General features: G+C 67.2%; 59 protein-coding genes (1 of these 59 only partly in view). 30 read left to right on the top strand and 29 right to left on the bottom strand.

Annotated elements, in window-relative coordinates:
- Positions 1 to 483: the 3' portion of an NAD(P)H-binding protein gene (locus ACWEWT_RS25225; RefSeq protein WP_452562504.1), read on the top strand. Its footprint begins 345 nt before the window's first position; 483 of the gene's 828 nt are visible here — the last part of the coding sequence; the start codon falls outside the window, past its left edge; its stop codon occupies positions 481 to 483.
- 115 nt (positions 484 to 598) lie between these two features.
- On the opposite strand, the gene ACWEWT_RS25220 is transcribed toward ACWEWT_RS25225, so the two are convergent.
- On the bottom strand, positions 599 to 988 hold the full coding sequence (locus ACWEWT_RS25220) for a hypothetical protein (RefSeq protein ID WP_452562503.1): 390 nt from the start codon (positions 986 to 988) through the stop codon (positions 599 to 601).
- Positions 989 to 1409: 421 nt separating this feature from the next.
- On the opposite strand from ACWEWT_RS25220, the gene ACWEWT_RS25215 reads away from it, so the two are divergent.
- Complete coding sequence (locus ACWEWT_RS25215) at positions 1410 to 1706, top strand: hypothetical protein (RefSeq protein ID WP_452562502.1); 297 nt, start codon at positions 1410 to 1412, stop codon at positions 1704 to 1706.
- A gap of 113 nt (positions 1707 to 1819) precedes the next feature.
- Here ACWEWT_RS25215 and ACWEWT_RS25210 read toward each other — a convergent pair whose 3' ends face one another.
- From ACWEWT_RS25210 to panB, 4 genes are all read right to left on the bottom strand, one after another.
- The gene (locus ACWEWT_RS25210) at positions 1820 to 2701 is read right to left on the bottom strand and encodes a CHAD domain-containing protein (protein ID WP_452562501.1); all 882 of its coding nucleotides are present in this window, start codon (positions 2699 to 2701) and stop codon (positions 1820 to 1822) included.
- The gene (gene pip, locus ACWEWT_RS25205; protein WP_452562500.1) at positions 2694 to 3665 is read right to left on the bottom strand and encodes a prolyl aminopeptidase; all 972 of its coding nucleotides are present in this window, start codon (positions 3663 to 3665) and stop codon (positions 2694 to 2696) included. The genes ACWEWT_RS25210 and pip overlap by 8 nt, the downstream gene beginning before the upstream one ends.
- Positions 3665 to 4108 (bottom strand): hypothetical protein, encoded by a 444-nt coding sequence (locus ACWEWT_RS25200; RefSeq protein ID WP_452562499.1) that lies wholly within the window; start codon positions 4106 to 4108, stop codon positions 3665 to 3667. The genes pip and ACWEWT_RS25200 overlap by 1 nt, the downstream gene beginning before the upstream one ends.
- 88 nt (positions 4109 to 4196) lie before the next feature.
- Positions 4197 to 5069, bottom strand: coding sequence for a 3-methyl-2-oxobutanoate hydroxymethyltransferase (gene panB / locus ACWEWT_RS25195; RefSeq protein ID WP_452562497.1), 873 nt, complete (start codon positions 5067 to 5069; stop codon positions 4197 to 4199).
- A 175-nt stretch (positions 5070 to 5244) separates the two neighbouring features.
- Between panB and ACWEWT_RS25190 the strand changes: the two genes are divergently transcribed.
- From ACWEWT_RS25190 to ACWEWT_RS25180, 3 genes are all read left to right on the top strand, one after another.
- The gene (locus tag ACWEWT_RS25190) at positions 5245 to 6777 is read left to right on the top strand and encodes an alpha/beta hydrolase (protein WP_452562495.1); all 1533 of its coding nucleotides are present in this window, start codon (positions 5245 to 5247) and stop codon (positions 6775 to 6777) included.
- A 64-nt stretch (positions 6778 to 6841) separates the two neighbouring features.
- A complete protein-coding gene (gene glnA / locus ACWEWT_RS25185; RefSeq protein ID WP_452562493.1) occupies positions 6842 to 8179 on the top strand; it encodes a type I glutamate--ammonia ligase in 1338 nt (445 codons plus the stop codon).
- 311 nt (positions 8180 to 8490) lie between these two features.
- A complete protein-coding gene (locus ACWEWT_RS25180) occupies positions 8491 to 11502 on the top strand; it encodes a bifunctional [glutamine synthetase] adenylyltransferase/[glutamine synthetase]-adenylyl-L-tyrosine phosphorylase (RefSeq protein ID WP_452562492.1) in 3012 nt (1003 codons plus the stop codon).
- A 43-nt stretch (positions 11503 to 11545) separates the two neighbouring features.
- Here ACWEWT_RS25180 and ACWEWT_RS25175 read toward each other — a convergent pair whose 3' ends face one another.
- The gene (locus ACWEWT_RS25175; protein WP_452562490.1) at positions 11546 to 11824 is read right to left on the bottom strand and encodes an HPr family phosphocarrier protein; all 279 of its coding nucleotides are present in this window, start codon (positions 11822 to 11824) and stop codon (positions 11546 to 11548) included.
- Positions 11825 to 12043: 219 nt separating this feature from the next.
- Here ACWEWT_RS25175 and ACWEWT_RS25170 point away from each other — a divergent pair, with 219 nt between their 5' ends.
- Positions 12044 to 13489 (top strand): metallopeptidase, encoded by a 1446-nt coding sequence (locus ACWEWT_RS25170; RefSeq protein WP_452562489.1) that lies wholly within the window; start codon positions 12044 to 12046, stop codon positions 13487 to 13489.
- Positions 13490 to 13535: 46 nt separating this feature from the next.
- On the opposite strand, the gene ACWEWT_RS25165 is transcribed toward ACWEWT_RS25170, so the two are convergent.
- Together ACWEWT_RS25165 and ACWEWT_RS25160 are read right to left on the bottom strand one after the other, a co-directional pair.
- Positions 13536 to 14396 (bottom strand): alpha/beta hydrolase, encoded by an 861-nt coding sequence (locus tag ACWEWT_RS25165; protein WP_452562488.1) that lies wholly within the window; start codon positions 14394 to 14396, stop codon positions 13536 to 13538.
- Positions 14397 to 14444: 48 nt separating this feature from the next.
- Positions 14445 to 15842, bottom strand: coding sequence for a M20/M25/M40 family metallo-hydrolase (locus ACWEWT_RS25160; RefSeq protein WP_452562487.1), 1398 nt, complete (start codon positions 15840 to 15842; stop codon positions 14445 to 14447).
- A gap of 137 nt (positions 15843 to 15979) precedes the next feature.
- On the opposite strand from ACWEWT_RS25160, the gene ACWEWT_RS25155 reads away from it, so the two are divergent.
- Positions 15980 to 16714 carry a DUF4191 domain-containing protein gene (locus tag ACWEWT_RS25155; RefSeq protein ID WP_452562485.1) on the top strand — a complete coding sequence of 245 codons (735 nt, stop codon included), beginning with the start codon at positions 15980 to 15982 and terminating at the stop codon, positions 16712 to 16714.
- Between the two features lie 19 nt (positions 16715 to 16733).
- On the opposite strand, the gene ACWEWT_RS25150 is transcribed toward ACWEWT_RS25155, so the two are convergent.
- Entirely contained in the window at positions 16734 to 17102 is a 369-nt protein-coding gene (locus ACWEWT_RS25150) for a YrdB family protein (RefSeq protein WP_452562484.1), read from the bottom strand.
- Between the two features lie 36 nt (positions 17103 to 17138).
- Positions 17139 to 17594: an RDD family protein gene (locus ACWEWT_RS25145; RefSeq protein WP_452562482.1), complete on the bottom strand. Its 456-nt coding sequence runs from the start codon at positions 17592 to 17594 to the stop codon at positions 17139 to 17141.
- A 250-nt stretch (positions 17595 to 17844) separates the two neighbouring features.
- On the opposite strand from ACWEWT_RS25145, the gene glnA (ACWEWT_RS25140) reads away from it, so the two are divergent.
- Positions 17845 to 19281 (top strand): type I glutamate--ammonia ligase, encoded by a 1437-nt coding sequence (gene glnA / locus ACWEWT_RS25140; RefSeq protein WP_452562481.1) that lies wholly within the window; start codon positions 17845 to 17847, stop codon positions 19279 to 19281.
- Positions 19282 to 19624: 343 nt separating this feature from the next.
- Here the strand turns inward: glnA (ACWEWT_RS25140) and ACWEWT_RS25135 are convergent, their stop codons facing one another.
- Positions 19625 to 20191, bottom strand: coding sequence for a hypothetical protein (locus tag ACWEWT_RS25135; protein ID WP_452562479.1), 567 nt, complete (start codon positions 20189 to 20191; stop codon positions 19625 to 19627).
- A gap of 134 nt (positions 20192 to 20325) precedes the next feature.
- A complete protein-coding gene (locus ACWEWT_RS25130; protein ID WP_452562477.1) occupies positions 20326 to 21015 on the bottom strand; it encodes a DUF981 family protein in 690 nt (229 codons plus the stop codon).
- A gap of 533 nt (positions 21016 to 21548) precedes the next feature.
- On the opposite strand from ACWEWT_RS25130, the gene ACWEWT_RS25125 reads away from it, so the two are divergent.
- A complete protein-coding gene (locus tag ACWEWT_RS25125; protein ID WP_452562476.1) occupies positions 21549 to 21950 on the top strand; it encodes a hypothetical protein in 402 nt (133 codons plus the stop codon).
- A 15-nt stretch (positions 21951 to 21965) separates the two neighbouring features.
- Here the strand turns inward: ACWEWT_RS25125 and ACWEWT_RS25120 are convergent, their stop codons facing one another.
- Together ACWEWT_RS25120 and ACWEWT_RS25115 are read right to left on the bottom strand one after the other, a co-directional pair.
- Positions 21966 to 22289: a TerD family protein gene (locus ACWEWT_RS25120; RefSeq protein WP_452562475.1), complete on the bottom strand. Its 324-nt coding sequence runs from the start codon at positions 22287 to 22289 to the stop codon at positions 21966 to 21968.
- A 108-nt stretch (positions 22290 to 22397) separates the two neighbouring features.
- Positions 22398 to 22787 carry a hypothetical protein gene (locus tag ACWEWT_RS25115; protein WP_452562473.1) on the bottom strand — a complete coding sequence of 130 codons (390 nt, stop codon included), beginning with the start codon at positions 22785 to 22787 and terminating at the stop codon, positions 22398 to 22400.
- Positions 22788 to 23079: 292 nt separating this feature from the next.
- On the opposite strand from ACWEWT_RS25115, the gene ACWEWT_RS25110 reads away from it, so the two are divergent.
- Positions 23080 to 23298, top strand: a complete 219-nt coding sequence (locus ACWEWT_RS25110) for a DUF4287 domain-containing protein (RefSeq protein ID WP_452562472.1) — start codon at positions 23080 to 23082, stop codon at positions 23296 to 23298.
- 120 nt (positions 23299 to 23418) lie between these two features.
- Here the strand turns inward: ACWEWT_RS25110 and ACWEWT_RS25105 are convergent, their stop codons facing one another.
- On the bottom strand, positions 23419 to 23709 hold the full coding sequence (locus ACWEWT_RS25105) for a hypothetical protein (protein WP_452562470.1): 291 nt from the start codon (positions 23707 to 23709) through the stop codon (positions 23419 to 23421).
- A 186-nt stretch (positions 23710 to 23895) separates the two neighbouring features.
- On the opposite strand from ACWEWT_RS25105, the gene ACWEWT_RS25100 reads away from it, so the two are divergent.
- Complete coding sequence (locus tag ACWEWT_RS25100) at positions 23896 to 25665, top strand: oleate hydratase (protein ID WP_452562469.1); 1770 nt, start codon at positions 23896 to 23898, stop codon at positions 25663 to 25665.
- 18 nt (positions 25666 to 25683) lie between these two features.
- On the opposite strand, the gene ACWEWT_RS25095 is transcribed toward ACWEWT_RS25100, so the two are convergent.
- Complete coding sequence (locus tag ACWEWT_RS25095; protein WP_452562467.1) at positions 25684 to 26808, bottom strand: CHAP domain-containing protein; 1125 nt, start codon at positions 26806 to 26808, stop codon at positions 25684 to 25686.
- A gap of 268 nt (positions 26809 to 27076) precedes the next feature.
- Between ACWEWT_RS25095 and ACWEWT_RS25090 the strand changes: the two genes are divergently transcribed.
- Together ACWEWT_RS25090 and ACWEWT_RS25085 are read left to right on the top strand one after the other, a co-directional pair.
- A complete protein-coding gene (locus ACWEWT_RS25090; protein WP_452562465.1) occupies positions 27077 to 27508 on the top strand; it encodes a VOC family protein in 432 nt (143 codons plus the stop codon).
- 143 nt (positions 27509 to 27651) lie between these two features.
- Positions 27652 to 27960: a hypothetical protein gene (locus tag ACWEWT_RS25085; RefSeq protein ID WP_452562463.1), complete on the top strand. Its 309-nt coding sequence runs from the start codon at positions 27652 to 27654 to the stop codon at positions 27958 to 27960.
- A gap of 87 nt (positions 27961 to 28047) precedes the next feature.
- Here the strand turns inward: ACWEWT_RS25085 and ACWEWT_RS25080 are convergent, their stop codons facing one another.
- Positions 28048 to 28239, bottom strand: coding sequence for a helix-hairpin-helix domain-containing protein (locus ACWEWT_RS25080; protein WP_452562462.1), 192 nt, complete (start codon positions 28237 to 28239; stop codon positions 28048 to 28050).
- A 71-nt stretch (positions 28240 to 28310) separates the two neighbouring features.
- Here ACWEWT_RS25080 and ACWEWT_RS25075 point away from each other — a divergent pair, with 71 nt between their 5' ends.
- Positions 28311 to 29135 carry a cyclase family protein gene (locus ACWEWT_RS25075; RefSeq protein WP_452562461.1) on the top strand — a complete coding sequence of 275 codons (825 nt, stop codon included), beginning with the start codon at positions 28311 to 28313 and terminating at the stop codon, positions 29133 to 29135.
- Positions 29136 to 29141: 6 nt separating this feature from the next.
- Here the strand turns inward: ACWEWT_RS25075 and ACWEWT_RS25070 are convergent, their stop codons facing one another.
- Positions 29142 to 30692 carry an FAD-binding oxidoreductase gene (locus ACWEWT_RS25070; protein WP_452562460.1) on the bottom strand — a complete coding sequence of 517 codons (1551 nt, stop codon included), beginning with the start codon at positions 30690 to 30692 and terminating at the stop codon, positions 29142 to 29144.
- Positions 30693 to 30943: 251 nt separating this feature from the next.
- Here ACWEWT_RS25070 and ACWEWT_RS25065 point away from each other — a divergent pair, with 251 nt between their 5' ends.
- The 3 genes from ACWEWT_RS25065 to ACWEWT_RS25055 all read left to right on the top strand — a co-directional run bounded on the left by ACWEWT_RS25065 (position 30944) and on the right by ACWEWT_RS25055 (position 32867).
- On the top strand, positions 30944 to 31264 hold the full coding sequence (locus ACWEWT_RS25065) for a GntR family transcriptional regulator (RefSeq protein ID WP_452562571.1): 321 nt from the start codon (positions 30944 to 30946) through the stop codon (positions 31262 to 31264).
- A gap of 62 nt (positions 31265 to 31326) precedes the next feature.
- The gene (locus ACWEWT_RS25060) at positions 31327 to 32178 is read left to right on the top strand and encodes an ABC transporter ATP-binding protein (RefSeq protein ID WP_452562569.1); all 852 of its coding nucleotides are present in this window, start codon (positions 31327 to 31329) and stop codon (positions 32176 to 32178) included.
- Positions 32175 to 32867, top strand: coding sequence for an ABC transporter permease (locus ACWEWT_RS25055; RefSeq protein ID WP_452562459.1), 693 nt, complete (start codon positions 32175 to 32177; stop codon positions 32865 to 32867). Before ACWEWT_RS25060 ends, ACWEWT_RS25055 begins: the two co-directional genes overlap by 4 nt.
- Positions 32868 to 32979: 112 nt before the next feature.
- Here the strand turns inward: ACWEWT_RS25055 and ACWEWT_RS25050 are convergent, their stop codons facing one another.
- A complete protein-coding gene (locus tag ACWEWT_RS25050; protein ID WP_452562457.1) occupies positions 32980 to 33519 on the bottom strand; it encodes a TetR/AcrR family transcriptional regulator in 540 nt (179 codons plus the stop codon).
- A 114-nt stretch (positions 33520 to 33633) separates the two neighbouring features.
- Between ACWEWT_RS25050 and ACWEWT_RS25045 the strand changes: the two genes are divergently transcribed.
- The 9 genes from ACWEWT_RS25045 (at position 33634) to ACWEWT_RS25005 (ending at position 41441) form a co-directional block, all read left to right on the top strand.
- Positions 33634 to 34305 (top strand): class I SAM-dependent methyltransferase, encoded by a 672-nt coding sequence (locus ACWEWT_RS25045; RefSeq protein ID WP_452562456.1) that lies wholly within the window; start codon positions 33634 to 33636, stop codon positions 34303 to 34305.
- Positions 34306 to 34638: 333 nt separating this feature from the next.
- Positions 34639 to 34974 carry a hypothetical protein gene (locus ACWEWT_RS25040; protein ID WP_452562454.1) on the top strand — a complete coding sequence of 112 codons (336 nt, stop codon included), beginning with the start codon at positions 34639 to 34641 and terminating at the stop codon, positions 34972 to 34974.
- Positions 34975 to 35026: 52 nt separating this feature from the next.
- On the top strand, positions 35027 to 35353 hold the full coding sequence (locus tag ACWEWT_RS25035) for a hypothetical protein (protein WP_452562452.1): 327 nt from the start codon (positions 35027 to 35029) through the stop codon (positions 35351 to 35353).
- A 127-nt stretch (positions 35354 to 35480) separates the two neighbouring features.
- A complete protein-coding gene (locus ACWEWT_RS25030) occupies positions 35481 to 35798 on the top strand; it encodes a hypothetical protein (protein ID WP_452562450.1) in 318 nt (105 codons plus the stop codon).
- Positions 35799 to 35905: 107 nt separating this feature from the next.
- Entirely contained in the window at positions 35906 to 38188 is a 2283-nt protein-coding gene (locus tag ACWEWT_RS25025) for a hypothetical protein (RefSeq protein ID WP_452562448.1), read from the top strand.
- 107 nt (positions 38189 to 38295) lie between these two features.
- Positions 38296 to 38889, top strand: coding sequence for a DUF4178 domain-containing protein (locus ACWEWT_RS25020; RefSeq protein ID WP_452562447.1), 594 nt, complete (start codon positions 38296 to 38298; stop codon positions 38887 to 38889).
- A gap of 51 nt (positions 38890 to 38940) precedes the next feature.
- Complete coding sequence (locus ACWEWT_RS25015) at positions 38941 to 39363, top strand: DUF4247 domain-containing protein (RefSeq protein WP_452562446.1); 423 nt, start codon at positions 38941 to 38943, stop codon at positions 39361 to 39363.
- A 44-nt stretch (positions 39364 to 39407) separates the two neighbouring features.
- On the top strand, positions 39408 to 39833 hold the full coding sequence (locus tag ACWEWT_RS25010; RefSeq protein WP_452562444.1) for a DUF350 domain-containing protein: 426 nt from the start codon (positions 39408 to 39410) through the stop codon (positions 39831 to 39833).
- Positions 39834 to 39893: 60 nt separating this feature from the next.
- A complete protein-coding gene (locus ACWEWT_RS25005; RefSeq protein WP_452562568.1) occupies positions 39894 to 41441 on the top strand; it encodes a polyamine aminopropyltransferase in 1548 nt (515 codons plus the stop codon).
- A 4-nt stretch (positions 41442 to 41445) separates the two neighbouring features.
- Here the strand turns inward: ACWEWT_RS25005 and ACWEWT_RS25000 are convergent, their stop codons facing one another.
- From ACWEWT_RS25000 to ACWEWT_RS24980, 5 genes are all read right to left on the bottom strand, one after another.
- Entirely contained in the window at positions 41446 to 42603 is a 1158-nt protein-coding gene (locus ACWEWT_RS25000) for an FAD-dependent monooxygenase (protein WP_452562442.1), read from the bottom strand.
- 186 nt (positions 42604 to 42789) lie between these two features.
- Positions 42790 to 44745, bottom strand: a complete 1956-nt coding sequence (locus ACWEWT_RS24995) for a protein kinase domain-containing protein (RefSeq protein WP_452562441.1) — start codon at positions 44743 to 44745, stop codon at positions 42790 to 42792.
- 97 nt (positions 44746 to 44842) lie between these two features.
- Positions 44843 to 45100, bottom strand: coding sequence for a hypothetical protein (locus ACWEWT_RS24990; protein WP_452562439.1), 258 nt, complete (start codon positions 45098 to 45100; stop codon positions 44843 to 44845).
- A 9-nt stretch (positions 45101 to 45109) separates the two neighbouring features.
- Positions 45110 to 46417: a S8 family peptidase gene (locus tag ACWEWT_RS24985; RefSeq protein ID WP_452562438.1), complete on the bottom strand. Its 1308-nt coding sequence runs from the start codon at positions 46415 to 46417 to the stop codon at positions 45110 to 45112.
- A 108-nt stretch (positions 46418 to 46525) separates the two neighbouring features.
- Complete coding sequence (locus tag ACWEWT_RS24980; RefSeq protein WP_452562437.1) at positions 46526 to 46966, bottom strand: YbaB/EbfC family nucleoid-associated protein; 441 nt, start codon at positions 46964 to 46966, stop codon at positions 46526 to 46528.
- A 72-nt stretch (positions 46967 to 47038) separates the two neighbouring features.
- On the opposite strand from ACWEWT_RS24980, the gene ACWEWT_RS24975 reads away from it, so the two are divergent.
- The 3 genes from ACWEWT_RS24975 to ACWEWT_RS24965 all read left to right on the top strand — a co-directional run bounded on the left by ACWEWT_RS24975 (position 47039) and on the right by ACWEWT_RS24965 (position 49067).
- Complete coding sequence (locus tag ACWEWT_RS24975) at positions 47039 to 47344, top strand: hypothetical protein (protein WP_452562435.1); 306 nt, start codon at positions 47039 to 47041, stop codon at positions 47342 to 47344.
- Positions 47341 to 48522, top strand: a complete 1182-nt coding sequence (locus ACWEWT_RS24970) for a WXG100 family type VII secretion target (RefSeq protein ID WP_452562433.1) — start codon at positions 47341 to 47343, stop codon at positions 48520 to 48522. Before ACWEWT_RS24975 ends, ACWEWT_RS24970 begins: the two co-directional genes overlap by 4 nt.
- Before the next feature lie 116 nt (positions 48523 to 48638).
- Positions 48639 to 49067, top strand: coding sequence for a hypothetical protein (locus tag ACWEWT_RS24965; protein WP_452562431.1), 429 nt, complete (start codon positions 48639 to 48641; stop codon positions 49065 to 49067).
- Positions 49068 to 49100: 33 nt separating this feature from the next.
- Here the strand turns inward: ACWEWT_RS24965 and ACWEWT_RS24960 are convergent, their stop codons facing one another.
- Genes ACWEWT_RS24960 through ACWEWT_RS24945 form a run of 4 tightly spaced genes read right to left on the bottom strand, consistent with a single transcriptional unit; the run spans position 49101 to position 53764 of the window.
- A complete protein-coding gene (locus tag ACWEWT_RS24960; RefSeq protein WP_452562430.1) occupies positions 49101 to 50411 on the bottom strand; it encodes an AAA domain-containing protein in 1311 nt (436 codons plus the stop codon).
- Positions 50408 to 51886, bottom strand: coding sequence for a hypothetical protein (locus tag ACWEWT_RS24955; RefSeq protein WP_452562428.1), 1479 nt, complete (start codon positions 51884 to 51886; stop codon positions 50408 to 50410). Before ACWEWT_RS24955 ends, ACWEWT_RS24960 begins: the two co-directional genes overlap by 4 nt.
- On the bottom strand, positions 51883 to 52980 hold the full coding sequence (locus tag ACWEWT_RS24950) for a hypothetical protein (protein WP_452562426.1): 1098 nt from the start codon (positions 52978 to 52980) through the stop codon (positions 51883 to 51885). The genes ACWEWT_RS24955 and ACWEWT_RS24950 overlap by 4 nt, the downstream gene beginning before the upstream one ends.
- Before the next feature lies 1 nt (position 52981).
- Positions 52982 to 53764, bottom strand: coding sequence for a hypothetical protein (locus ACWEWT_RS24945; protein ID WP_452562424.1), 783 nt, complete (start codon positions 53762 to 53764; stop codon positions 52982 to 52984).
- Positions 53765 to 53892: 128 nt separating this feature from the next.
- Between ACWEWT_RS24945 and ACWEWT_RS24940 the strand changes: the two genes are divergently transcribed.
- A complete protein-coding gene (locus ACWEWT_RS24940) occupies positions 53893 to 55062 on the top strand; it encodes an acyl-CoA dehydrogenase (RefSeq protein WP_452562422.1) in 1170 nt (389 codons plus the stop codon).
- 26 nt (positions 55063 to 55088) lie between these two features.
- Here ACWEWT_RS24940 and ACWEWT_RS24935 read toward each other — a convergent pair whose 3' ends face one another.
- Positions 55089 to 55472, bottom strand: coding sequence for a VOC family protein (locus ACWEWT_RS24935; protein WP_452562421.1), 384 nt, complete (start codon positions 55470 to 55472; stop codon positions 55089 to 55091).
- Between the last annotated feature and the right edge of the window lie 316 nt (positions 55473 to 55788).

Below are 55788 nucleotides of genomic sequence, written 5' to 3'. Positions count from 1 at the left end.
TGGACACATTTGTGGCCCGGGGATTTCATGGAGAACACGGGGATGTGGGCGCAGCAGATCCGGGCGACCGGTGCGGTGCGCGAGCCCGATCCCCATGCCGGCAGTACGCCGATCGCGATGGACGATATCGCGGCGGTGGCGGCAGTGGCACTGACGCAGGAGGGCCATCTGGGCCGCGCGTACGCGCTGACGGGTCCGGAGAAGCTGAGCCGGGCGGATCTGGTGCGCGAGATCGCGGGTGCGCTGGGGCGTGAGATCGGATTCGTCCGGGCCACTCGGGCGGAGACCGTGCGAGCGTTGACCCCGGCGATGGGCGACAACGCGCAATGGTATGTCGACAATGTGCTCATCGGGCTCGATGCGCACACTCTGGCGCCCAATCGGGTCGCCGAAGAAATTCTCGGCCGTCCGGCGACCACCTTCGCGCAATGGGCCGCGCGGTATGCCGTCGAATTATTCGGCGCGGTCCGGCGCGACGGCTGATCGGAAAGTCCAGCGTTTCGAACGGATCCGCGATTCGAGCCGATGATCATTTACCGGTGAATTCCACGGCGGTTGCCGAGCTGTGGAATTCACCGGCCCGCCGATAACCGCGCGACTACTGGTCGCGGCACATGACCGCGACCATCTGATAGACCGCCTGAGCCTCCGGTTCGGTCGCTTCGGTCCCCCCGGTGGCGAGGCGGCCGGTCAGCTCGGTGAGCACCTCGTCCTCCGGATCGCCGGCCCGGACCGCGGCGCAGGTCTCGGTGAAGGTCGCGGTGAGTGCGGCATCGTCACGACCCGCGGCCAGATCGGGGAACGCCGAGCGGAATCCGATCACGAAGGAACCGGCCTTCACCTGGTCGATCTGTGCGGTATCGGGGTTCGTCGAGGTCGTTGTGGCGGGCGCCGGACTCGACGATTCGGCGCTGTCGCTCCGGCAGGCGGCCACGCCCGGTAGGACCGCCACGAGGACGGCGGTGAGTAAGGACAGAGGTCTGTTCACGGCCGGATGGTAACTCCGCGAGATGGACACCGTCCCCCGCCGGGCGGGGGACGACGTTCATCCAGCGGCTACTCAGGCCGAGGGACCGATCACGAGCATCTGCGCAAAGGCCGTGGCCTGCTGCGGGCCGACGAGGGGAAGCAGATAGTCATAGATGAGAGTGGACATACGTGATGAAACTCCAGCTCGGGATGTAGTCGGACGCTTACGGTTCGCCACAGTATCAGTTGCCGGGTGGACGCGACCTTTTCCGGCGGGATTCGTGTAGAAGTGGCATAAATGGTGATCGCCGTCATAAAGTGGGCGGGGTCGGCAGGCTCGTCCGGTGCCCTGGAGTTCACGGGCGAGCCGATTCATACCTATCGGAAGACAGGTCACAACACATATGCGGGTAGCACGTTCCTTGGCAACCGGAGCTTTGATGGCCGGGGCCGCATCTGTTCTCGCTACCGTGGGCGCCGGCTCGGCCGGTGCCGTCGCGGTGACACCGCTGCCCGGTGGAGTGCGGGTGGACCTCAGCCCGGCGGATACCCGCTGGGTGGATCAGAACAATATCGGGCAGGCGGTTGCGGGTATTCCGCATCCGTCGGCTCCGTCGTTCGGTCAGGCGCTGGACGCGGCCGCGGCCGTATCCGCGGCCCAGCCGAACGGCCGGGTCGTTTTCACGGTGTTCGGTCCGCTGCACGAACTGAGCGGCTCGATGCTGGCATTGCAGTAGATCGCACGGATTTTCCGTACCGTCGGGCCGGTACCGGGGCAACCCGGTACCGGCCCGCACTGTCTGCGCCCGGATCGGAAAGTGTTGTGCCGCTGCGGATACGGGGTGCGCGATCAGGCCGTATCGAGGGCGGCAGCCGCCGCGGGATACTGTGCCAGACAGCGGCCGGCCGCGGTGTCCTCGGCATCGGCGAGCCGCTCGAACAGTGAGGTGTCCGCACCGGCGGTACGCGCTTCGGCGGCCCGGGCGCGCAGCGCGTCATGGGATTCGACCGCGTCACGATGATCGCCCAGCACAGTCTGCAGATGTTTGGCCCGTTTACCCAGATCCGCGGCGGGATCGCCGAGGACAGCCGTGGCGGCCTCGCAGGAATACCGTAAACGTTTGGCGCTCTTACGGATATCGTGCAGCAGCTCGACCCGCTCGGCGGGGGCCACGGTCGGTTCGGCCCGCACCAGCCGCCGCACTCTCTTACGATCCCTGCGCAGCACCGAGTCGAATATCTCACCGGCCGGCGCCCCGATCACCGCGGCGCGCAGCGGTGGCTTCTTACGCCACTTCCTCAACTCTCGTCGCATCGCGCGATAGCGGTCGCTGTCCAGTGCCGTGAGTATCTCGCCGTGCGCGGCGGCGTACCGGTCGCGTTCGGCGCGGACCAGTCGGTCCCGGGTGGATTCCAAGGCGGCCGAACCCGGGTCGGCGAAGCGGTCCAGCAGCGCGGCGAAACGTTCGGCGCGCACCTCCGCATCGCGTGCGACGCCCAGTATCCCGGCCAGCCAGGCGAGTTCGGTGCGGATCCGGTTGTCCGCGTCCGGGTCGACCAGGGTCTTGTAGGAGCGCAGCACACTGCGCAGGCGCCGGGTCGCGACCCGCATCTGGTGTACCGAATCCTCGGCGTCGGCGCGCACCTCCGGTTCGGCGGTGAGCAGCCGCTCGATATCGGCCTTCAGGGCTTCGGTGAGTGCGGTGCCCGCCTCGATCGGCTTGTCACCCATGATGTTCCACCGCCGCGAAGGTATCGGTCGCCTCGACCAGATGATGGGTGATCCCCGGCTCGGCGGCGGAATGCGCGGCATCGTCGACGATCCGCAGCCGCGATCCCGGCCAGGCGCGATGCAGATCCCACGCGCTGATCGCGGGGCAGACGATATCGTGGCGGCCCTGCACTATGACGGCGGGAATATGGGTGATCGCGCCGATATCGCGCAGCAGCTGGGCTTCGTCGAGGAAGCCGCCGTGCCGGAAATAGTGGTTCTCGATGCGGGCGAAGGCCAGCGCGAACCGGGGATCGGAGGTTTCGGCCACCCGCTCCGGATCGGGGAGCAGCGAACTGGTCGCGCTCTCCCAGGTGGTCCAGGCGAGCGCGGCCGCGGTGGCGGTCTCGGGGTCGCCGGAACTCAGCAGCCGGTGGTAGGCCTCCACCAGATCGCCGCCGCGTTCGGCCTCCGGGACCGGGGCCAGGAACTTCTCCCATTCGTCCGGGTAGACGTAACCGGCGCTGCCGTTGTAGTACCAGTCGATCTCCTTGCGGCGCAGCAGGAAGATACCCCGCAGTACCAGCTCGGTGACCCGCTCGGGGTACCGCTGCGCGTAGGCCAGCGACAGTGTCGAACCCCAGGAGCCGCCGAAGACCAACCAGCGCTCGATACCGAGTTTCTCGCGCAGCGTTTCGATATCGGAGATCAGATGCGCGGTGGTGTTCACCGACAGATCGGCACCGTCGGCGATATGCGGGGTCGAACGGCCGCAGCCGCGCTGATCCAGCAGCACGATCCGGTAGCGGGCGGGGTCGAAGTACCGGCGGTTCAGTGGTGCGGTGCTACCGCCCGGTCCGCCGTGCAGGAACACCGCGGGTTTGCCGTCCGGGTTTCCGCTGGTCTCCCAGTACACCGCCTGGCCGTCGCCGACCTGGAGCATGCCGTGATCGTAGGGCTCGATCGGCGGGTACAGCGGGCGCATCAGAACGCCAGGCCGGAGGCCAGGTCGGGGAGCTCCAGCGCGCGGATCGCTTCACTGTGCACATCGGAACAGGTCTCGGTGAGCACCCGGTCGACCACGGCCTTGTCGGCCAGGACCTGGGCGTTGATACCGCCGTTGGTGAGCGCCCATTCGTGGACCATGGCGTTGAGCCCGATCCGTCCCAGGGTCGGCCCCTGGACCCGCCAGTTCGACAGCTCCGGCCGCATCATGTCGCACAGGTTCTGGGCGGCCTTGTCCGGGACCTCGAGCGGAGTGGCCGGAGCGGCGCTGCTCGTACTCGCCGAGGTGGTGGAGGCGGCGGAAGCGGCCGGGGAGGTATCCGGCGAACCGGTCTGCACACCACCGCAACCGGTGAGCAGCACCGCCCCGCACACTCCCGCCACCGTGAGGGCACCCCGTGTTGTCCAAGCGCGTCGCCGCATCAGTACCTCTGACCTCGAGTCGAAACCGTCGATACCGAGTTTGCCATCCCGCGCCGGGGTGGGGGCCCGCTCCGAGTTCCGGTGCGGATCAGAAACTGTGTTCCGGGCCCGGGAACGTCCCGTCGCGTACCTCGTCGGCATAGGCGGCGGCCGCCGCGCGTAGTTCGTCACCTATCGCCGCGAAACGCTTCACGAACTTGGCGGTCTTCCCGCTGGTGAACCCGGCCATGTCCTGCCAGACGAGCACCTGGGCGTCACAGTCCACGCCGGCGCCGATACCGACGGTGGGGATACCGAGTTTGCTGGTGACCTGCGCCGCGACCGCGGCCGGGACCATCTCCATCACCACCGAGAACGCGCCCGCGGCCTGTACCGCGATCGCATCGGCGAGCAGTCCTTCCGCGCCCGCGCCGCGGCCCTGGACACGGTAGCCGCCGAGGGTGTTGACGCTCTGCGGAGTGAAACCGATATGGGCCATCACCGGGATACCGGCGGAGGTGAGCAACCTGATCTGGTCGGCTACCCGTTCACCGCCCTCGAGTTTCACCGCGTGCGCACCCCCCTCCTTCATGAACCGGGTCGCCGTGGCGAGCGCCTGTTCGGGGGAGCTCTCGTAACTGCCGAACGGCAGATCCGCCACCACCAGCGCGTGCGGCGCGCCGCGCACCACCCCGCGGACCAGCGGGATCAGCTCGTCGGTGGTGACGGGCACGGTGGTCTCGTACCCGTACACCACGTTGGCGGCCGAATCGCCGATCAGTAGGACGGGGATACCGGCCTCGTCGAAGAGGCGGGCACTGGAGTAGTCGTAGGCGGTGAGCATGGCCCAGCGCTCGCCCGTCGCCTTCATCTGCTGTAGATGCTGGACGCGGGTGGGTCGCCGGGCCGGTGCCGCCGCAGCGGCCGGGCCGCTGTCCGGTGCGGCACCGTACGCGGGCGTTTCCGATGTGGAATCGGGCATGCCGGATGATACGGACATCATCGTCCCTTTCGTCTCCTCGAGGCCCTGACCGGGTCCCCGGGTCTGGTTGACGTCTTCCAGTGTGCACCCGCGCCCGAGCCCGGATTAAGCCCGCGACCAGGTGCGGTTCGTCACATCCCCGGGACCGGGGCCCGCCCCCGCTAGCATTGCGGCGGTGCGGAGCGGGTGTGGAGTGCTGGCGGGTGTGCTGGCGGCGGCGACGGTGCTCGTCGCGGGATGTGCGGACGAGGCCCGGGAGCAACCGGCCCCGCCCGCGCCCGTCCCGGCCGAACTGAGCCGTTTCTATACCCAGGCCCTGACCTGGGAGCCCTGTGCCGCCATCACCGATCCCGGCGTCACCCTGCCGCCGGCCGCGCAGTGCGCCCGGATCGAGGTACCGGTCGACTACGCCGATCCCGACGGCCCGACCGCGCGACTGGCGGTGTCGAGGATGCGGGCCACCGGCGCGAAGATCGGATCGCTGTTGATCAATCCCGGGGGTCCGGGGATATCCGGGCTGTCCACCGTGACGCTGGGCGGTGGGACCGAGGTGGCCGAACGGTTCGACCGGGTGGGGTTCGATCCGCGCGGGGTCGGCGCCTCCACTCCGGCGGTCGACTGCCTGACCCCGCAGGAAGCCGATGCCGATCGAGCCGAACTCCCGGTGCCCAATACGCCGGAGGGCATCAGCGAGGCCGAGACCGAGAACCGTGAATTCGCCGACCGCTGTGTGGCGCGTACCGGTACGGACTTCCTCGCCCATCTCGGCACTCGCGAGGTGGTCCAGGATATGGACATCATCCGGTCGGTACTGGGTGATCAGAAGCTGAACTATCTCGGTTACTCCTACGGCACCCGGCTCGGTTCGGCCTACGCGGAGAAGTTTCCGGGCAATATCCGCGCCATGGTGCTGGACGGCGCGATAGACCCCACACAGGACCCGGTCGCCGAATCCTTGCGCCAGGCGGCGGGGTTCCAGAAGGCGTTCGACGCCTACGCGGCCGATTGCGCGCAGGCCCCGGAATGCCCGCTGGGCACCGATCCGGCACAGGCGGTACCGCGTTTCCGCGCCCTGGTGGACCCGCTGTGGGATGCGCCCGCCGCCACTGCCGATCCGCGCGGGCTCAGCTACGACGATGCGATCACCGGCGTACAGCAGACTCTGTACGGCACCGATTTCTGGCCGGTGCTCACCGTCGGGCTCACCGAACTGGCCCAGGGCCGTGGGGATACGCTGCTGCAGTACGCCGATATGTACAACGGCCGCCGCGACGACGGCACCTACGACAACGTCACCGACGCCTTCGAAGCGATCCGCTGTGTGGACGATGCCCGGATCGACGATCGCGCGGTCGCGGGCCGGCAGGACACCGAGTACCGCCGGGCCGCGCCGTTCCTGGACGACGGCCGCGGTACCGGGGCGGCGCCGCTGGAACTGTGCGCGGCGTGGCCGGTACCCAACACCAGCCGGCCGCACGAGATCACCGTGCAGGGGTTGCCCGAACTCGTGGTGGTGTCCACCACCGGTGATCCGGCCACCCCGTACCAGGCGGGCGTCGACCTCGCCGACCAGCTCGGTGCGGCGCTCGTCACCCATGAGGGCGACAGCCATACGGTGGTCTTCACCGGGGGCGCGACCTGCGTCGACGACGCGGTCGTGAGCTACCTGGTGGACTTGTCGGCCCCGGCCGAGGGACTACGGTGTTGACCCGACACACAGCGCAGCGCGTCATGTAACACGGATTTAACGCCAGGTGCCTACTCTCGCGGTCATGGATCGCCAGAAGGAATTCGTGCTGCGGACGCTCGAAGAGCGGGATATCCGCTTCGTACGTCTCTGGTTCACCGACGTACTCGGCTATCTGAAGTCCGTCGCCATCGCGCCCGCCGAACTCGAGGGAGCCTTCGAAGAGGGCATCGGGTTCGACGGATCCGCCATCGAAGGGTTCGCCCGGATCTCCGAGGCCGATATGGTGGCCCGGCCCGATCCGTCGACTTTCCAGGTGCTGCCCTGGGCCTCCAGCAAGGGCCACCAGCATTCCGCCCGGATGTTCTGCGATATCACCATGCCCGACGGTTCACCGTCCTGGGCCGACCCGCGCCACGTGCTGCGGCGTCAGCTCAACAAGGCCGGGGATGTCGGTTTCAGCTGCTACGTACATCCGGAGATCGAGTTCTTCCTGCTGAAGAACCAGCCGGACGGCGTGGACCCGGTACCGGCGGATACCGGCGGCTTCTTCGACCAGGCGGTGCACGATTCCGCGCCGAACTTCCGGCGGCACGCCATCGACGCCCTCGAATCCATGGGTATCTCGGTGGAGTTCAGCCATCACGAGGGCGCACCCGGTCAGCAGGAGATCGACCTGCGCTATGCCGACGCGCTGTCGATGGCCGACAACGTGATGACCTTCCGCTACCTGATCAAGGAAGTCGCGATCGACGAGGGCGTGCGCGCCACGTTCATGCCGAAACCGTTCGCCCAGTACCCGGGCTCGGCCATGCATACGCATATGAGCCTGTTCGAAGGCGAGGCGAACGCGTTCTCCGACCCCGACGATCCGGACAACCTCTCCACGACGGCCCGGGCCTTCATCGCCGGGATCCTCGAACACGCGCACGAGATCAGTGCCATCACCAACCAGTGGGTGAACTCCTACAAGCGGCTCATCCACGGCGGTGAGGCGCCGACCGCGGCGTCGTGGGGCCGGTCCAACCGGTCGGCGCTGGTCCGGGTGCCCATGTACACGCCGAACAAATCGTCGTCGCGGCGCGTCGAGATCCGCAGCCCCGATTCCGCCTGCAACCCCTACCTGAGCTTCGCGGTCCTGCTGGCCGCCGGTCTGCGCGGTGTCGAGAAGGGTTACACGCTGCCGCCGGAGGCCGAGGACGACGTCTGGTCGCTCACCGCCGCGGAACGGCGGGCCATGGGGTTCAAGGAACTGCCCGGCACCCTGGACGAGGCACTGCACGCCATGGAGCGGTCCGAACTGGTCGCCGAAACACTCGGTGAGCACGTATTCGACTTCTTCCTGCGCAACAAGCGCCGGGAGTGGGCGGATTACCGGGCCCAGGTCACCCCGTTCGAACTGCGCGAATACCTGGGTCTCTGACCTTCGTACCCGCCGGGGCGTGGCCATCCGCTCACGGTCCGCAACGCCCCGGCGGACGCGTCCGCCCGAACCGTCTGCCCCACCCGGGCACTCGCGTCGCCGAGTGGCTCGGGCTGTTCGGGGTTCCGTGCCGACGACGTTCGTTGCTCGCGGCGCCGTGAGGTCGGTGCGAGCGTCGGTGTGCCCATTGTCGGCGGGCCCGCTGCCCGCGTCGTCCTCGGTCTGTGCCCGCGCTCGGGATCATCGCACCGGACCTCGCGCGGCCGAGGGGTCCGGCACACACGCGGCCGTGTGATGGGTACCTTGAGCTCATGGTCCGCCCACCGTCCGCCCGGTCCGCCGTCCCCGGTGTCGGCCGCCTCGGATTGCTCGAGCCGACGGCCGCCGCCTCGCTGAAAACCCTCGGCTGGGACAATGTAGAGAGTATTCCGGTGCTGTGGTCGCTGTCGCGGTCGCCGGATGCCGATCTCGCGCTGAACACTCTGATCAGATTGTCCGAGGCGCTCGGAAACGACTGGGCCGAGCTGGATTCGGCGATCCGCGCCGAAACGATGCTGCGCGGTCGGCTGTTCGCGCTGCTGGGTTCCTCGACCGCGCTCGGTGATCATCTGGTGGCCGATCCCGGGGCCTGGACACTGCTGCGCCGCGCGGAGCTGCCCGATCGCGAGGAACTTATCGCCGATCTGCTCGCGGTGGTGTCCGCCGAACCGGAATCCGGGCCGAATGCCGCGCCGATGTTGTTCCGGGCGGGTGAATCCGGGCCCGAGGTGGTCGCGCTGCTGCGCAAACGGTATCGCGATCAGTTGATGCTGCTGGCCGCCGTGGATCTCGCCGCGACCGTCGAGGACGAGCCGGTGATCCCGTACGAGCAGATCGGGCGCCAGCTCACCGCACTGGCCGATGCCGCGCTCACCACCGCGCTGGCGGTGGCGGTGGCGCGGGTGTGCCGCGACGAGCCGTGCCCGGTGCGGCTGGCGGTGATCGCCATGGGCAAGAGCGGGGCGTGTGAGCTCAACTATGTCAGCGATGTCGATATCGTGTTCGTCGCCGAACCCGCCGACGCGATCGCCACCCGGTTGGCCGCCGAACTGATGACGGTCGGTTCCTCGGCCTTCTTCGATGTGGACGCGGCCCTGCGACCGGAGGGTAAGGCCGGCGCGCTGGTCCGCACGCTCGATTCCCATCTGGCCTACTACCAGCGCTGGGCCCGGACCTGGGAGTTCCAGGCCCTGCTCAAGGCCCGGCCGATGACCGGTGATCTGGTCTTGGGCGAGCAGTACCGGTCGGCGACCGACGAGCTGGTGTGGACCGCTTCCGAACGCCCGGATTTCGTACCCGATGTGCAGGCGATGCGCCGCCGGGTGGAGGATCTGGTGCCCGCCGAACTGCGCGATCGCGAACTCAAACTCGGTAGCGGCAGTCTGCGCGATGTGGAGTTCGCGGTTCAGCTGCTGCAGCTCGTGCACGGCCGGGTCGATCCGAAGCTGCACGTCCAGGGCACCGTGGAAGCGCTCGCGGCACTCACCGCGCGCGGATACGTGGGCCGCGAGGACGCCGCCAATCTCACAGCCTCCTACGAGTTCCTGCGGCTGCTCGAGCATCGGCTGCAGTTGCAGCGGCTCAAGCGGACCCATACGTTGCCCGCCCCCGACGACGAAGAGGGGATGCGCTGGCTGGCCCGGGCCGCGCATATCCGCCCGGACGGTAAGCGGGACGCCGCGGGCGTACTCCAGGTCGAGCTGCGCCGCCAGACCGGCCGTATCCGCCGGTTGCACACCAAACTCTTCTACCGTCCACTGCTGGAATCGGTGGCCCGGCTGGACTCCGATGCGCTTCGGCTGAGTCCCGATGCCGCCGTCCGCCAGCTCGCCGCCCTCGGTTACGCCTCGCCCGAACACGCGCTGGGACATCTGCGCGCGCTCACCAGTGGTGTCTCGCGTAAGGGCCGGATCCAGGCAGTACTGCTGCCGACCCTGCTGGAATGGCTGGGCGAGACCCCCGACCCCGACGCGGGTCTGCTGGCCTACCGCCGGGTCTCGGAAGGGCTGGTGGACCAGGACTGGTATCTGCGGGTGCTGCGCGACGAAGGCGCGGTGGGGCAGCGGCTCATGATGGTGCTGGGTTCCTCGGCGTATCTGCCGGACCTGCTGATCAACGCTCCCGAGACCATCCGCATGTACGCCGACGGTCCGCACGGCCCGCTGCTGCTGCGCACTCAGCCGGTCGAGGTGGCGGGCGGAATTCTCACCGCCGCCGACCGATACACCGATCCCAGGCGTGCGGTGGCGACCGCCCGGTCGCTGCGCCGGCACGAACTCGCCCGGGTGGCGTCGGCCGATCTGCTGGGCCTGCTCGATGTACCGCAGGTCTGCGCGGCTCTCTCCGCGGTATGGGTCGCGGTACTCGAGGCCTCGCTGCGCGCGGTCATCCGGGCCAGTGTGGCCGAACGCGGCGCACCCGCCCCCGCGGATTTCGCGGTGATCGGGATGGGCCGGCTGGGCGGTATGGAACTCGGATACGGGTCCGACGCCGATGTGCTGTTCGTCTGCGATCCGCGGCCCGGCGAAGAAGAACACGTCGCCGTGAAATGGGCCAACAGTATCGCCGAGCAGGTGCAGAAACTGCTCGGTGCGCCCAGCACCGATCCGCCGCTGCAGGTGGACGCGGGCCTGCGGCCGGAGGGCCGCAGCGGTCCGCTGGTGCGCACGCTGACCGCGTACGACGCCTACTACCGGCAGTGGGCGCAGCCGTGGGAGGTGCAGGCACTGCTGCGCGCCCATCAGGTGGCCGGTGACCAGAACCTGGGTCTGCGCTTCCTGCACACGATCGACAGCGTGCGCTACCCGTCCGGCGGGGTCTCCGCCGAAGCGGTCCGCGAGATCCGCCGGATCAAGGCCCGCGTCGATTCCGAACGCCTGCCCCGGGGTGCCGATCCCGCGACCCACACCAAACTCGGTCGCGGCGGCCTGGCGGATATCGAATGGACCGTACAGCTCCTGCAGTTGCGGCACGCGCACGAGATTCCCGCCCTGCACAACACGTCGACTCTGGAATCGCTCGACGTCATCGAACAGTCGGAACTATTGGATCCGGTGGATACCGATCTGCTGCGCCGGTCCTGGATCACCGCGACCGCGGCCCGCAACGCGCTGGTACTGGTGCGCGGTAAACCCTCGGACCAATTGCCCGGACCGGGCACGACATTGTCGGCGGTGGCCCGGGTGGCGGGCTGGCCGAACGACGACGGTGGTGAATTCCTGGACAACTATCTGCGGATCACCCGGCGGGCCCGGGCAGTGGTCGAGCGGGTTTTCGGCGGCTGACGGGTGCGATCGTGTGGTGGCGATCGTCATCCGCTGCGGAGAGTCATCCTGACGTCGATGCCCGGAACCGGGTGACCAACTCCTCCAGCGCCCGCCGGTCCTCCAGATCGGCCGGGCGGTAGCCGTCCCGCGCGGTGACCGTCACCCGGGTGCCCCGCTCGATACCCAGTTCGGCCCAGCACCAGGGGAGTACCGGCAGGTTCACCGAGCGGTCGTTGGCGGCGACGGTGATCCGTGAAGTGCAGCCGGGCAGGCAGCCCGCCAGCTCCTCGGCGGCTTCGGCCGTCAGCATGCCGGGGGAGCGGAATTCCTCGATGTACACGGGCCTCCTCTCGGGCTGAGCTGAGGTCAGTGTAGGTCGCGCCGGGATGTTCACGCCGGTGTCGCCGTTTCCTATATCGCAGAGTGAACGGACCGTCCGTACTTCTTCGCTGTACGCCGTTGCCCGCCTTGTGATTCGATTGTTCTCGGTCCGGTGCGGCGGTGGTACGACCCGGGCGGTGCCGGACCCGCGGGTCCGGTTCGGAACGGGGAGGCGGAAATGGCCAGGACACAGTGGTCACGGCTGGTCGTCGCGGCGGCCGCGGCGTTGATGACGGTATCGGCGCTCGCGGCGTGCTCGGCGGCGAATTCGACCCAGCGGGTGCCGGATTCGGAGAACCCGTGGCAGATCACCGGAGCCACGACCAGTACCGGGCCCAATGGGCCCCGGGCGGGCGTGCCCGACAGCGACCGGCAGGCCGAGAACGGTGACGGTGGCGATATGGACCGTCTCGCGCTCAACGCGGTCGCCGATATCGAGGAATTCTGGACGGAGAACTATCCGGCGAGCTTCTCCGGGAAGTTCCGGCCGGTCACCGGACTCGTATCCTGGGACGGCGACGCCGCCGAACGCGATTCGGTCGAGTTCTGCGGAATGAGCACGCACGAACTGGTGAACGCCGCCTACTGCGGCACCGACGAGACCATCGGCTGGGATCGCGGAGTGCTGCTGCCCGAACTGGTCGAGCAGTTCGGCGAGATGGCCGTGGTGATGGTGCTGGCTCACGAGTACGGGCACGCCCTGCAGATACCGGCCGGTATGGCCACCGAGGATTCGCCCGGACTCGTCACCGAACAGCAGGCCGATTGTCTGGCCGGGGTTTTCCTCCGGCATGTGGCCGAGGGCGATTCCCCGCATTTCACCCTCAATACCACCGAGGGCCTCAACGGTGTGCTGGGTGCCACGGTCGCGGTGCGCGATCGCGATCCCGACGATCCGGACAATATGCACGGAAGTGCCTTCGAACGGGTCACCGCGGTACAGATGGGGTACACGAATGGCGCCGGGGCCTGTGCCGAGATCGACGAACAGGAGATCGAGGAGCGCCGGGCCGGCCTCCCGGTGACCTTCGAGGAGCCCGGCGAGGAGTATCTGCAGCTGGAGATCACCGAGGATTCCCTGCGGGATATGGCCGCCGCGCTGGCCGATATCCTGCCGATCGCCGGTTCGCCCGACTACGACTACGACGGGGTGCCCGCACGCTGCTCGGATACCACCCCCACCGCTCCCGTCGCGTACTGCCCGGTCACCGATGTGATCGGCACCGACGTCGACGCCCTGGCCGAGCGGGCGGGCGAGACCGGCTCCGTGGACGAACCCCTGTCGGCGATCGTGACCGGCGATTACAACGCGTTCGTGGTGTTCGTCTCCCGCTACACCCTCGCGTACCAGAACCACAAACAGCTGTCCCTGACCGGTGCCGGCACCGCGGGGCTGCGCACCGCCTGCCTCTCCGGAGCGGTGACCACCGCGCTCAGCCGGGAGAACAGCAATCCGCGCCTGTCGGCGGGCGATCTGGACGAGGCGGTATCGGGTCTGCTGGCCGACGGGCTGGCCGCCGGTGATGTCAACGGCGAGGTGGTCCCCGAGGGTTATCTGCGGCTGGACGCCTTCCGGCTGGGCGTGCTCGACGGGGAGAGCGCTTGCCTGGCCGAGTACGAGTAGACCCGGCGCCCGGATCCGGTAGTGTGCCGTTTCCGGGCGATACCGCTCAGTTCGCGGGGGCCCGGGCGTCCAGCCACGCCACCACGTCGGCCAGCACCTCGTCGCGCTCGGGTTCGTTGAATATCTCGTGATAGAGCCCGTCATAGCGGCGGACCGTGAGATCGGTGGTGCCCGCGTGCTGTTCGATCCGGTCGGTACTCTCCGGGGCGGCGATCGCGTCATCGGTGCCGTGCAGCGCGAGCGTCGGCACCCGCAGGTTCGGCAGCCGGTCCAGCACGGTCCCGGCCGCCGTCAGGATCTCGGTCGCGGTGCGGGCGGGCAGCTTTCCGCGGAACACCAGCGTGTCGTTGTCGTAGGCCGCGACCACTGCCGGGTCCCGGCTGATATGCGACGAATCGAGTTTCAGCACACCGAGGTTCGGTGCCAGCCGAGTGAGTACCGGCGCGAGCAGCCGCTGCGCCGGATTGCCCGCGTCGATGATCAGCGGGGGCGCCGATACCACCACTCCGGCCACGTCCAGCGGTGCGCGGGTGGCCAGGTACAGGGTGATGAGCGCCCCCATGGAATGCCCGATCACGAACGCCGGTATCCCCGGATGTTCGGCGCGCGCCAGGGCGAGCAGCGCCGCGATATTGTCCGCGGCGTTATCGATCGATCCGATATTGGCCCGCGCTCCCGCGGCGGCCGATTCCCCGTGCCCCACATGGTCGAACGCGTACACCGCGAATCCGGCGCCGGCCAGCGCCCGGGCGACGTACTCGTAACGTCCCGAATGCTCGGCCACCCCGTGCACGAGTACGACGAGCCCCCGCGCCGGTGTCGCGGGCACCCACGACCGCCGGCTCAGCCGGTTCCCGGCATGCTCGAACTCCCCGCGCTCCACGCGCACACCCTCGCCACCGTTCACTGATCCTCCCTCGAACTCGATACATACATCCCGCGGAGGCCGTATTGATCAACGGTCCTGTTCCGGCTCGGCGAGCGCGGCGAGCAGGCGCCGGTTGAAGTCGATCAGCCGAGCGTAGTTCACCCGCGACAGGCGCTCGTCGTTTCCGTGTATCCGCTCCAGATCCGCGGCCGTGAGCCGGATGGGGGCGAAATTGCAGCGGGTCGCGGCCAGATCGTCGTAGTGGCGGGCGTCGGTGGCGCCCGGGACGAGGCCGGTGGTCACCGCCGCCCCGGGTACCACCTGCCGGGTGAGGCGCGCGATCAGCTCGAACTGTGGCCCGGGGCCGGTCACCGGCGAGGGTTCCGAGGACATCCCCACCAGTTCGACCCCGACCTGTTCGTCGCGCACGATCCGGCGGCAGTGCGCCAGGACCGAATCGACCGTATCCCCGGGCAGGATCCGGAAGTTGATCAACGCCTCGGCCTGTTGCGGCAGCACATTCGCCTTCACCCCACCACGGATCACCGTCGGCGCCGTGGTGGTGCGCACCAGCGCCTCGGTCTGCGGTGCCGCGGCCATGATCCGGGTGATCACCGGACCGGCCGCCCCCGCGAACCCGAGCAGCAGACGTCTGGTCGCGGGCAGATGCGGACGGAGGCGGGCGAGCATATCGGTCACCACGGGGGTCACCCGTAACGGCATCGGATGGTCCTGGATCCGGCCCACGGCGCGGGCGAGCCGCCCGACCGCGGTCTGCCGTCCCGGCATCGACGAATGCCCACCCGTATCGGTGACCGATAAGCGGACCGTCGCGTACCCCTTCTCGCCGAGCATGATCGTCGCGACCGGGACGGTCACTTCGTCCACGATGCCCTCGGTGACGACCCCGCCCTCGTCCAGCAGCAGATCGGCGTGCACATCCAGCTCCCGTAACCGGGCCGCCATCCTCACAGCGCCGTCGTTGCCGAACACCTCTTCGTCGTGGCCGAACGCCAGATGGATCGTGTGCCGGGGCCGGAGCCCGGCCGCGAGCGCGGATTCGACGGCTTCCAGGACGGCCAGGACCCGGCTCTTGTCGTCGATCGCGCCGCGACCCCAGATGAAATCCTCGTCCACCACACCCGCGAACGGGGGATGGGTCCACGGCGCCGGATCATCGGCGGGCACGACATCCTGATGGGCGAGCAGGATCGCGGCCGTACGCGACGGATCCGCACCCCGCCAGGTGTAGAGCCGGCTGTGGCCGAACAGTTCGAGTTCGAGTTCGGCGTGCACCCGGGGGAAGGAGCGTTCGAGGTGCGCGGCGAGCCGCGTGAACTCGGTATCGGCCGCGGGGTCGCCGGGGCGCGCCTGCGGATCCTCGCGGGATACGGTCGCGCAGCGCAGGGCCGCGGCCAAGCGTTCCGCCGTGGCGTCGTCGACCGGACCGCCGGTCGCCGGGTGGGCCTCGAGGTGGGTGGACATGCCTGCATTCTCCTCGGTCCGGCAACCCCGGGCCCGCACCTCGGGCGGACGCCCGGACCGGGACCGGGTCGCCGGTCGCCGGGGCGGAGTCCGTCCCGTGGCCGGAGCGACACAGGCCGGGCATTATTCTGGGAGTCATGGCAGCAGGCAAGCCCGACAAAGAGGCGAAGGCCGCGGCGAAAGCGGCGCGCAAGGCACAGTCGAAGGAACGTCGTCAGCAGATCTGGCAGGCGTTCCAGATGCAGCGCAAAGAGGACAAACTGCTGCTGCCGCTGATGATCGGCGCGGTGCTGGTCACCACGCTGGTGCTGTTCGGGATCGGCTTCCTCTTCGGTGTGCAGTGGTTCCTGCTGCCCCTGGGCCTGCTGCTCGGTCTGCTGTTCGCCTTCATCATCTTCGGCCGCCGGGTACAGAAGTCCGTCTACGGAAAAGCGGAGGGACAGGCCGGCGCGGCCGCGTGGGTGCTGGACAACCTGCAGGGCAAATGGCGGGTCAGCAACGGGATCGCCGCCACCACCCAGCTCGACGCGGTCCACCGCGTCATCGGGCTGCCCGGGGTGATCTTCGTGGGTGAAGGGTCGCCGCAGCGGCTGCGTTCGCTGCTCGCCCAGGAGAAGAAGCGCACCGCTCGTATCGTCGGCGACACCCCGATCTACGACGTGGTGATCGGCAACGACGAGGGTCAGGTCCCGCTGAAGGAACTCCAGCGTTACCTCACCAAACTCCCGCGCAATATCGATACCAAGCGGATCGATCTGATCGAGGGCCGGCTCAGTGCCCTGAGTTCGCGCGGCGGCCCGGCCATGCCCAAGGGCCCGATGCCGGGCAATGCCAAGATGCGCGGTATGCAACGCACCATCCGCCGCCGCTGACCTGCGCCCGCCGGGTCGCTCAGTGGCGTAGCAGCCAGCGCACCCGGTCGTAGGCGAGTAGGTGGTAGGCCACCAGGACTGCCGCGGACAGCAACGCGAGCCGCGGCAGCCCGGCCCACCAGAGCGCTGCCGCGCCGCCGAACAGGACGGCGAACTCGATCAGCAGTCGTATCACCCCGGGGACCGCGACCGGCGCTTCTCCCGAGCGGCTCGGATCGTCCGGTACCGCGAATACGCCCCACAGTGTCGCGGCGATCACCGGGAGCAGCACCACCAGCAGCCACCGGCCCGGCCCGTCCGTCATTCGCCAGCCCAGCGTCCCCGCCGATGCGAGTGCGACGAGTTCGAGCAGAAAGCGGAGACCGAGCAGAACCGGGTTGAGTGACACCGCGCGAGCGTAACGGGCGGCATTGCGCGCCGGAGGTCAGCGCGAGCGCACCACCGCGGTTCCGGTGGCACGGTCGTGCATTCCGCGCCCGTCCCCGTCGGTGAACAGCGCGGGGATCACGAACACCAGCAGCACCTGGCGTCCGAGTGCCCGCAGGAATCCGACGGGCGCCTCGGCGTCGACCCGGATCACCCGGATGCGCAGGAAATACTGCCCGGGGGTGAACCCGAACAGCGTCACCGCCACCAGCCCGATCCCGAACCAGAGGAGCAGATTCACCGACGACGACGGCAGGCCCTGGGCGATCAGCGCCGAGATCCCGACCGCGATGAACCAGTCGACCAGCATCGCGACCACCCGCCGGGACATGCCCGGCAGTGATCCGGCGCCGTCGCGTGGCAACCCCAGCTCGGCTCCGGCGTAGTCGTCGGCAGCACCCTTACCGGGGGCGACGGGAGGTCCGGAGAGCCAGGAGCCGGTGATACGTGCCATGCTCCCAGGATAAGGCGTACCCCCGAGGTGGGATTTCCGGACATACCCGGCGCAACCGCTGGTCGGCGGCCCGGACGCGGGCCCGGCGCCGAACCCGCTGTTCGTGGCGTGGCCCAAGACACTGCGCCGACACGACGTGTAACACTGGCGAAACACACTCTTGACTGGCGGGAAACACCCTGTCCATAGCGTCGGGTCGCGACGCCCTGCACTCGATACTGGCTGGGAATCTATCCGTAAGGAGAACTAAGTGACGTTCAGCACGGCCGACGAGGTCATCAAGTACATCGCGGACTCGGAAGTCGAATATGTCGACATCCGCTTCAGCGATCTGCCCGGTGTGCAGCAGCACTTCTCCATCCCGGCGAAGGCCTTCACCGCCGACCTCGCCGAGGAAGGCCTCGCCTTCGACGGTTCCTCGGTGCGGGGTTTCCAGTCCATCGACGAGTCGGACATGCTGCTGCTGCCCGACTACAGCACCGCGCAGCTGGACCCGTTCCGTGCGGCGAAGACGCTCAACATGAACTTCTTCGTGCACGACCCGTTCACCCGTGAGTCCTACTCGCGTGACCCGCGCAATATCGCCCGCAAGGCGGAGGAATACCTGCGCTCCACCGGTATCGCCGATACCGCGTACTTCGGTGCCGAGGCCGAGTTCTACATCTTCGACTCGGTCCGCTACGACTCCGGTATGAACGGCGCCTTCTACGAGGTCGAGTCGATCTCCGGTTCCTGGAACACCGGCGCGAAGACCAACCCCGACGGCACCCCGAACCGCGGCTACAAGGTCCGTAACAAGGGCGGCTACTTCCCCGTCGCGCCCTACGACCACTACGTCGACCTGCGCGACAAGATCTCCACCAACCTGCAGAACGCCGGGTTCGAACTCGAGCGCGGCCACCACGAGGTCGGCACCGCCGGTCAGGCCGAGATCAACTACAAGTTCAACACCCTGCTGGCCGCGGCCGACGATCTGCAGCTGTTCAAGTACATCGTCAAGAACACCGCCTGGGCCGAGGGCAAGACCGTCACCTTCATGCCGAAGCCGCTGTTCGGCGACAACGGCTCGGGTATGCACGCGCACCAGTCGCTGTGGAAGGACGGCAAGCCGCTGTTCCACGACGAGGCCGGCTACGGCGGCCTGTCGGACCTGGCCCGGCACTACATCGGCGGCATCCTGCACCACGCGCCGTCGCTGCTGGCGTTCACCAACCCGACGGTGAACTCCTACCACCGCCTGGTCCCGGGCTACGAGGCCCCGATCAACCTGGTGTACTCGCAGCGCAACCGCTCCGCCGCGGTCCGCATCCCGGTCACCGGCAACAACCCGAAGGCCAAGCGCATCGAATTCCGCGCGCCGGACTCCTCGGGTAACCCGTACCTGGCCTTCGCCGCCATGCTGATGGCCGGCCTGGACGGCATCAAGAAGAAGATCGAGCCGCTGGCCCCGGTCGACAAGGACCTCTACGAGCTCCCGCCGGAGGAGGCCAAGAACATCCCGCAGGCCCCCACCAGCCTCGCCTCGGTCATCGACCGTCTCGAGGCCGATCACGAGTACCTCACCGAAGGCAATGTCTTCACCGAGGACCTGATCGAGACCTGGATCGGCATCAAGCGTGACCAGGAGATCGCCCCGGTGAACCTGCGCCCGCACCCGTACGAGTTCGAGCTCTACTTCGACGTGTAAGCCTGACCTGCACGAACAGGGCTGAATAGCCCTTTCGGTACGCAGTGGGTACGCAGTGCTCGGCATCGAGTCCACCCGTTCGGTGATCACAGACGCGATCACTCGGCGGGTGGACTCGTCTGTGTCGGGCCACAGATACCCGTAGGTATCGAGGGTGGTTATCGCGGTCGCGTGATACATGCGCGACTGGGCGACCTCGATGCTCGGGTATATAGTCGGCGACCTACCCACCGGTGTCGTCGCGGACGGTGTCGAGCACTTCCAGTAGATAGTCGGCGATCGGCGAGTGCACGGTGTCCACCTTTCCGGGAAGTGCTGGTCACGGCGCTTCGGAGTCGGGAGATCAGCCGGCGAAAGCGACCACGATGGCCGCGATCCCGAGAGGGATATCCAGCACCATGCAGAATTCCGTGAACGATCTGGGGACCACGTCCCTGCGGCGCCGATGGCGGTAGTCCCACAGCGCGTGGGTCGTCAGCGCGATACCGGCAAGGGCGGAGCCCAAGCGTGGTGACACCAGAACGGCAACCACCGCTATCCCGCCGTATCCGGCCATGGCGAGACTCTGGGCGGCGAGCACCGGCGCCGGAACTCGACGGAGTAGACCGATGACGAGCAGGAGAGCCGCGAAGCCGGTAAGTCCTGTCCACCATCGGATTCCGGCCGCCTCGCTCAGTACGACCACCACCGAGCCGATCAGCACTGCCGCCCACGCTGTCCATGGTCGGCCGAATGCCGCGCCGACCAGGTAACAGCAGGCCGCGGCGGCGACCGTGATGGCTACGGCCTCGGCGGCGATCCCGGTCATGATCTGGAATGTGGCGACAGAGAGCCCCAGCACGATGGGCCAGTACCGCAGTACCGAACGGTGGACGGGAGCAGGTTCTGTCCGGATGCGTGTGTCACTCACGGCACTCGCCTTCTCGGGATGGCCATGAGAATATCCTGTGGACGACAGGAGCAGGGAGCATTCGAGTAGGCGTTCGCACCGCTTCCGGCCCGGCCGACCGGGAGTGCCATCGATCGCAAAGCCCGGTCGGGATACTAGGAGCGGAAATTGAAATCCATTCCGATATGGGTGTAGTAGACAAGGACCGCTGTGGCGAGCCAGCCTGCGCCGGAGACGAACAAGGTGATCCCACTGACCGCCATAACCGGCCGATTCCGGGTGTAGAAGACCAGGGGGACCAGCAGGCAGGCCACCGCCGGTACTGCGTACAACAGGCAGAGAGCCACGCTGAGAAAATCTTTCATCGGGCCCGTGCCGAAAAACGGTTCCTGCTGCGGAGCTGTCGCGAAAACATCGTATCGGAAAGCGGCAATCGTACAGGCCGAGAGCACCAGGCCCATGGCGAACACGATCCACACGACCGGCCGCAGAAGGCCGAGCAGGTAGGAGCCGAATTCATTGTCGCCGTGCTTCTTTCGGCGCAGTTCCAGAAGGGCCTTCCCGTTACGCCCAAGGAAGACCGCGGCGGCTGTCAACAGCACCCCGAACAGCAGGAGCGGCTCTCCGAACATGAAGTTCTTGAAGCGCTCCGGCGACTGCAGCGGCCAGGTGAGGGTCATATGACCGCCGAGTACTGTCAGGATTCCGCCGAGGGCGGCGAACGAAAACGCCCAACCATCCAAGGTCGGTAGATCCTCTTGCCGGTACAGGTGATATCCCAACGTGGAGAGCAGAATCATGCCGAGACCGGCCGCAACACCCATGAGGGTTGTATATGTGATCATCACCGCTCCTGAACCCGATCAGCGCTCGAACAGCTGCTCGGAGTCGGCCAATCGTAGGATCAGCCTTCTGCACTGTCAATTGCTTCGCGGTAGCTCGTCGGTTCATGCGATAGCGGTATCGAGTAGGTGGCGTAATCGGCGATGTCGGTAAGTGGCCGTACCGATCGTATGAACGGGGTTGCACGTGACTTACCGGCACCTGATGGGTTCGGCGTCGGCGCCCGGGGCCGATAGAGGCGCGCCCGGCGCGGAGGACTCAGAGTACCGCCGGACGCCGATCCTGTGAAACGCCTGGGCCGAGACGGATTACCACGCGTTGTTCGACGACGACTGAGCACACGCTGTGCCATCTATCGTGAGGGCGGGGCGTCGGCCACCCGCGTTCACTCCGCGGCGCGGGCCCGAATACTGCACCGACCGCCCACCGCTCGAAGTAACATTCCCACGCGGTTGCGCGCCACCCGGAACCGGTTGCCGACGATCGTTTCGAACCACAGCAGGCGCGGACCGAACAGGACGGACTGGGACCAGACATGTTCAACCACATTCCGATGGCCGGGAGCCTTACCGGCCTGGCGCTTCTATTCGCACTCGGGTTTCCGGCCGGACCAGCACACGCCGACCCCTTCCCGCCGGGAGTCAGCTGCTCCGGCACAACCTGCAGAAACGAGACCGATCAGCATTACCTCGTCGAATCGTGGCAGGAATGCAAGGTCGTCGGTGGGTACTTCAGGTCGACGATCCCCTTCAACGTGATGCTGAAACCGCATGAGACCGTGCGGGTCACGGGCGTGGATTGCACTCCTTTGATCTATGAGGACCCCCATTTTCCCGATCGTTATCACCAGCTTCCCCGGGAACCGGTCGGCATCACCTACGACAAGGCTGTGACCTACGACCCGAATGCCAAACCCCGCACCGGATCGGCCTTCTGACCCGGTCAGCCCTCATCAGCCGTTATCCCCTTGTGAGTCAGGTGTTCGGAGTCGTTGGCACGCCCCGGCGGCGGGACCGGCGCAGCGAGGTTCGACGAGACATTCGGTCTCGACAATGCCTTCGGACAGCGCGGCGCACGCAGCAGAGATGCCTTCGTCAACGGTCATATCCGTGCGGGCCGCCGAAGCTTCGGTGAGCGACACCGCTCCAGAGGGATGGCGGGGTGCGTTATAGAACACGAAGTCATCGTCGACGCGGATTTTGCCCGCCTGGGTGATGACCAGGAGGGCCTGCGGATCCACAGTCCGTTCCGCGGACCAGGTGAGCGTTACAGCCATCGCCGATGTGAGAATGGGGGTGTGGGGTCACAGCTACCTGTATCCGTCGAGAACGGCAGCGGCCGTGACACTCCTCGGCGAGTCTCGGGAGTGGACGGAAGTGTCGGCCTATTCCACGGATCCGGTGCGCTTGCGGATGCGTTCGATACGAAGCCGGGTGCTCTCCGGATCCGCCGAGCCCCTTTCGACCCGGCGTTCCAGCTTGCGGGCGACGACCTGGCCCAGCGGGGCGTCCCGCCATTTGCGCCATCGCTTCGTCATCCACATCGATTTCTTCACCCGGAGGCCGACTTCGGCGTCTTCGGCGGCTTCCGGTGATACCGGTCCGGTGGCCGAGGCCAGGGTCCGACGTTCGCGGTGGCGGTCCGCGCGGTTCGGTAGTTGCTTGTTGCGTCGAATGTTCTTCCGGGAGCTCTTATCGTTCTCGCCGTAGTCGTTCCGGCGATCCCGGACATAACTGATGGCCTTCTTCTCCTGCGGACTCCGTCGTGTCCCCATCGGCAGGTGCCTCCCCGATCGTTCGACGGACGCAACGTAAGTGCCGAGCCGCCTCGGCGCAACTGATTTCATCGTCCACTGCTCGCGCATCGGGTCTATCGGAGTTTCTTCCGTACTCGCGACCGCGAGGGGCCGATGACCGACGTTGTCGTGGCCGCGTTGTTTCCGGTCGAATCGGGTCCGGCAGTAACGGGCCGTGAGTGACGCGCGACACATGAACGGAACAGGCGATGAGAACTCGGCCGGCGTCCCGTCCCACCTACGGAGTTCGTAACCAGCAAGGAGATCGAAGATGGCGACCACCCCGAAGGGCCCCGCGTCCTACTTCCCGTCGATCGAGGCGAAATATGGGCGCAGTATCGAGGAGTGGAAGACCGTCCTGCGTAATTCCGGGTCGTCGGCGCACAAGGATCTCGTCGAGTTGCTGAAGACCGAGTACGGTTTCGGACACGGACACGCCAATGCCCTTGTCCAGCACCACCTTCACCCCGAGAAGTGGGCCGCTGCCTGACGGGTTCGTCCTGATCCGGCGGAAGCATCGGCGCGCACGAGGGGTGCTGCGGACTGTCCCGCATCGTTGTGGATGCTTCCGCGGGATCGGACCCGGGTCCCGGCTACGGCCGGAACGCGTTCACGACTCCGGCGGAAGTATCGGCGGGGAGAAGACCTCTTCCAGTGGGATCGGCCCCGTGTAGCGGCGGCAGTTGCAGCCGACCCATTCGCGGAGGCCGTGAATACCTCTACGGGAGAGTTCGGCGTGACATTTTCCGGTTTCGCGGTCGTGCAGCGCCAGGTCGTGCGTGCAACCGCAGCGGGCGGTGGTCTTCGCCCCCGAACCGCCGCGCCGCCGTGACCCGAATCGGCCGCCTACCCAGCCGATTGCGATAAGACCGGCGCCGATCGCGAGGCTCAGTGGATCCATGAACGAAGTATACGTATACGCATAGAATGCGGCAGGGTGGAACGGGCCGTGACCCGGGGAGAGCGGATTGGTCTCGCTGCCGTCTCGATCGAATCAACACGAATGCGCTGGTGGATCGCTGGGCATAGCGTGTGCTGCGGGACCACGCCCGGCCGCGAGCACGAACCGACCCCAGGGAGTGCGATCGTGTTTTACAGCAGTGGTAACTACGAGGCATTCGCCCGTCCCCGTAAGCCCGCGGGAGTGGACGGCAAAACGGCATGGCTGGTGGGGGCCGGTCTGGCGTCCATGTCGGCGGCCGCTTTCCTCATCCGTGACGGGCAGATGCCGGGGGAGCGGATCACGATTCTGGAGAGGTTGAAGCTGCCGGGCGGGGCCCTGGACGGGATCAAGGAACCGGAGCGCGGGTTCGTGATCCGGGGTGGGCGTGAGATGGAGAATCATTTCGAATGCCTGTGGGACCTGTTCCGGTCGATTCCCTCGATCGAGATCGACGGTGCCAGCGTGCTCGACGAATTCTATTGGCTGAACAAGGACGACCCGAACTACTCGTTACAGCGCGCCACCCGGAACCGCGGTGAGGACGCGCACACCGACGGGCTCTTCACGTTGAACGAGAAGGCGCAGAAGGACATCGTGAAGGTGTTCCTGGCGACCCGGGAGGAGATGGAGGGCAAACGGATCGACGAGGTGTTCGGTCCGGAGTTCCTGGGTAGCAACTTCTGGCTCTACTGGCGCACCATGTTCGCGTTCGAGGAATGGCACAGTGCCCTGGAGATGAAGCTGTATCTGCACCGGTTCATCCACCATATCGGCGGTCTGCCGGATTTCTCCGCGCTGAAGTTCACCAAGTACAACCAGTACGAATCGCTCGTGTTGCCGCTCTACCGGTGGCTGCTGGACCACGGGGTGGACTTCCGGTTCGACACCGAGGTGACCGATATCGATTTCCAGCTCGACGCGGATCGGAAACAGGCGACCCGGATCCGCTGGATGTCCGAGGGAACGCCCGGCGGTGTCGAATTGGGTGCCGACGATCTGGTGCTGGCCACAATCGGCTCGCTGACCGAGAACTCGAACAACGGCGACCAGCACACCCCGGCGAAACTCGACGAGGGCCCGGCCCCGGCGTGGGAGCTGTGGCGGCGGATCGCGGCCAAGGACACGGCGTTCGGCCACCCGGATGTCTTCGGCGGCCATATTCCGGAGACGAAATGGGAATCGGCGACGGTCACCACGCTCGACGCCCGGATCCCCGAGCACATCCGGCGGATCTGCAAACGGGATCCGTTCAGCGGCAAGGTGGTCACCGGCGGCATCGTCACGGTGCGCGATTCCAGTTGGCTGATGAGCTGGACGGTGAACCGGCAGCCGCATTTCAAGCAGCAGCCCGCCGATCAGATCGTCGTCTGGGTGTATTCGCTGTTCGTCGACACTCCCGGCGATTACGTCGGCAAATCGATGCAGGAGTGCACAGGTGAGGAGATCACCCAGGAATGGCTGTACCACCTGGGTGTGCCCGAGAGCGAGATTCCCGAACTCGCGGCGCGTGGCGCGAAATGCGTTCCGGTGATGATGCCGTATGTCACCTCGTTCTTCATGCCCCGGCACGCGGGCGACCGCCCGGATGTGGTCCCGGACAAGGCTGTGAACTTCGCCTTCATCGGTCAGTTCGCGGAAACCTCACGGGACTGCATCTTCACCACCGAATATTCGGTGCGCACCGGAATGGAGGCGGCCTACCGGCTGCTCGATATCGAGCGCGGAGTGCCCGAGGTGTTCGGATCCACCTACGATGTGCGCGCACTACTGGCCGCGACCACCCGCTTGCGCGACGGCGAGGCGGTGGACATCCCGGGTCCGGAGTTCCTGCGCGACTACTTCCTGCGCAAAATGGAGTCGACCGAAATCGGTGAACTGCTGGAGGAATTCGGACTCGTCACGAAGAAACGCTGAGGTGCTGTCCGGGCGCCGCTAGCTTCGTACATCCGAGCCGGTGGGTGGTGGTTTGATGACACCGACGATATCGCCTGAGTTCATCCCGTACTTCAGGCGTTGGACCCGGTCGCTGGAATTGCCTTCGATGGTATGGATCGTTCCGCCGTTCACGGATTCCACGATTCCGATGTGGTCGGGAGTGCCGTCGCCTTCCCAGTCGAACACGATCAGATCACCCGGCTGGGCCTCGGAGGTGTTGGGTCTCTGCAGGCCCATGGCGCCTGCGTCGTTCCAGACAGACGGAACATAGTCGTAGTCGGTCCAGCTGACGTCGTAACCCGCTTCCTTCCATACCCAACTCGTGAACGCCGCGCACCAGGCGCTGTTGTTGTTGTAGGGCTTGTTGGCGAACGCCGCGTCGACTTCCCTGGTCCCGACTTCTGCGTTGGCCACGGCGAGAGCCTTGCCGACCGGGTCGTCCGGATCGGTCACCCGGTAGCTGGCGTCGCTGACCGAGGGCGGCCGATAGGCGTTGCCCGCCGAGGGGACGGCACCGGAGGAAAGGCCGTTGGTGCGGTATTGGTGTGGGACGTTCGGCAGCGATCCATCGATCTCGCGAGCCTGGCGGTCGGCATCGTTCGCTGCGGTTTCGACCTCCCAGTGGACCTTGTTGGCGGACTCCAGGAGTGCCTGCAGCAGACCGACCTCCGCGACGGGGGTCAGATGCCAGGCGCCGTCCGGGCTCTGGAACTTGCTGTAGTCGTCCCCGAGTGTTCCCCGCAACTGTTCGACGATTTCCAGGATGTTCTTGTACGTCGTGTTCGAGGTGGTCAACGCGTCGAGCTTGGAACTGTCGATGTTCTTGTTCTTCTGGTCGAGATCCGTCGTCAGGGCGACAACATCCTGTTGTTTGTTGTTGTACTTCTCGACCATGACGGACTCGTTGTCCGGTTTCTCCAGGTCCTCCTCGCCGGGCAGCCCTTTCTTGTCGAGCCACTCGTTGAAATCCGGTGCGCTCCCCGGATCGCCCGAAGCCAGCAGCAATATCGACCGGTTGATGTGCTCCTCGACGGCGTCGATGATGGCGTTCAGGCCCCCGCTGGCACCATCGGGATGGGGCAGAGGATCGATCTCGAGCTTTTCGGCTGTGGTCGGACTCATCGGTTGCTTCTCTCTGCGCCGGCCGTACAGCCACGACAACGGATACCGGGTGTCACATGCTCCGAGCATCCCTTCCCGCCTCGGAGCCGAACACACTGCGTTATAGCATGATTTACGGACATTCCCGGCACCGAGAATTCCGGTCGCACGCCCGCCCGGTGGCTGTGCCCGGCTCGGATTCGAACGGCCGCCGGCGCACCCCGTCGGTGAGTGGGCCGGTCGTACGCGGCACACGGCTCGGTATCGGGCACCCTGAGAAGGAGGCTCCGTGAAGCAGCAGGCACACTTCTTGACGATCGCGACCGCCGATCTCGACGCGGCCCGCCGGTTCTATGTCGACGCACTCGGCTGGGAGCCGCTGCTGGATGTGCCGGACGAGATCATCTTCTTCCAGATCGCCCCCGGCCTGGTGCTGGGGTTCTTCCACGCGGACAAGTTCAACGCCGATATCTCCGACGGTTCCGACCGTGCTCCGGTCTCGGGGCTGACCCTCTCGCACAATGTCGGCAGTCGCGACGAGGTGCGCACGACCGTCGACGCCATGGCCGGTGCGGGCGGCACGGTGCTCAAACAGCCCACGGAAAGCGAGTTCGGCGGGGTGTTCAACGGTCATATCGCCGACCCCAACGGTGTCATCTGGGAAATCGCGTACAACCCCGCGTGGCGGATCGACGCGGACGGTTCCGTCGTATTGGGTTGATCCGGGTCGGCCGGAACACGCTGTCGCACCGAACCCGGCCCGGAACGGTGATCGACTCCGGTCCCTGGCCCGCGCGCCGTAACCTTCCGGAAAGCGCGGCACCGGGCCGGTGCGTACCGGGACGAGGAATCGGAGCTGGACACATGGTGATTCGAGAACGACCGGGACCGGCGGCGGCCGATACCACGCCCGTGTACGGGGAACCGTTCGAGACCGCGGACGGTGCCATCGTCATCACCGTCTCGCGCCGGGGCAGCTTTCCCGGTTCGGCGGTACGACCCGCGGGCATCTTCGTGATCCGGGACGGTGCCGCCAGCTGGGTTCCGGCGGTGGATGTCAACCGGATAGCGCAGCTGGGCGAATGGATCGGGTTGCTCGCCGCGGTGATCGCGGCGCTCGCGGTCCTGCGGCGACCGCCGTGGCCGGACCTCTCCTTCCGGCGCACCTACTGAATCCGTCCGGCGGACCGATTCCACCACCGGAGTTGCGAAATCGGTGAGCGGATCGGCGATACCGGATCGAGTTCCCGATCCCCGACCTCATCCCCGGGCCGCGCGCGCTCGGGCCAGCAGGTCGACCGCTCGTGGTCCGACACCGTGCAGCGGTAGCAACTCCGCGAGCTGTTCGGGGAGATCGGCGAGCGTCCGGTATCCCGCGTCGATCAGCGCGCCGGTCGCCGGGCGGCCGATCCTCACCCCGTCGAAGACGGGGCCACGATCCTCGGTGGTCACGCCGTGAATCTACTCGCCCGCGCGTGGCATACCCGCGGATCGGGCACCGGCTCGCATAAGCTCCCCGCGCAATGTGCACACCACAGATCATCCGAGACCTTCGCGCGGCCGCCGACGATCTGCCCCGTCCCGGTCGGCGCGCACTGCTACGGGCCGCCGGCGCGGCGGTCGCCTTGGGAGTCGCTGTTCCGGCGGTACCCGCGCGCGCCGCGAACGGCGCGGTACTGGACCTGACCCACGCGCTCAGCCCACGAACTCCGACCTGGCCGGGAGTCCCGCCTTTCTCCATGGTTCCGGTCGCCTGGGAGGCGACGGGCGGTTTCGATCAGAACCTACTGGCGTACTGGGAGCACACGGGTACGCATGTGGATGCGCCGACCCACCGCCGCGGTACGGAGTCGACCGATATGCTGGCCGCCCGCGATCTGGTCGCGCCGCTGGTCGTGATCGATATCAGCTCCCGGGCCGGAACCGATGCCGATGCCGCGGTGACCCCGGACGATATCGGCGCCTGGGAGTCCCGGCACGGACGTATTCCGGAGCGGGCGTTCGTGGCGATGTATTCCGGATGGGAGAGCCGCCTGGAGGTGCCGGGCGCTTTCCTGAACCTCGACGGCGAGGGCACCCCGCACGCGCCGGGTTTCGCTCCCGAAACCGCGGAGTTCCTGGTACACGAGCGGGGGATCGTCGGGGCGGGTGTGGACACCCTGAGCCTCGACCGGGCCGCCGATCCGGATGTCGGCGCCCATTCCGCGTTTCTGAACGCCGATCGTTACGGGGTCGAACTACTCGCCAACCTGGCGTCGGCGCCCCCTGCCGGAGCGACCGTCGTCGTGGGTGCGCCGAAACATGTGGGCGGTACCGGTGGACCGTGCCGGGTGCTCGCCCTGACCTGATCGGTTTCAGGGCAGTGCGATCGAGAGCCGGTGCCGGAAGATATCGCCCGGATCCCACTGTGCCTTCACCCGCTGCAGACGCGGGTAGTTCGCGCCGTAATAGAGGGTGTGCCAGGGGATGCCGGAGCGGTTGAATTCCGGGTCCGCCAGATCGGGGTCGGGGTAGTTGATATAGCTGCCGCCGTTGCGGTCGTCGGGTACCGGCACCCCGCCGGTCCCGGCGTACACCTCGCGGTACAGCTGCCGGGACATCCCGATATGGCGTGCGTCGTCGATCGGTAGCCGCCAGGCGGCGTGGATGAGCATCTTCATGAACGAATCACGAGCCGGCCCGGCGGTGGCGTCCGGTGCGACGGCATTGATCGCACCGCCGAAAGGCAGGAATTCCAGCGACGATTCACCGACGAAGGCCGGTGCGACGATATGCCGGTGGCAGGTCCGCAACTGCTCGGCGGTGTAGGGCCGGCGCAGGTAGGCCGCCTTGGTCTTGACGCGCGGCGGATCCGTGGTGCCGGCGTAGTAGACCTGGGCGACGGTATCGGCGTAGGACCTCTCGACCACCGGTGCGACGATCGCGCCGGGTCGCACACCGGCGCAGACGGTCGAGACGAATTCGTCCACCAGGCCCCGGGCATCGGAGTCGTCGCCGTTCTGGATGATCAGCATCTCGCCCAGTCCGGTCAGGTTGGGCCGGAAGCTGATCGGCGCGTACAACCCGGCGAAACGGTTCCAGGGTTCCCGGTGGCGCGCGTAGAAATCGAGGTAATTGCCCATGAACCGGACGAACGAGTCCTCGGTGGTGACGGGCAGGGTGAGCGTGGTGCTCAGCATCGAACGCGGTGACCGGGGCAGCGTGCGCGCCGGATCGGCGCCGTCGGCTCCCGGAGAGCGCAGCAGGTACCGGGTGACGATGCCGAAATTACCGCCGCCGCCGCCGGTATGAGCCCACCACAGATCTTCGTGCGGTCCGTTCCGTAGCGCCGTGGTCAGGCCGACGCTGCCGTCACGTGCCACGGTCGCCACTTCCACCCCGTACAGATGGTCTGCCACCAGGCCGTACCGGCGTGACAGGGGTCCGTATCCGCCGCCGCTGATATGCCCGCCGACGCCGACGGCCCGGCAGATCCCGCCCGGAACGGTCACATTCCACCGCGCCAGTTCGGTGTAGAGCGCCTCCAGGGTGAGCCCGGTGCCGACCGAGAAGGCGCGGTGTCCGGTGTCCCAGTCGACCCGGTTCAGCCGCCGCAGATCGATCAGCGACCGCGTGTCCGCGCTGTCCACGAAATCCTCGAAGCAGTGACCACCGGAGCGGGCCGCGATACGCAGGTCGTCCCGAACCGAATCCGCGACGGCCTGCCGGACCTCCTCCGCGGTGGCCGGAAGGTGGATCCGCCGCGGCCGGGCGATATAGCGCCGGTTGTAGCCGCGCATGGTCAGGGTGCGGTATTCGCGTTGTCCGGGAAGGACAGCGGGCACCGCGTGGGCGGGTCCACCTCCGGCGGTCACGGTCACGGCACCGACGGCGGCCGCGGCGAAAAGCTCCCGGCGTGACAGCATTTCTCACTCCCTGGTCGTCGATCCCACGGATTTGCGTGCCCACCGTAGCGTGACCTGCGGTTTCCGGCGTGGATTCCGTTGCTGCCGCCGTCCAATCGCGCGTATCCGAGTGCGGCGGTGGCGCTGGTTCGGTCTTGTGCGATCCCCGTGCAGGCTCTATGGTTCATTACATGAGTAATGAACCACTCAACCAGGGAAGGTGAGGACCCGTGCTGGCGGACGGTAAGCCGCTCTTCCTCCAGATCGCGGAGATGGTCGAGAACTCGATCGTCGACGGATCACTGCCCGAAGAGGCACAGGCGCCGTCGTCGAACGAGCTGGCGGCCTTCCACCGGATCAACCCGGCGACAGCGGCCAAGGGCCTGAACCAGCTGGTGTCGGACGGGATTCTGTACAAGAAACGAGGGATCGGCATGTTCGTCACCGCCGGTGCGCGCGGTGCGCTGCGATTGCGGCGCAAGGAGCGATTCGCCCAGCAGTACATCGACCCGCTCATCGCCGAGGCCGACAAACTCGGTATGGGCATCGACGAACTCAAGACCCTGCTCGACCAACGGGAGGGGACCCGGTGAACACGACCTTCATCGACCCGGCGCTCGACAATGAGGTACTCGCTCGCGTCCGCGGGGTCACCATGCGGTTCGGTTCGGTCACCGCGCTCGACGATATGACCTTCGACCTGCGCGAGAACACCATCTACGGTCTGCTCGGCCGCAACGGCGCCGGGAAGACCACGCTCATGCAGGTGCTCACCGGGCAGATGTTCCAGACCTCGGGGGAGGTCCGGATCAACGGTGAGATCCCGCACGAGAACGCAGCGGTGTTGCGCTCGGTGTCGTTCATCAAGGAGAGCCAGGCGTATCCGGCCGATTACAAGGTTGCGCATGTTCTGCGGGCCGCCCGCCATCTGCTGCCGCACTGGGACGAAGACTTCGCCCGCGAACTGGTGCGCGATTTCGATCTGCCGACCGACCGCAAGGTGAAGAAACTGTCCCGCGGGATGACCTCCGCGCTCGGCGTGATCATCGGCCTGGCATCCCGCGCCCCGCTGACCTTCTTCGACGAACCGTATCTCGGCCTGGACGCCGTCGCCCGCCGGCTCTTCTACGACCGCCTGCTCGACGACTACACCGAACATCCACGCACGGTGGTGCTGTCCACCCATCTGATCGACGAGGTCGCCGACCTCCTCGAACATGTCCTGCTCATCGATCGCGGCCGGCTCGTCGCCGATGCGTCCGCCGACGAGTTACGCGATTCCGCCCTCACCGTCTCCGGGGCGACCGCCGATATCGACCGTTTCGTCGCGGGCCGGCCGGAACTGCGCCGGGAATCGCTGGGCAGCCAGAGCCGGGTCCTGCTGCGCACTTCCGACAACGCCGCCGACAGCCGGCACGCGAAAACGCTGGGCCTGCTGGTGGAACCGGTATCGCTACAGCAGCTCATCGTCGAGACCACCACCCTGCACAGCAAGGAGCAGTCATGATCGCCCGTGCTATCGACGTCTCCCGTATCCACACGGTGGCCTGGCCGCTGCTGATCGCCTGGCCACTGGCGATACTCACCGCGGCCTTCGCGATCCCGTGGGTGATCTTCGCCCTCATCGACGCCGAGGACGCGAACACGACCGGCAGTGTCTATTCGATCCTCGGTGTGACCATGGCCTTCTACCTGGGTGCGATGACCCAGACCTTCCCCTTCGCACTCGGTCTCGGGGTCACTCGCCGCGATTTCTTCAACGCCACCGTCCTGATCGGCGCCGCGCAGGTGGTGGGCTTCTCGCTGCTGCTGTGGGTCCTGGCCGTCATCGAGGACCACACCGACGGATGGGGTGTGCGGATGGAGATGTTCGGTCTCCCGGCCGATTTCACCGGTAACCGGCTGACCCAGCTGGCGACGTACGCGTCGTTCCTGGGCCTGGTCGCCTGCGTGAGCCTGCTCCTCGGGGCGATCCATCAACGCTGGCGGGTCACCGGACTCTACACGGCCGGCGCGGCCTTCCTCCTGGTCGGCGGCCTGGCGGCCGTTCTGGTGAGCTGGCAGCGCTGGTGGCCGGCGGTCGGCTCCTGGTTCGCCGACACACCCCGGGTGGTGCCGATGGTCGTACTGCCCGCGGCGGTCGCCCTGGCCGCACTGGCCGGAGCGTGGGGCACGCTCCGCCGGGCGACTGCCTGACGGCGGCTCCGGGCCGGACCGGATCACCGGAGTGCCGACCCCGAGCCCTGTACCGGACGACCGGGTCCCGGCCGCTGTCGTGGCCGGGACCCCGTGCTTGCGTTCCCTTGCTTCACGAATGTTCACCCGGCCCACGCAGGTAGCGCGATTCGAAATGCCGCCAGGCCGCATCGGGTGCGACGGGATCGGCGCGATCGGTCACCGCGGTCATCAGCCCGACGAGAGCCCACGACAGGGTCGTCACCGTGAGGTCGTCGACCTCCGCACCCGGCCGCTCGGCGACGTGTTCACGCAGAATCGTCGCCACACTGTGCCGATACCCGCGCAGCGCGGTGAGGGAGGCATTGGGGCCGATCAGCGGCTGATACACCTGCGGGTAGCCGGCGGCCAGCGCGAGCATCACCCGGACCGGCGCCCACCGCCCACGATCGGGGGAACGAGCGATTTCCGCGCGGAGGTGTTCGGTGCAGCTCACCACCAGCAGGTCGTCCTTGTCGCGATAGTGGGCATAGAAGGTGGACCGCCCGATATCGGCCCGCGCGATCACATCACTGACGGTGATGCGGTCGTACGCGCGCTCCATCATCAGTTCGATCAGGCTCCGGTGCAGGGCGTTCCGGGTGCGGCGGACCCGGCGGTCCGGTTCCTCCACAACCTCTCCTCTCTGTCCGAGTGCCTGAACAGTTCCGGCGGATCTGTACGGAAACGGACGGTACCGCTGGTATTGATCCTGGTCGCCGGCGGTTCGACCGCCGACGATCGAACCATGACATCTTCTACTTCCACTGCTCGCACACCCATGTTCGTCGACGACCCGGGTACCGGACTGGTCATCGTGGGCATGCGCCGCTACAACCTGTTCACCACAGTGTGGTTCCTCGGCCGGCATCGCAGGCTGATCGCCGAACTCGTCCGGACCAGTGGCGCGAGCCCGGGGGATGATGCTGTCGATATCGGCTGCGGTCCAGGCAAACTGGTCCGTGCTCTGGGGTCCCGGGTCGGCACGCAGGGCAGCGTGACGGGCATCGACCCATCCGGTTCGGCCGTCGCCTACAACCAGGGTCGTGACGACCGTCGAAACCATCGTTATGTCCAGGCTCCCGCGCAGGATCTCCCCCTCGCCGATGCTTCCGTCGATGTAGTGACGTGCACGTTCGTCATGCATCACATACCCGAAGAGCACCGTGCGGCGGCGATCTCCGAGATGTGGCGGGTGCTACGTCCGGGTGGCCGGTTACTGCTCGCCGATGCCCATCCGACCCGGTGGATGCGGTTCTTGTTCAGCCGATCCGCGCGTCGGCACAATGACGGTGACCCCTTCGACGCCATCGACGTCCGTCGCTACACGCCGCTGTTGCGCTCGGTCGGCTTCATAGAGGTCGAGCATGCTGCCGGTAAACACATGACCGGGATGACGACGGCGTCCAAACCCGGGTAGTCGTGGATTCGGCCGGCGAGAGGTATGCATTGTCTGCGCGACAGTCATTTTGGTGAACAAGAGCTCCGCTCGCCGGAGGGCGCCCGAATCGTCCGGATCGACCATTATGCCCAACCATGGTCGATCCGGCCGACTTCCCATCGGTGGTAATCCGTCGGACGATGTGCGAGATTGATTGACATCGTCGACTGGAGGAGGACTGTTGCCGCGGTTGTTGCAGCCCGTTCTGCGGATTGCCGGACGGCATCCTGTCCTGGCGCTCGACGTTCGGTTGCGGTGTGCTCCGGGGGTGCTTGCCCGGAACCGGGTCGTCGACTCGATCGGGAGCTCGGAATGAGGCACCCGGAGACTGTGGAGGTGCTGGCTCGGGGCCGTGCCATCGCCCACGCAGTCGCCGATATGCTGGAGCGGATACACCGGATTCGCGCCCGGCGGCCTTCCCCGAGCGGCCGGGTGATTCCGGAGGTCGACGGTGCGCTCCGGCTGACCGATATGTACATTGCGCCCGGGACGATTGCGCACTCCACCGACAATCGGGAGCTGGCCGCCGATATCATGGCTGCTATCCGGGAGAGCACGCTCGACGCTGCACGCCAGCACAAACTGGCCATCGAAGAGACCGACTGGCCCGATATGCCCGAGGTGCCATGGGTACCACGGCGGCGCTGACCGGGCTTCGGCGGCCGGGCTCGGTGGCGGGGTGGTGTCAGAGGTGAGTTCCGTGGACGCAGTCGGATCACCGGCCTCTTCGCGGCGGCAGCAAATATTCGAGGTATTCAACCCGGACTACTCGGTCGGGGTGGCGTGCGATAGGGCGGGCATCATCGTCGGGCTGCATCTGGGCGACGAGATCCTCGAGCAGTCGGATGCGTGGCTGTCTGCCGAGATCCTCCGGCTGGCTCGCCTGGCACGGATGAAATCCGAGGTCGGGCGGCGGCGGATACTGCTCGACAACGGTATGTTGCCGCATGCGGTGGAAGCCCGTGGGCTACCGAGCGAAGCGGCCTATCGTCGGGCGGAGGCGGCCGAGTTCGGCGACCAGCTCTGACGATCCACGCGGGTCCGGGCCGGTGCCCCGGGCCGTCCCTTCGTCATTTCGGTCTCCCCGGCTGTGGGGATATACGACAATTGGCCTGCGAGCGCGAATCGGGCGCGATAGGAAAGGATTCGGCGGCATGGGAACGAACGTGAATCAGGTGCCGGACGACATGCGCGGCCGTGCGGATCGAAACCGTCGCGTTGTTCCCGGTCTCAACAGTCACGCCGAGGGCGATCCCGACTTCCCGGACCTGCTGTCCGAGGGCGCGGGCCTGGGTGCATACGGTCTTGTGCTCAATGTGCGCGACAGGCTCGAGAATCGCCGCAAAGGGTGGACGGGGATTGCGGACAGGTACGACGGTGCGGGCGATGCCGGCAGTCGTGGAGCGACAGACTTCGAGTACGCCGATACCGATGGTGGGGCCGGGGTCAGTCGGAAAGTGGATGAGGTCTAGTTCGCCGCACGGGTGGGCAGCCGCGCGTTGTGGCGTCCACGGGTCGATGTCTCACCAGTGACCGACGGTGGTATGAACGGCGGAATCGTCAACTCTGAGGGGGTCGGATGACCAATTACTACGTATACACCGACGATGGCGAACGTCGAACACCGGGATCGCAGCCCGATTCGGGCTACTGGTACGAGCAGGCTGAAATCGGTGGGGAAATCAAGATATGTACGGTCGATCCTTGGACCGGCCAGCGGATGGTGGTTCGCACCATTCCGGAAGGCGGCGATCGTCCAGAATATCTGATAACTGAAAATGGTAAAGCCTATGAGAAAGAGGTAAAGAAACAAGAGGAGCAAGATACCGATAACGACGACTCCACCGCCACCACAACCGTCGATATTTTCGGTACCGGCGATGAGAGGCGAGAGGACGACGATGTCGACCGCGCTGACAAACTGGATTCCATCACCGATACCTACGGTGAAGATTATACTGTAAAGAACAGTGATAGTTTCCGTTTATCCAGCGGCGAATATGCTAAGTATGAAGATTTCCCCCTGGTCGTCCAAACTCCGACCGATAAAATCGGGGTGGGTCCTTCCACGGATCTTTTGGATGCTATTGCCCTTGCCAATTTGCAGCTGAAATGGCTCAGTCGGCAGATGGGTACCGGAGATATCAACAAGCCCAAATATCTCATGGACCCCAAAGGCGACAAGAAGCACTTGGACGACAACCTCGACAAGACTTTCTACGACGACCTCCTTGCTGATGGCGAATCGGCCGCGGCCGAGCAGGATGCCTCCTTCAGAATGGGGCAGTTGTTGGATGATTGGGAGGAGATCGATGCGGCGTTCGGTGACATGGTCCTGACCATTGATCGCAACAACCACGAGGCGTACAAAGATGTGTACGACAGGGTTCAGGAGATCAATGGAGCGATGGCTCTCAGTCTCACCGGTAGCTATAAATACAACGAAGAAGAAGACGCTGCCCATACCCTGGCGGGATCCCATAACAGTTCTCTCACAGAAAAAGAGAACGAAGTCAACGAACAGTTGGCGGAAGATGACGAGGATACGGACCTCAAGGATATCGGTATCCAGCATATCGTCGAAGAGTTGGAACTCTACGACATAATACGCCGTGGCGTTGCGGATTGTACGACCAGGGTCAACAAATACGTCGAAGACATGGAGAGTCTCGCCGACCGTAACCCGGAAGCAGAGAAAATCGTCGACGACGGAGAGTGGCACAAGGGGAACGATCCGCAATCGGAGAAGCCTGCGGATCCGCCTGCCAACACACCTGCGAATCCGCCCGCCAACACACCTGCGAATCCGCCCGCCAACACACCTGCGAATCCGCCACCGGTGAATCCGCCGGCGAACACCCCGGTCAATCCGCCCGTCAATCCGCCGGCGAACACCCCGGCGAACACTCCGGCGAACACTCCCGCCAACACCGATGACGCTCTGAAGGATCTGAACGACCAGTACGACAAGATCCTGGGCGATTCGACCGAAGATCCGACCGACGATTCCGATACCACCGGCAACGGCGAGGATCAGTCGCCGTCCGGCACGAACGGGGAAACCGGCGGCGGCCAGAATGCCGGTGGTGCCCAGGTCCAGCCGGCTGTTCAGTCCACGCCCAGCAGCAGTCCGGATATGAGCGGAATGATGATGGCGAGCATGATCCCGCAGATGCTCGGCGGTCTCAACAAGGACGGCAAGGACAAAGACGACAAGGACGACAAGGACGACAAGGGCAAGGACAAGGCCGGTCAGGGACGCGAGGTTCCCGGTCCCGTTCAGACTTCGCCGGGTGTCGCTCCCGGAGCGACCGATCAGGGTCCGGGGGCGCAGCCTGCCGTCACTGCCCCGACCGATACCGGCGCGCCGCCTGTCGTGACCACGCCGGGCGCGATGGTCGACTACAAGTTGCCCGACGGTAAGACGACGATCCAGGTGCCGCAGGCGGTTTCCGACGCGCTGACGAGGCAGCAGGGGAACCCGGCGCTCAACGCGTTCACCGCCTACGAGGGCACACAGGCTTCGCAGAACATGGGCGGCCAGTGGTCGATGGTCGATGATCCGTCGCAGCTGCGCACCGGTGATGTGATCAGGTGGGAGAACCACAGTGCGGTGATCATCAACGATGCGTCCGGCCCCCAGTACTGGGAGAACGGTCGCCTGGTCCCGCTGGATCTGAGCAACCTCGACCACGCGCAGTTCGGTAAGTTCACGCAGTTCATGCATCCCACCGGTCTCGACGCCGGCAATGCGATACCGAGCACGCCGGCGCCGACGGAGATGCCGGAACCGAAGATCACCCAGTCGACACCGCAGGCGCCGCCATCGGTGCAGGCACCGCAGGAGCCCCAGCAGACCTGACGCGGCCGGCCGGGCGCGTTCGTGCGCGTCCGGCCGACCGGAAGGCTGTGCCGGCGGATGTTACTGTCCGCTGAGATCGTCAGAGGGAGGCCGTTATCGCCGCGCTGTTGCTCGTACTGCTCGTCGTCGTGCTCGTCGTGGCCGGTATCGCGCTGTTCCTGCTGGTCCGTAGACGGGACGAACCGCCTGCCCCCGCGGGCCCGGTCGACCCGTTCGCGGACAAGGATTCCGATGCGCTGCGCGGTGATCCGCGGGTGCTGAAGGCGGGGGATATCGTCGATATCTTCGGCGAGACCTATACCGTCCGCGGTTCGTTGCGCCTGAAAGAAGGCGGCTACCAGTGGAGCGAGCATCTGCTGGATACGGCGAAGGGCACCCGTCGATGGCTCTCGGTGGAGGAGGATCCGGATCTCGAGCTGGTCCTGTGGACCGAGACACCGGGTGTTCCGGCCGCGGGTGGGGATTCGATCGAATACGACGGGAAGACGTTCCGGCTGGACGAGTCGGGGCATGCCCGCTATATCAGTGAGGCGACGACCGGGTTGACGCCTGCCGGCACCCTGGACTACCACGATTACGCCGCCGTGGACGGTACCCGGCTCTCGTTCGAGGATTTCGGTGAATCGGGCAAAAAGGAAGCCGCGATCGGGCAGGTGCTGAACCGGAGTGCGATTATGATCTACCCGCAATCGTCGAACTGAGTGATTGCCGCGGCAGCGGAGGGCCGTGCGCCGCACGGGGGAAGGTTTTCTGTGAGTCGTAAGTCCTGGGTGATCGCTGCGCTCTGCGTGCTGCTCACCGCTGTTCTGCCCGGCTGCGGCTCCGATGACGACGACTCGGGTGTCCGGTCGTATATCGGGTCGAACTACACGCGCGCGACCGAACTCGACGAAGCGAACAACGGGCTCGCGTACACATCGAACAAGTCGCCGACGGCCACCGCCGACGAGATCACCAAGGGCGTGCGGCAACTGGACCGGCGCACCGCCGGTGCCACCACCTACCTGCAATACCGGGACGACATCATCGCGATCTCCCCGAACGGGACCGGCTCCAAGATTCTGTTGGACGATTACCGCAACGGGCATCGGCGTCATCACAGCGCGGTGAGTGTCTTCGGCTGGCCCAGCGATAACAGCAGCTTCCGCGGCGGCGGTTCCGGCGAGGGAAAATAGCCGCCGGGTACGCGTCCGGATCCACTCCTACAGGAGGAAGAACAATGCTCGAAGACCTGCCCGCGAACGCCGGTGCCGCGGCCGCCTACTCCGGCCTCGGGTTCGTCCTGATGGTGCTGGGTTTCGTGCTCGTGGACGTGTTGACGCCCGGCAATCTGCGTCATCAGATCTGGGTGGAGCGCAACCGTAATGCCGCACTGCTGGTTTCGGCGAACATGCTGGGTGTGGGGATCATCGTCGCCACCGCCATCTGGACCTCCGGCGGTGCGATCGGGCAGGCGCTGGTGAGCAGTGCGGTGTACGGGATCATCGGCCTGGTCGCGATGGCGCTGGCGTTCCTGCTGCTGGAATTCGCCACTCCCGGGGAGTTCCGGGGCGTGGTGAACGAGCCCGAGCTGCATCCCGGCGTCTGGGTGAGCGCGGCGGTGCATATCGCGGTCGCGGCTGTGGTCGCGGCGGCGCTCACCTGAGTGGCGCCGAACGAATCCGCGGCCGAAACCGTCGCGTCCGCACCCGCCGCGACCGCCGAAGTGGCGGCCTCGCCGGCGGGGGTACCCGGTCGTTTCGCCCGGTCGGCGTTGCTCGCCACGGTTTTCGTCTGCGCTGCCTGCGGGCTGGTGTACGAACTGTCGCTGGTGACACTGGGCAGCTACCTGATCGGCGATACGGCTACCCAGGCATCGATCACGCTGAGTGTGATGGTCTGCGCGATGGGTGTCGGCGCGCTGGCGGCGAAACCGCTGCGGCATCTGGCGGCGGCCGCGTTCGTCGCGGTGGAGTTGGCGCTCGCGCTGGTGGGTGGCCTCTCGGTGCTCGGCCTGTATGCCGCGTACGCCTGGCTCGACCTGTACACGGCGGCGCTGGTGGCGGTGTCCTGTGTGATCGGCGCGCTGGTGGGCGCCGAGATCCCGCTGCTGATGGAGATGTTGCAGCGGATCCGGAAACAGGAGGCCGGTAGCGCGGTCGCCGATCTGTTCGCCGCCGATTACGTGGGTGCGCTACTCGGCGGTCTGGCGTTCCCGTTCCTGCTGCTGCCGGTGTTCGGGCAGATCCGCGGCAGCCTCATCGTCGGTGTGGTGAACGCGGTGGCGGGGCTGGTACTGGTGCTGGCCTGGTTCCGGGCCGACCTGTCGCGCCTGGCGCGGGTGTTCTTCGGCGCGACGACCGTGCTGGTGGCGGCGGTACTGGTCGGCAGCTATATCTACGCCGACCGGTTCGAGGCCACCGCTCAACAGGCTCTTTTCGCGTACCCGATCGTCTGGCAGCGACAGACCGAATACCAGAAGATCGTGCTCACCGAATCGGTGTCACTGTTCGGTACCCGGGACACCCGGTTGTTCCTCAACGGCGATCTGCAGTTCTCCTCGGTGGACGAATACCGCTACCACGAGGCGATGGTGCATCCGACGCTCGCCGGGCCGCGGCGCGAGGTCCTGGTGATCGGCGGCGGCGACGGTCTGGCGCTGCGGGAGATCCTGGAGTATCCCGATGTGGAATCGGTGACGCTGGTCGAACTGGATCCGGCCATGATCGAACTGGCCCGCACCGATCCACGGCTCACCGAACTCAACCGCGACTCCTTCGCCGATCCGCGGGTACACGCGGTGACCGCCGACGCGTTCTCCTGGTTGCGGACCGCCGATACCGACTACGACGCGGTGATCGTCGATCTGCCCGACCCGGACCAGACCTCCATCGCCAAGCTCTACTCCACCGAGTTCTACGCGATGGCCGCCCGGGTGCTGGCGCCCGGCGGCACCATGGTGGTGCAGGCGGGTTCGCCGTTCTTCGCTCCGCATTCGTACTGGTGTATCGCGGCGACGGTACGCACCTCGGGTCTGCACATCCTCCCGTACCACGTGGATGTCCCGAGTTTCGGCGACTGGGGTTTCATCCAGGCGACCCGGACCCCCGATCCGCGACTCGCATTGGATCCACCCGCCGCGCTGCGTTCGATCGACGAACAGAGTCTGCCCGCGGCGACGGTTTTCGCTCCGGATCGGCGGGATACCGGTGAACAACCCTCCACCCTCATGCATCCGACGATCCTCGATCTCGCCCGAAAGGAGTGGGTGTAGCGGATCAGGCGGGTGGTTCCCAGGACAGTACGGGTCCGAGTGCGCGCAGGGCGGCCGAGTCCGGGGCCAGCCGCAGTACCGCGTTACGCACCGGCGCCACCGCGGGCCAGGACAGTTGCAGGGCGGCGCCCATCCGGTGGGATATCCGCGCCAGCGGTCGGATCCGGACCCGGCGGACCCGGTCGTATTCGGCCAGGGCGGTGGGGATATCCGATATCCGATCGAGCAGCGCGGCCAGGGTGACGGCGTCCTCGATCGCGAGATTCGCGCCCTGGCCGAGATTCGGGGTCATGGCATGTGCCGCGTCACCCAGCAGTACGGCACTACTCCGCACATAGGTGGGTAGCGTCGGCAGTTCGTAGATATCGTGCCGCAGTACCGTTTCCGGGTCGACCGCCGCCAGCAGCGCCGGAATCGGATCGTGCCAGCTGCCGAATCGGCGCCGGACCTCCCCGAGTTCGTTCCCCGGGAAACGCTGACCGGCCGGGAGATTCGCGGTGGCGAACAGGTACACGCGGCCGTCGCGCAGCGGGGCGATACCGACCCGTTGCCCGCGACCCAATGTTTCGCCGCCGGAAGCCACGGGCTCGGACGGTGTGACGATGGTCCGCCACGCGGTGTATCCGGCGTACACCGGGGGCCGGGCCCGGGGCCACAGGGCGGCGCGGACCGTGCTGTTGATACCGTCCGCGCCGAGTACCAGGTCGGCTTCGGTGCTTCCGGCACTGTGCCGGACCAGGACACCCCGCTCGGTGAACTCCACCGCGTCGACCGCGCAGCCGAAGTGTGCACCGGTTCCGAGCGCGGCGTGCAGGATCTCCGACAGCCGGGTCCGGTGGATCACCACCAGATCGCCGTAGCGGTCACGGAGTTCGCCGATATCGGTGCGTGCCAGCCAGCGCCCGGCGGTATCGCGCATCCCGCCCTCGGTCGCCGCCAGCGACTGTTCCCGGACTTCGGTGCCGATGCCGATCATATCGAGACCGCGCAGGCCGTTGGGCCACAGGCTCAATCCCGACCCCGCCGGTTCCACCGCGGTGGCTCTTTCGAGCACTTCGACCTGCCAGCCGCGTGCTCGCAACGCTATGGCTGCCGTGAGTCCCGCGATTCCGGCACCCACGATCACTGCGCGGCGGTCGCCGCCGGTCGGGTTCGCGATCATCACCACCTCCGGTATCGAGCTGCGCGGCCCGGCCCGATTATCCCTGCCACGGATGCGCCGGCGCGGCGGCTACCGGGCGTTCCCGTTCGCCCGGCGTGAGTTCGACGGTGCCGGGGCGGATATCGATGCTTCCTTTTCGACGGGGTCCGCGCTCGGGACGCTGTCTTCCCATGCGCTCGGAGGCATTCAGTGACCGGTATCGCCCGGTGCGGAGGGGGAAGCCGGTGTGGTGACCGGAGCCGAGGTAACAGCCGGAGTCGAGGATGCGGGGATCGCCGGCACAGAGGTAGTGGCCGGTACGTGGGCAGGATGTGGCGCGGAAGGTGAAGTAGGCGTGACGGAGGCGGCCGGATCGGACGTGGAGACGTGGGGCGAGGACGTGGAGATCGCGCTCCCCTGGTTATCCGCTTTCTCGGTGGTAGCACTCGCCGTCGTGCCGGTTCCGGTGGTTTCGGTCGTATCGGGCGGGGTGGTGGTGGCGGTACCGCTGGAAGGCGTGGTGGACGGTGTGGTGGTCGTGGGGACCGAAGTGGTGGGCGAGGTATCGGTAGTGCTCGGTGTGGTGGTCGGCGGCGCGGCGACGCTCGTGGTCGGCAACGGCGGGGCGGGGGGCCCGGGTTGCGGCTGGTCCACCGGATCACCCGCCGGAGTGGTGGGCACGTTCTCCGCGACAGTGGTTCCCGGGACAACCGGGGGTGCGGGCGGAACCGCGGGCGCCGAGGATTCGACCGAAGGCGCGCGGTCTTCTTCGGGGAGTCGTGGTGCGGGAGCAGGTGCGGGTTCGGTCGCCGGGACGCCCGGCACCGCGGTAGCCGATACCACCGGTGGTGCCGTGGTCGCCGGAGAGTCGGTGACCGCAGTGGATCCTTCCCTGGTCAGGGCCAGTGCCGAGACGGTCACCACGGCGATCACCAGTACCGCTACCGCGGCCGCGGTCCTACCGCGGGGAATATTCGCCGCGGCGGGCACAGTGACGGCAGGCGGGACGAGACCCTGCGGGCCGAGCGGCCGGGGGGTGCCCGGCGGCGTGGGGAGCGGAGGAAGGTCATCGGGTCGGTTGTCCCGCGGCGATGGGGGAGTCGGAGGAACGTCGTCGCGCGGGCCGGCGGCTGCGGGAGGGTCGGCCGCCGGGGTGAAAGCGGCGGGGGGAACAGCTTCCGGAGCAGCGGATTCCGGGGTAACAGCGGCCGGGGCGTCGGATTTCGAAGTGATAGGTACCGGGACGGCGGATTCCGGCGTGTCAGCTGTCCGGGCGTCGGATTCCGGAGTGACAGGTGCCGGAGCGGCGGCACCGGGGGTGACAGCTGCCGAGGCGGTGGTCCCCTGGTCGGCAACCGGCAGCAGGGCCTGCTTCGCGGCGGCCGCGAGTTCGCCCGCGGTCCTGTAGCGGTCGTCCGGGTCCTTGGCCATGCCCTGAGCGATCACCGCGTCGAAAGCATGCGGTACCCCGGCGGCCGAGGGCAGCGGTGGCCGGTCGGTGAGATGCGCCGCGATCTGCCGTTCCACGCTGTCCCCGCGATACGGTTTGGTCCCGGCCAGGCATTCGTAGAGAACGCAGGCCAGCGAGTACACATCCGACCGCGCGTCGATCTGGTCCAGCGTGAGCCGTTCCGGCGCCATATAGGCCAGCGTGCCGATCATCGTGCCCGCGCGGGTGAGTGTGGTGTCCTGGCCGCTGCGGGCGATCCCGAAGTCGATCAGGTAGGCGAAATCGTCCGGGGTGACCAGGATGTTCGACGGTTTCACATCCCGGTGCACCACCCCGCTGCTGTGCGCGGCGTCGAGGGCCGCCGCGATCTGGGAGATCACGGCGACGGCGGCGGCGGCCTCGAGCGGACCCTCGTCCGCGAGCAGGGTCGCCAGATTGGGGGCTTCCACCAGACGCATTTCCAGGAACAGCCGGCCGTCGATCTCGCCGAAATCGTGGATCGGCACGATATGCGGTTCGTGCAGCCGGGCCACCAGCTGCGCTTCCCGCTGAAATCGGCGACGATAGGTTTTGTCCCGCGCGAATTCCTCCGACAGGACTTTCACCGCGACCATGCGCTCGGTTCCGGTGTCGTAGGCGCGGTGTACTTCCCCCATGGCGCCCGCCCCCAGTGGATCGAGCAGTCGGTAACGACCGAACTCTGTACCTTCCACACCTTCCACGAGCTACGGATACCACATCCGGTGCCCGATCACCGCACCCCGTAACCCCGGATGAGGGTGGAATCACCCAGGGAGGAGGGGTTTTCGGTCACCGGTCCGATTCGTCGTGCCCCATGGATTCGGGTCCCAGCGGTTCGATGGGCGGATCGGCGAACACGGTGGTGGCGGTATCGGCCGCCAGCCGGGCGGCCGCGCTCGCGGTCACCCGGAGGGCGAACCGGCCGGTATCGGGGTCGAGGGCGATCAGACCGTATTCGCAGTCGACCTCGCTCTCGGCCAGATCGAGTGCGCGCACCGCGTCGGCCAGCGCCGACCCCGGGGTCAGGGTGACGGTCAGCAATGGCATTTTCCCAGGTTACGCCCGGGTCGCGGCCTTCTCCAGCGCCGCGAGCAGGGCCCGGGGCTCGGCGATACCGTATCCGTAGTCGTAGTCGAACGCCGTGCGGCCGGCCGCGGTATCGCGCAGCAGTTCCCGCAATCGCGCCGGCGGGACCTGCGTCGCCGGCCATCGGGTCCGGAAGGCGGCGACCACTCCGGCGAGGACGGGACAGGCGGCCGAGGTGCCGGTGTCGGGGACCTCGGCGCCGAAAGCGGTGGATCCCAGGAAATGGGAATACGCGCAGAGGTCGGGCTTCCGGTCGGCGAGCCGGCCGGGACCCTGTGACGAGTACCCGATCCGCTGCCGACCGGTGTCGACACCGCCGACCGCCAGGACACCGGGATGCGAATTGGCGCCGGCGATCGGACGATCGGGGTACGAGCAGCGTCCGTCGGGGCAGTCGCGGCCGCAGTTTCCGGCGGCGAACAGGATATCGGCGCCCGCCGCGTCGAGTGAGGCGACGATGACATTGAACGGGTGGTCGGGGTTGTCGGAGTAGTTGCCCGGATCGCCGACCGGGAAGTCCCACTCCGGCGCGAACGAACCCCAGCTGTTGCTGATCACCAGGGCCCGCCGGTCTTCCGGTTGCGCGGTGAGTACGGTGCGCAGGTGGGCGAAGGCGGCCAGGGCATCGGAGAGCAGCCCGTCCATCCGGCTCCCGCCGGAGCGGGTGCTCTGCAGCAGCGGTAGATCGAGGAATATCGCCCGAGGTGCGGCGATGAGCGCGTCGAACGCGCACATGGTCCCGTGGTCGACCGGGAATTCGCCCGCGCGCCCCTCCACCCCGGCGGGATTCCAGCTCCGTGACCCGTCGATCGCGATCGTCGCGCCACTGACCCGGCGCACCGCCGCCGCGTTGATCCCGGTGTCCAGAATGGCGAGGGCGACTCCCTCGCCGGTGAGTCCGGCGGCGGTGAGTTCGTCGTGGCCGAGCAGCCCGGCGACGTCGCGCCAGGTGCCGACCGGTCCGGAGTCACCGCAGGTGAGTACCGGTTCGATCACCGGGTCGGCATAGATGCCGGTAACGCCCGGAGCGCCGGCGGCCGCGGCCCGCGCCGCCTGATCGTCGTCGGGGATCTCGCCGCGCACCAGGTACGAGCCGGCGTCCGCGCGTGCGGTATCGGCCACCTCCGGACTACTACCCGGGGGAACCGCCACCGGTGGATAGCCGGAATCGATCGTGAAACCGGGAACCGCACCGGCGCTCGCGGCGATACCCGCCGCGGAATCGGCTGCGGCGGAGATCTGTTCGGGGGAAGGGCGGAGCTCGATCAGGACTCGCATGCCGGCAATACTGCACCGGCGCGCAATCGACGGCAAACGATCGCGCGGCGGATACCGGACGATGTGTATTCCCCGGCGGGCGACCGGGACCCTGCGGGAGCTCGGGGGTCAGGCGCGGAAAAAACCCTGATTGCGGCGCTGATTCAGCTCGATCAGCTCGTCCTCGGTCAGCTCGTCGTCCGGGTCCGTGTACCGCCCCGGCCCGGGTGCTGCCGGAGGTGGTACCGGACGGGGTTTCTCGACCGCGTCGCCGAAGGATTCGGCCACTTCGGCGACCCGCGGATCCGCCGTGAGCGTTTCCAGTTGTTCGCGAACGTTGGCGCGGGCCTGCTCGAGCGCCTCGCGGGCCAGCTGGGTGATGAGCTCGCCCAGTGCTTCGCCGTACGGGGTGACGGTCTCGTCGATCCGCACGGATTCGAGCGAACCGTCGGCCCGGACGTGGACGGAAACCCCGTAGCGGCCCGCGGCGGCGGTATCGGTCAGCAGCGCGCGCTGGACGGCTTCCAACTGTCCACTGATGGGATCGATATCGCCGGAATTCGGTGGCACACGGAGCTCGCTTCCCCCACTGACAAGGATTGTTGCTGTGCTAGCGTAGCAACCCGGTAGGGGAGGTTTCACTTGTCTGATCTGTACGTCGATGTGCCCGCGACCGAAGCGATGATCGGTGCCCTCGGTCGATCCAAGACCGTATTGGACGGGATACCGACGGAGGGGTTCGTGCAGCAGATCGAGACGGCACTGCCGGGATCGGGGCTCGGGCATTCGGTGATGCTCGCGGGCTTCCGCGCCCGTGCCGCCACGCGTGGTGCGGGTACCCGGGTCCAGGAGATCAGCGACGGGGCCAAGGCCGATATCGCGGCGTTCACCCATGTCGAGGGACAGAACGTCGCCGGTATCACCGAGGCCGCCGAGCCGCCGCGATGAGTTCGATACCGCCCACCAAAACGCAGATCCGGCAGTGGGATACCGCATCACTGGGTGAACAGGGCCAGGAATGGACCCGAGCCGCGCAGACCACGCTCACCGAACACGGTGCGGTCTCCCGGCAGCTCGCGGATTCGCCGGGATTCTGGCGCGGCGACGCCGCCGACGCCATGCGGGTGAAGGGCGAGGAGACCAGAACTTCCCTGTCCTCCGTGGTGACCGCGCTGGAACAGGCGGGCACCGTCGCCACACAGGCCGGCCCGTCCCTGCTGGCCGCCAAGACCACCGCGGTGAACGCGATCGCGACCGCCGAACAGGAACGGTTCGTGGTCGGCGAGCAGGGCGGTGTCGGTTACACCAAGGAGTTGCTGGCCTGGGTGCAGGCCGAACTCGGGCTCGCGAGCTGGCAGACGGCGCATTCGGTGCTCTACAAGCAGGCGCAGAAACACGAGGATGTGATCAAGCCCGCCCTCCGGGGCGCGGCCGATGCCGCGGAAACGGTCCGGAACGCCCTGGACAAAGCCTTCGAGAACGTCAAGCTGCCCCCCGGGTGGGAGCTGGAGGCGATCGTCATCGAGAACCAGGTGCAGGCCGACCCGGGCGGGATGGTCACCTGGCCGGAGGAGGGGATGCTCGGGATGATCGCCGGTCCGCTCGGTAAGGCCAAGCAGGTCACCGCGGCCGAGGCCGAGATGCTGGACAACCTCAGTATCGGCGACAAGGTCCGGTTCTACCGGATCATGACCGAGGCCGAGGACACCGCACTCGGGGTGTACGAGGGCGATCTGGAACAGGACGACCACACCGACGCGTTCCGGCACGCCTACTGGAATGCCCTGATGACCCAGGAGTTCGGCGAGGACTGGACGACGGAGTACGCGTCCAAACATGAGGGTCGCCCGGACAACGCGGCGGTCCGTGAGGCGATGGATCTGCACAACAACGAGATCGGCCGCACTATCGCGCTGCAGAATCCCGATGCGAGTCAGGAAGAACTACAGCAGTTGGTGAAGGATGCCGTGGGGCGCGGCGATACCGTGGTCATCACGCGTAACCAGGAACTCGGCTTCTCCGACGATGTGAAGGTCGGCGATACCGTGGATTCGGGCATTTTCGACGAGAATCCGAAATTCCTCCCGGGCGCTCCACTGCCGAACGATAAACCATCCCCGAAATAAGAGATCCGGCGAAGGGCTCGGTGGCAATGATTGTTTCGCGTGGGCGAGGCGTGCGAGCGCTCGTGGTCGCGGGTGTATCGGCAGGGGTTCTGGCCGCCGCCACGGGATGCGGGACGGTGCTGGGGGACCGTGTCGAGGTGGTGGCGGACGATTCCGCGGTGGACAGCGCGTTCCAGCGCGTACTGGATTCCCGGCAGCCCGTACCCCTCGGCGAGGTGATGGCGACGGCGGATCTGCCGTTCGAGTCGTGGGACCGGATGTATCGCTTCGCGGCGTCCAAAGACGGCGACGAGCTGAATACCGCACTCGGGACCAGTGTGCGCTGGGAAGGGCTGCCCGGCGGTTCGGATTCGTCGGTGCAGGTCTTCCTGAACGAGGGCAGTGTGGTGTACGCCTTCGTCGATACGGTGCCGTCGTTCGGGGTGCGCCGCGATCACTACGCGACACCGGATTCGATGGTGACACCGGTCGAGCGTGAACGCGGAGATCCGACCGGACCGGGGACCGAGGTCTACTGGGGTCTGGATATCGACGAAGCCGGCTGATCCCGGCGAGGTCCGGTGTGCTGCTCCGCCGGTTCAGCGGGCGTGGACCGGGGCGGCGACGCGGTGTTCGGCCAGCCTGCCCAGAACCGCTTGATTCGCTTCCCAGCCGTCGGGGAACTTCACCGGGACTCCGAGATAGACCGGTTCGGCCGAGGGATGCGCGTCGAGGAGTTCACCGATACCGGCGCGGCCCACGACGATACAGGCGTGCCGGTGCCGGGAGGCCAGCACACACAGGCGCCCGGCCTCGAGGTGGAACGCGCCCGCGTCGCGGCGGCCGGACAGCGGATGCAGGATGACGGTGACATCGTATTCGCGGCCCTGGAGTCGGTTCGCGGTATCGACGGTGACCGTTTCCGCGACCGTTCCGGCGAGTGCGTCGCGTACGGCCTGGGCCTGGTCGCGATGGGCGGTGCCGACCGCGATACGGGTCGCGTCGACGTCGCGGGTGCCGTGTTCGGAATGCGCGACACCACCGCGTTCCAGCAGCCGACAGGTGAGATCGGCGATGGCGGCGACCGCCTCCCCGTCGGTGCGCAGCGTATGGCGGGCCGGTAGTTCGTAATACGCCCAGCCGTGCGCCGCGGCTTCGTCGAGGACATCGTCCACCGGCCCCCGGATGCCGCGGGTGGTGAACTCGAACCGGCGCTGCTCGGGGCGGGTCCCGGCGGCGAAGGGCGCGAACGGGTAGAACGCCGAGGAGACCACCGAGGCCGCCGACGGCGGTAGCCGCCACGACACCGGCAACGTATGCACAGGGATACCGTCGTTGTGGTTGAGCATCACCGCCACCGCGCTCATGGTCGGATTCCACGACAGGCCGGCCCAGCGGTCACCGTCGACGGTGGCGAACGGATCCAGCTGGCCGGGGTCGCCGACGAAGAGGCCGCGCTCGAAACGGTTGGCGATGCGCAGCAACATATCCGAGCGCATCTGGTAGGCCTCGTCGACGATCGCGTACGACCAGCGGCCTTCGTCCAGGGTCGCCCATTTCGCCGCGGTGCCGATGACGATCGCGCATTTCTCCAGATCGGCGGGACGGTTGGCGACCTCGACATTGTCGCGATCGATCCGGGCGCTGCGGCGATAGTCGCCGGCGGAGAGACGGCCGATGGACAGGCCGGGGTCGGCGGTGGCCAGCCGGTCGATGAGGTCGTCGACCTGTTCGTTGGTCTGCGCGACGATCATCCGCTGCTCGTCGTCGGCGGCGGCCAGTTGGCGGGCGGCGCGTACCACCAGGGTGGATTTACCGGCGCCGGGCGGTGAATCGACGACCAGGGCGCGGTGGGCGGCATTGTCGAGATCGGCGAGGATCCGGCCGACCACTTCGTCCGCGGTGCTCACGACCATTCCTCCGTGCGTTCGAGGGTGGGTTCGGGCGGGGGACCGCCGTGGGTCCACGGGGTCTCCTCGCGGGGCGGGAGTTTGGCGGGCGGGCCACCGAAACCGCCGGGGGAGAAACGGGCGAAACCGATCGCGTCCCCTTCTTCGGGGACGCTACCCAGGGCGGGGTTCTTGCCCTGGCCCATACCGCTGATCAATTCCAGCTGGATCACATCCTCGTCCACCGCGACGACCTCGGCTTTCTGTGCCGGGCGGTCGATCCGGATCAGGGTTTCGCCGATCCGGGCCCGGAAGGGGTCGGCGGTGTGCACCCAGAGATACGGGCGCGGGACCTCGCGTGATTTCGGCTTCGCCCGCCGCTGGGGCTCACAGTCGCTGACCGTCCCCTGGAACGCTTCACCGACGAGCCGGTATTCGATCAGTACCCGGGGGTCGTCGAAGGCGCGCTGCGCCTGGAAGGTATCGAGGGCCTGTTCCTGTTTGAGCAACCGGCGGGTCGCCGATACCGCGGAATCGCGGCGGGCCTGCGGGTATCCCTCGGGGATATCGGCCACGAACCAGGAGAACGCGGCGCGGTCGTCGGTCCAGCGCCTGTCCACGCTCGCGCCTTCGGGCAGTTCGCGCAGGAGTTCCACGGCTCGCCACATCAACCGCCAGGTCGGTTCCAGCTGTCCGCGCAGCGCCTGTTCGAGTCGTTCGGCGGCGATGACTTTCGCCCATTCGTGCTCGGCGCTGTCGTACGCGGCGATCAGGGGTGCCAGTTCTTCGTTGTCGAAACCGGGATCGGTGGCCGGTCCGGCGGGCGGGTACGCCAGCGGATCCTCGGCCAGCGCGGCGGCCTCGGGGCCGGTCATCCCGACCGGCGGGTCGATCCAGCCGAGCAGGGCGGCGAGATTACCGTCCTCCAGTGCGGATTGCCCGGACGCCCAGTGCGTGGTGAGTACCGAGGTCATCGCCAGGCAGACATTGGACCCCGGGAACTCGGACCGGTCGCCGAACCAGGTGAGCCAGCGCCCCAGCAGCGGAAGCGTTTCCGGGACCGCGTTCTCGCCCTCGGTGCGATGGAACCGCACCGAACGGCCCAGCAGCCGCAGGAATTCGGCTCCGCCGGGATTGGGTACGAGCAACTGTGGCGCGTCCAGGTAACGCAGATAGGCCTCGCCGGTCGATTTCACCGTCAGTTCTTCGGCGTCTTCGCAGAACGACGAGATATAGGGCAGTACCCGGTCGGCGAAGTGTTCGATGAACCGCAACCGCAGTACCCGGTCGCGTGGTTGCGCCACTATCAGCACCGTCGCGTCGTGCGGTGCCGAGCCGACGGCGACCGCGAGCGGTGCCGCCGCCTCACCGGCGAGCCGCAGCGGCACGATCACCAGGGGGCGTTCGGAGAGGTGATAGTGCCGCCGGTCGGCGATGGGTTCGGCCCGGCCGGTCCGGGCGGCGGTCACCTTCGCCAGCGCGCTGAGCACGCTCATCGGGCGACCTCCAGGCGCAGGGCCCGCGCCCGGCGCAGCATCTCCGCGATATCGGCGTGTTCGGGTCCGGGATCGAGGGTCCCGTCGGCCAGGGCCAGTACGGTGTCGAGGTTGTCGATACCGCCGAGGTCGTCGCATACGCCGCGGCCGAGGGTGTCCACCGAGCCCTGGGTCCGGGCCTCGGACCGGCAGGCGAAGGCGAGTTCGCAGCTGGACATGCATTCCGGTGCGTACCGCGACGGTATCGCCGCGACGGTACCGGCGAGTTCGTCGCCCGGGGTGAACGAGGCGCCCGGCGGGACGAGGTCGAGCAGTGTATCGATCGAGGTGAGCCGGGACAGCTGGCGCCCGATCACCGCGAGTTGTTTGCGCAGATCCACCAGCGCCGCGGTGGGCCGGTTGGTGAAATCCTTGGCGCACACCAGGATCGAGTTGTGTGCGACCAGTTCCGGTGATTGCCCGAGTTCGCGCAGCAGTTCCCGCATGGCCAGGACGTAGACGGCCGATTGGCGGGCCGCGGAGGCTACCTGCGCGGGATCGGCCTGCCCGTCGACGACGGCGAACGATTTGATCTCCACCACGTGGAAGAGCCCGCCGATCTGCAGGGCCACCACATCGGGTTCCAGATAGGCAATGGCACCGGCGATCTCGAGGCGCAGCATGGGGTGATCGAACAGTGTCCCCTGACCGGAGGTGAGCGCCTGTCCCAGTAGCTGTTTGGTGCGCTGGTAACGCACGGAATTGCTCGCGTTGTCGCCCACGGTCTCCAGATCGTGGTAGCCGACTTCCGGAATGGTCAGGTTCAGCTCTTCGCGCAGCAGCCGCAGCAGTTCGGCGCAGCCGTGCGCCTTGACCATGGCCTCGAAGGTGTTGCCGCGGGTGATCGCGAACGGTGACTGACCGAACTTCGGCGGGAAACCGAGTTCCCGGGCGATCACGGTCTTGTCGACCGCCGCGGCGTCGAGCAGCGCCCGGCGCGCGCAGCCCGGGTTGGCGGTGAGCGCGGCGATGGTCCGGGCGTTGTGCCGGGTGGCGGGGGCGTCCCCGCGCAGTTCGTCGAGCCGGGTGGTCAGGGTGGTTTCCGCAAGCGTCATCTCAGGCCTCGTTCCGTCGTCGGTCGGCCACCGCGAGCCGAACGCCGAACAATTGCGCCGCGGGATCCGCCAGTTGCCGCACCGCTCGCTCCGCGGCGTCGGCCCGCTGCTGTGTGTCGTCTTCTCTGTGCACCTCTAGTTCGCGTTCCGCGGCCGCCAGCACGATATCCGGGTCGATACCCTTCCCGTCGGTCGCGCCGGGGATGGACACCGCCAGCTGCCAGAGCACACGTTGCCCCGCCGGCGTACATCCGTGGTCGGTCATATGGCGGGCCAGCCGGATCGCCCCGGTGAGCAGATCCACCCGCGGACTCAACGGCCCGACCATACGCTGTGCCAGCGACCAGGTACTCACCGCGAGCAACCCGCGTGCCGGGGCCAGCAGATCGGTGGTCATGGCGGCACAGATGTAGTACGGGCGGGCGTACGGCGCGGCCCGGAAGGAACGCTCCTCGTCGCGGCGCAGGCTGGTGAGCCGGGCCGGGACGAGTTCTCCCGAGAAGAACGCGTCGTGTACCGCGAGTGCGAGCTTCGGGGCGGCGGGTACAGAGAGCAGTGTGAGCGCGCGGTGCACATGCTCACGGACCGGTACCGCCGCCGCGGACTGCCGGGTCTGGGCCGGGGCCGGTGGAGCTCCGAGAACCGCGGCATCCCATTCCGTCTCGGCGGCGCGTAGTTCGGCGCGCAGCCGACGGGCCGCGGTCCGGTCTCCGGATCCGGCGGCACGGCGCACCTGTGCGCGCAATTCGGCTATGCGCTGTTCCAGCGCCTCGGCGGTGGGCATGGGGGTGAATGTAGGTGGCAATTCCAGGGAAGTCCAGTGAATGCCAGTATTTGCCGGTATAAATCGGCTCCGAAGCTGGTTTCCCGAGAGCTCTGCGCCATACTTTTGGGTATGTTAGCGTGGCGAATATGGCTGCGGCGGGGTCGAATTGCGCGTTGGGTATAGATCAGAAGTTTGTCGACACGCTGGCCGAACGGGCGCGCGCGGCCGAAGAATTACGTCGGCTGCCCGACGAGACGATCGCGGAAGTGACGGCCTCGGGATTCCTCGAAGCGCTGGTACCGAAGCGGTTCGGCGGGCAGGAGGAGAAGTTCCCCGCTGTACTCGATCCCATCCGCCGGATGGCACACGGATGCGTTTCCAGCGCCTGGACATTGGGGTTCTTCGCCCTGCACAACTGGCTGCTCGCGCTGTTCCCCGAACCTGCCCAGGTCGAGGGGTACGGTCGCGGCCCGTTCCTGTGCCCGGCACCGCTGGCGCCGACCGGCCGGGGTCTCCCGGCCGACGGTGGAGTGCTGCTCTCCGGCCGGTGGTCGTGGGCGACCGGTGTGATGCACGGCAACTGGATCATGGTGGGCGCCCTCTGCGGCCCGACCGATGACCTCTACCTGGCACTCGCCCTGCTCCCGGCCGAGGGGGTCGGGATCGAGGACGTCTGGCATACCGAGGGGATGCGGGCCACCGGATCCAACGATGTGGTGATCGAGAACCTGCTGGTCCCGGAACACCGCCTGATGCGAGTACTCGATATCTACAGCGGCAACACACCCGGCGCCCGGCTGCACGACTCCACCACCTACCGGTGGCCGCTGGTACCGGCACTCGCACTGGCCGCATCGATGCCCGCGCTGGGCGCCGCCGAACGCGCCACCGCGATCTACGCCGAGCGACTGGCGGGCCGCGTCCTCTACGAGGGCGGCACCCGGCAGCGGGACAAGCCGATGGCCCAGGCCCATCTCGGGCAGGCGCGGGTCCGGTTGCGCGCCCTGCACGGGTTGCTCGACGATACGGTCGCCGAGATCGAGGGGCTGCTCGACGCCGGGACACCGGTGCCGGTGCCGGTGCGGGCGGAAGCCCGGTTGGCCGCCGCGCATATCGTTGCCGAGTCCCGGGCGATCATCGGCGACCTGATGCGCGCCTCCGGCGCGAGTGTGCATTTCACCGACCATCCGATGCAGCGGCTCAAACGCGATGTGGACGTACTGAGCGGGCATGTGGTCTTCGACTACGACACCGCCCGCGAACTCGCGGGTGCCACCGCGATCGGCCTGAAACCGCCTCGTGCGGCGATGATCTGACAACCACCGGCCGGGGGTTGCCGGTTCTATTGCTCCCGCAGCGCGGCCTCCGAGCGGCGCATGGTCTCGGAGTCCAGCTCCTGGATCTGGATGGTGACCCCGTCCGGGTCGATCAGCCGCAGGCTGCGGCCGAAGTCCTCCTCGACCAGTTCCGGGGTGTATCCGGCCGCACCCAGGCGGGCGGCCACGGCTTCCAGCGGCTCGTCGGTGGCGAAGCCCAGTTCGACCGTGCCCGGCGGGCGGCCTTTCGATACCGCGGCGTCGTGGATGCCGACCGCACCCGCGTCGGCGTCGAGTTGCGTCCAGACCGATACACCGGCGGTGTTGTCCGGGCGCAGACCGAGTCCGGCGTAGAAACGGCGGGACGCCGCGGTATCGGCGACATAGCGAATGGGTAGTGCGGTCAGCACGGTTCCTCCTGGTCGGGCGGCGGCCACGGCCACACCGGCCGCGGTCCTGCTCGTTCCGAGCGTGCCCCGGCGCACCCGGCCGGGCGAGCACACCGGGCGATCCGGACGGAATCCGGCACCGATATGCCGTCCGGTGCCGGATTCCGACACCGCCCAGGGACCACGGTCGGGCGTAGCCCGTCCGCTGCCCGGCGCACGGCCGGAGCGGAGGCGGAGGTACGCCTAGGACCTGTCCTGTAATTCGTTGTGGTGGTTGGTGTTAGCTGTCGGGTGTGGTGGGTCGTGGTGAAGTGACCGATAAGGCATGGGCTCGGAT

Source organism: Nocardia sp. NPDC003963 (assembly GCF_053605105.1).
The sequence above is the reverse complement of the archived record's forward strand: the minus strand, read 5'-3'. Positions and strand labels throughout refer to the sequence as shown.

Coding starts and splice junctions, on each gene's coding strand:
- ACWEWT_RS25215 (WP_452562502.1), top strand. CDS start 1,410: ATGGCCGGGGCCGCATCTGTTCTCGCTACCGTGGGCGCCGGCTCGGCC.
- ACWEWT_RS25210 (WP_452562501.1), bottom strand. CDS start 2,701: ATGGGTGACAAGCCGATCGAGGCGGGCACCGCACTCACCGAAGCCCTG.
- pip (WP_452562500.1), bottom strand. CDS start 3,665: ATGCGCCCGCTGTACCCGCCGATCGAGCCCTACGATCACGGCATGCTC.
- ACWEWT_RS25200 (WP_452562499.1), bottom strand. CDS start 4,108: ATGCGGCGACGCGCTTGGACAACACGGGGTGCCCTCACGGTGGCGGGA.
- panB (WP_452562497.1), bottom strand. CDS start 5,069: ATGCCCGATTCCACATCGGAAACGCCCGCGTACGGTGCCGCACCGGAC.
- glnA (WP_452562493.1), top strand. CDS start 6,842: ATGGATCGCCAGAAGGAATTCGTGCTGCGGACGCTCGAAGAGCGGGAT.
- ACWEWT_RS25180 (WP_452562492.1), top strand. CDS start 8,491: ATGGTCCGCCCACCGTCCGCCCGGTCCGCCGTCCCCGGTGTCGGCCGC.
- ACWEWT_RS25170 (WP_452562489.1), top strand. CDS start 12,044: ATGGCCAGGACACAGTGGTCACGGCTGGTCGTCGCGGCGGCCGCGGCG.
- ACWEWT_RS25160 (WP_452562487.1), bottom strand. CDS start 15,842: ATGTCCACCCACCTCGAGGCCCACCCGGCGACCGGCGGTCCGGTCGAC.
- ACWEWT_RS25155 (WP_452562485.1), top strand. CDS start 15,980: ATGGCAGCAGGCAAGCCCGACAAAGAGGCGAAGGCCGCGGCGAAAGCG.
- ACWEWT_RS25145 (WP_452562482.1), bottom strand. CDS start 17,594: ATGGCACGTATCACCGGCTCCTGGCTCTCCGGACCTCCCGTCGCCCCC.
- ACWEWT_RS25130 (WP_452562477.1), bottom strand. CDS start 21,015: ATGATCACATATACAACCCTCATGGGTGTTGCGGCCGGTCTCGGCATG.
- ACWEWT_RS25125 (WP_452562476.1), top strand. CDS start 21,549: ATGTTCAACCACATTCCGATGGCCGGGAGCCTTACCGGCCTGGCGCTT.
- ACWEWT_RS25120 (WP_452562475.1), bottom strand. CDS start 22,289: ATGGCTGTAACGCTCACCTGGTCCGCGGAACGGACTGTGGATCCGCAG.
- ACWEWT_RS25115 (WP_452562473.1), bottom strand. CDS start 22,787: ATGGGGACACGACGGAGTCCGCAGGAGAAGAAGGCCATCAGTTATGTC.
- ACWEWT_RS25110 (WP_452562472.1), top strand. CDS start 23,080: ATGGCGACCACCCCGAAGGGCCCCGCGTCCTACTTCCCGTCGATCGAG.
- ACWEWT_RS25105 (WP_452562470.1), bottom strand. CDS start 23,709: ATGGATCCACTGAGCCTCGCGATCGGCGCCGGTCTTATCGCAATCGGC.
- ACWEWT_RS25095 (WP_452562467.1), bottom strand. CDS start 26,808: ATGAGTCCGACCACAGCCGAAAAGCTCGAGATCGATCCTCTGCCCCAT.
- ACWEWT_RS25085 (WP_452562463.1), top strand. CDS start 27,652: ATGGTGATTCGAGAACGACCGGGACCGGCGGCGGCCGATACCACGCCC.
- ACWEWT_RS25075 (WP_452562461.1), top strand. CDS start 28,311: ATGTGCACACCACAGATCATCCGAGACCTTCGCGCGGCCGCCGACGAT.
- ACWEWT_RS25070 (WP_452562460.1), bottom strand. CDS start 30,692: ATGCTGTCACGCCGGGAGCTTTTCGCCGCGGCCGCCGTCGGTGCCGTG.
- ACWEWT_RS25065 (WP_452562571.1), top strand. CDS start 30,944: ATGGTCGAGAACTCGATCGTCGACGGATCACTGCCCGAAGAGGCACAG.
- ACWEWT_RS25060 (WP_452562569.1), top strand. CDS start 31,327: ATGCGGTTCGGTTCGGTCACCGCGCTCGACGATATGACCTTCGACCTG.
- ACWEWT_RS25055 (WP_452562459.1), top strand. CDS start 32,175: ATGATCGCCCGTGCTATCGACGTCTCCCGTATCCACACGGTGGCCTGG.
- ACWEWT_RS25045 (WP_452562456.1), top strand. CDS start 33,634: ATGACATCTTCTACTTCCACTGCTCGCACACCCATGTTCGTCGACGAC.
- ACWEWT_RS25040 (WP_452562454.1), top strand. CDS start 34,639: ATGAGGCACCCGGAGACTGTGGAGGTGCTGGCTCGGGGCCGTGCCATC.
- ACWEWT_RS25030 (WP_452562450.1), top strand. CDS start 35,481: ATGGGAACGAACGTGAATCAGGTGCCGGACGACATGCGCGGCCGTGCG.
- ACWEWT_RS25025 (WP_452562448.1), top strand. CDS start 35,906: ATGACCAATTACTACGTATACACCGACGATGGCGAACGTCGAACACCG.
- ACWEWT_RS25010 (WP_452562444.1), top strand. CDS start 39,408: ATGCTCGAAGACCTGCCCGCGAACGCCGGTGCCGCGGCCGCCTACTCC.
- ACWEWT_RS25000 (WP_452562442.1), bottom strand. CDS start 42,603: ATGATCGCGAACCCGACCGGCGGCGACCGCCGCGCAGTGATCGTGGGT.
- ACWEWT_RS24990 (WP_452562439.1), bottom strand. CDS start 45,100: ATGCCATTGCTGACCGTCACCCTGACCCCGGGGTCGGCGCTGGCCGAC.
- ACWEWT_RS24985 (WP_452562438.1), bottom strand. CDS start 46,417: ATGCGAGTCCTGATCGAGCTCCGCCCTTCCCCCGAACAGATCTCCGCC.
- ACWEWT_RS24970 (WP_452562433.1), top strand. CDS start 47,341: ATGAGTTCGATACCGCCCACCAAAACGCAGATCCGGCAGTGGGATACC.
- ACWEWT_RS24955 (WP_452562428.1), bottom strand. CDS start 51,886: ATGAGCGTGCTCAGCGCGCTGGCGAAGGTGACCGCCGCCCGGACCGGC.
- ACWEWT_RS24950 (WP_452562426.1), bottom strand. CDS start 52,980: ATGACGCTTGCGGAAACCACCCTGACCACCCGGCTCGACGAACTGCGC.
- ACWEWT_RS24945 (WP_452562424.1), bottom strand. CDS start 53,764: ATGCCCACCGCCGAGGCGCTGGAACAGCGCATAGCCGAATTGCGCGCA.
- ACWEWT_RS24940 (WP_452562422.1), top strand. CDS start 53,893: ATGGCTGCGGCGGGGTCGAATTGCGCGTTGGGTATAGATCAGAAGTTT.